Below are 50,364 nucleotides of genomic sequence, written 5' to 3' on the forward strand. Positions count from 1 at the left end.
GTGCGAGCGAAGCGAGCCACGAAGGGCTGGCGAGATAACCTCACCAGGCCTTCGTGGCAGTGAGAATGGTTGTGGGTGATTGATCGTGTTTGGGTCTGACCTGCTTCGTGGCTGACGGTGCTGTCTTGGACGAGATTTGTCGTCCCGGCGGTCGGTCATCTACGAAACCCTGACCTGTGAGGGCCGGGGCGGGTGTGACCTGATTAGGACCGTGTCTGGCTGCTGGGCCGTGACTCTTCACTGTCCTGTCCACCCGCCCCGGTGAGGTCATCCCACACATCAGTGAAGGAGACATCACCACGATGACCCCAACCACGAGCACCACGCAACCGCTAGTACTTGGCGTCGACACCCATCAACGCCGCCACCACGCCGCCCTCGTCACCGCCGAGGGCCGCCTGCTCGCCGATCACGAGTTCCCCGCCACCGGCACTGGCTACCACCAGTTGTGGCAGTGGGCCACCTCGTTCGGCCCCATCACCCAGGCCGGAGTGGAGGCCAGCGCCTCCTACGGCGCCGGCCTGACCCGGCTTCTCACCGCGCACAATGTCACGGTCATCGACGTCAACACCCCGGATCTGCCGCGCCGCTACGCCCACGGCAAAACCGACCAACTCGACGCCCACGCCGCAGCAATGGCGGTGTTCACCGGCCGGGCCGAGGCCATCGCCAAAGACACCACCGGCATCGTCGAGTCAGTCCGAATGCTGTATGTGGCAAGAGCTTCGGCCGTCGATGAGGCCACCCGCATCGGCAACCAGCTCCGTGACCTGGTCACCACCGCACCTGCCGAGTGGGCCGATCGCTGCCGGGCGGCGACCACCACCGCCCAACGCATCACCCTCATCGAGGCACTGCCCGCACCCGCACCGAAAGCGATACTGTCGGCGCCGGCGGCAGCGTTCGTCCGGGCCGGCCGTTCCCTGCTCACCCGCTACCGGTTGGCCCAACGAGAAGTCACCGACTTGACCCGCGAGCTCACCGCACTGCTGACCACGATGGTTCCCACCCTGCTTGCACGCCCGCACATCGGGCCGGTCACCGCCGCCCGACTGGTCATCACCGTCGGGGAGAACGTCGAGCGGATGCGTAGCGAAGCGACCTTCGCCAAACTCGTCGGCGTCGCCCCACTACCGGCTTCCTCGGGCAAAATCCATCGTCACCGACTCAACCGGGGTGGTGACCGGCAAGCCAACAGCGCCCTGCACATGATCGTGGTCGGCCGGATGAAAAACCATCCACCCACCCGCGCCTACGTCGAACGCCGTTCCGCCGAACACAAAACGAAGAAAGACATCATCCGCTGCCTCAAACGCTACGTCGCCCGCGAAGTCTTCAAAGACCTCACCACCGACCTCGGAGCACTGGACAAGCTATAGGACCATCTCGTCGCTACCGCTCCTCGCACCTCAGGCAGCAGGGGCAGGTCGCCCGGCGGACTCCCCTCACACCTCAGGCAGCAGGTTGGGTTGCGTTCGGCAGCAGACAATTCCGCTGTCAGTGCGTCGGCGTCGGGCCGACGGAGCGATCACCGTTGAGTCGCTTGCGGATCAGCTCAGCACTGATGAGGCACATCGGTAGGCCGATGCCCGGCCGGGTGCTCGATCCCGCGTAGTACAACCCCTCGACCTTGCGCGAGCGGTTCGTCGAACGCAGGAATGCGCTCTGTCGCAATGTGTGTGCCGGCCCGAGGGCACCACCGCACCACGAGTTCACGTTGTCGGCGAAGTCCGCGGGGCCGACGGTGCGTCGGACGACGACACGGTCGGCGAGGTCAGGGACTCCCGACCACTGGGCGATCATGGCGATGGCACGGTCGGCGACCTTCTCGATGTCGGGGTCGCCGGCACCGTCCATGCCGCCGTGCCCGAGGCCGGGATCAGCTGGAACCGGGACGAGGACGAAGACGTTCTCGTGACCGTCCGGGGCCACCGATTCGTCGGTCGCCGACGGCTTGCACACGTACAGCGACGCCGGATCGGGCACCCGCGTGGGTGATTCGAAGATGGCGTCGAAGTTCGTCTTCCAGTCCTCGGTGAAGTACAGCGAGTGGTGGGCGAGCTCGGGCAGCTCACCGCGGACGCCGAGGTAGGCGAGGACGGCACCGGGTCCCGAAGTAGCACGCTCCCAGTAGCGCTCCGGGAAGGTCTGCAGCTCCCCAGGGAGGAGCTTGGTCTCGAGATGGTGCAGATCGGCCGCGCCGACGACGATGTCGGCGGGCAGGTCTCGCGTGGCCCCGTCTGCGGTCTGGACACGAACGCCGACCACCTCGGCGCGACGGCGGAGTCGACGGCCCGACCGTTCCCGGGTGAGCACGGAGGTCGCGGCCGTTCCGGTGTGGATGACCACGCCGCGCTCACGAGCGACGCGTTCGAGTGCATCGACCAGAGTTGTGAAGCCGCCTCTGGGGTATCGGACGCCGTCGGCGAGGTCCATCCAGCTCATCAGGTGGTACATCGACGGTGTCCGCTCCGGCGACGAGCCGAGGAACACGGCCGGGTAGCCGAGCACCTGCTGCAGGCGTCGGTCGCTGAACTTCGACGAGATGAAGGACTGCAGCGACCGAGTCAACAGTTTCGCGAGCGTCGGCGCGTGCTTCAACACCGGGAGACCCAGGAACGCGCGTGGGGAATCAAAGCTGGTGTAGAGGAACCGTTCGACGGCGAGGTCGTACGCCTGGCGTGCCGTCTGCAAATAGGAGTCGAGAGCCGCTCCTGCACCCGGTTCGATGTTCTCGAACACCTCGCGGTTGCGTTCGTAGTCGCCGAAGATGTCGATCGGCGCCTCGTCGGAACCGTTCTCCGCGAAGAAGACCCGGTAACCGGGGTCGAGCCGGACGAGATCGAGCTGCTCCTTGGTGGAGGTGCCCAACATCTCGAAGTAGTGGTCGAAGACCTCGGGCATGAGCCACCACGACGGGCCGGTGTCGAACCGGAACCCGTCCTTGCTCCAGAGTCCGGTGCGTCCGCCGAGATCGTCGTTCTTCTCGATCACCTCGACGTCGTGGCCGTCGTGGGCGAGCAGTGCGGCGGTGGACAGACCGGCGACACCGCCACCTATGACGACGATGCGTTTGCGGGCGGTCATGCGTTCACTCCCCGTGCGGCGCGCGGCATCCCGCGGCGGGCGACGGCGGCCGCCGCGATCTTGGCCTTGCCGGCGTTGGGAACCCGGACGCGTTGCCGCCTGGCCTCGACCGCCGAGGATTCCCGAAGTCGCGCATTCAGTTCCGCGAAGAGATCGTGTGCGGTGCAGACGGCGACCCGGCTGCTCGACGGAAGGTACGGGATCGCCGCCGCGGCGGCGGTGAGGTCGAGGTCGATGTCGTCGAGCCACAGCGACCACGCCGCGTCGTCCGGGTTCTCCGGGTCGAGACCGACCAGATACCGGCGGCCCAATCCGTCACTGTCCTCTCCGAAGTCGCGCAGGAAGTTGATCTTCTGGAAGGCGGCACCGAGTCGACGTGCACCGGGCGCGAGGTGGTCGTAGCGGGCTTCGGCCTTTGCCTCCTCGGCGAGGAACGCGCGCAGACACATCAGTCCGACGACCTCGGCCGAGCCGTAGATGTAGGACGCGAGGCTCTCGAAGTCGTGCTCGACCTGCGTCAGGTCCGACCGCATCGAGGCGAAGAACGGCGCGACCAGGTCGAGGTCGATGCCGACGCGGCGTGCGGTCCGTGCGAAGGCGTGCACCACCAGGTTGCTGCTCGACCCGGTGATCATCGCCGCCGAGGTCTGTTCCTCGAGCTGGTCGAGTTCGTTGCTGCGGTCGACGAGCCCCTGCTCGGGGCGCGGTGCGTCGACGATCTCGTCGGCGACGCGGACCAGCGCGTAGATGTTGCGGACGTCGCGCCGGATGGCGGGGGCGAGGAGGCGTGAGGCGAGTCCGAAGGAACTCGAATACGACTTGATCACCAGTGCCGCGCTCGCCTCGGCGACGGCGTCGTACCGCCGATGCGGCGGGACCAGCTCGGTATGACCGGGTAGATGCATCATCCGACGGCTCCTGCGGTGTGAAATGGGGTTCGGTATGTCATGAATTCGACACCCGGACGGTGCTCGGATGGGTCACGACGACGGCGGGGTCGGCGGCAAGTCCGTGGGGGTCGGGGCCGGGCATCTGGCGCACCTGGTCGGCGAACCAGGGACTGACCGCCCAGGGGGTGCGCGACACGAGATCCCACACATCCGGGACCTCCGCCCAGGCGTATTCGGCGACCTCGTCCGGGTTGGGTTCCAGCGAGCCGACCGGCCGGGCGACGAACACGGGGCAGATCTCGTTCTCGACGATGCCGCTCGCGTCGACGGCCCGGTACCGGAAGTCCGGCAGGACGCACCGCACCTCGTCGACGTCGATGCCCAGCTCACGCTGCGCATACCGGTGCACGGCCTCGACCACCGCCTCGCCCGGACGCGGATGACCGCAGAACGAGTTCGTCCACACACCGGGCCAGCTGCGCTTGGACAGCGCGCGCCGGGTCATGAGGATCCGGTTGTCCGCGTCGACCAGGTGGCATGAGAACGCGAAGTGCAACGGGGTGTCGACGCCGTGCACGCCCTCGCGGTCGGCGGTGCCGCAGGGGCGGCCGTCGGCGTCGGCGAGAACCACCGAGTCGTTGATCATCAGTTCCTCATCACAGTCGAGATCGTGGGTCGAGCCAGGTCCTCCCATTGTTCGTCACCGAGGGCGCTACCGGATGGGCCGGACGGTCCCGGACAGGGCCGGAGAGAACAAGGCCGGAGAGACGGCGACGGACAACGAAAATCGACGCCCTCGCATCGATGGTAGGCAGTGCGGGCGGATCAGCCCTGGTCGCCGAACCCGGCAGCGCGCATCAGCGCACACCACGTGTCCACATATGCGTCCAGATCGACGTCACCGACGAGTGATTGCTGCACGACGACGCCCTGCATCACCGACACCATCGGGAGCGCCAGATCTGCGGGTTCACCAGGCAGTTCGTGGCCCGCGTCGCGCCAACGGACCAGGACGCGCTCGAAGACCTTGCGTAGGCCCAGGATGATCTCGCGGACGATCTCGCGCAGCTCGGGGTTGTTCGCGGCCTCGCCCCAGATGGTCACCACCATCCGGAAGTCGTCGGTGAGCGGTGCGATCTCGGCGAGTACGTGCGCTGCGAGCATCCGGATGGCGTCCTCGGGTGACGCCGGGGCTCCGTGGCCGTCGGCGAGTTCGCCGAGCCCTGACTCGTAGGCCTGGAACACCGACCGCGCGACCGCGGCGATCAGCTGTTCCTTCGACGAGTAGTACGAGTACACCGCACCGGCACTCAGGCCCGATTCCCGGATCACGTCCGACATCGACGCCCGGTGGAACCCCTTCTCGGCGAAGCAGCGCCGTGCCGCGTCGAGGATCTGCTGACTGCGCTCGAGCTTGCGTTCCTCGCTGATCTTCGGCATTCGATGAGTATAAAACGAATATTCGTTCTTGATTGCCGGCGCGGCCCGGCGCATACTTCGTAAAACGAGAGTTCGTTCTTTTTGGAGGCCGTGATGACCACGTACACCGAACCGTCCGACCGAGAATTCGCCACCGAGGATCGACCGCCCGAGTCCTCCCCTTCGCACGGACCGTCGTGGCGCATCGTCGTCGCGCTGGTCCTGGCGATACCGATCGTGGTCAGCACGATCGCGGCCATGTTCGTCTCCCTGGCCGTGGACCCCGAGCCGCATGACGTCCCGCTCGGCCTGGTCGCACCGGCACCCGCAGCGTCTGCCATCGAATCCGCCCTGGCCGATCGCGCGGGTGAGGATGCCTTCGCCGTCGAGCAGTTCGCCGACCCCGCCGCTGCGCGGGAGGCCATCGAATCCCGGGACATCGTCGGCGCCATCGCCGTCGGCCCGCAGGGCGTCACCGTGCTGACCGCCGAGGCCGCGTCCCCGGCACTCGCCCAGATCGTCGCAGGCGTCGGCACGGGTATCGCCACCGCACAGTCGCTGCCGGTCACCACGGAGTCCGTGGTCGCCCCGCCCGCCACCGATGCACGCGGCACCGGGTTCGCGGCGGGACTGCTACCGCTACTCATCGCCGGCATCGCCCTTGGCGCCGCGGCCGCGATCGCCCTCGCCGGACGGGTCTGGATGCAGGCCGCCGTCGTGCTGGTCGGCCCACTGGTCGCCGGCCTGGGGTTTGCTGCGGTCTGGTCATGGCTCGGGGTCATCGACGGCCGGGTGGTGCCGGTGGCCTTGGCACTCGCCCTGATGATCGGCGCGATCTCCTGGTTCACCGCCGGGGCAGGCGCACTCATCGGTCCACCCGGCGTCGGCATCGCGGCGGTCCTGATGATGCTGATCTCCAACCCGCTGTCCGGGCTGGCGTCGTCGCCGTATCTGCTCCCGGCGCCGTGGGGAGCCCTCGGCCAGTGGCTCCCGACCGGTGCCGGCGGCACCCTCACCCGCTCGGTCGCCTACTTCCCCGACGCCGCGATCGCCGGCCCGCTGTGGATTCTGCTGGGCTGGGTCGTCATCGGCGCGATCCTGCTCGCCCTCTCCGGGCTTCGGCGAAGCCGGGTCCGACTCGGTCGAAGCCGGGTCTGACTCCGGTCGAAGCCGGGTCTGCGTCGGGAGCGCCGGATCAGGCGCGCAGTCCGCGCGTTTGCCGGAACACCGCGACGAACAACTGGAGAAGCCCGATCGTCGCCAGGATCGCACCGATCCCGGCGATGATCGCTGCCAACGTCCGGGTACTGCCGTCGGAGAGCCCGATCTGCCACGCGACCGTGGCCACGACCATCGCGATGAAAGCGAGGATCACCCGCGAGGGCCGTTCCCAGATCGTGACGGTTCCGGGTCCTTTCATCCCGGCGGCCTGGGCCGTCGCCCGCGTGCCCTCCAGGAAGAGGGTGAGCACGGCGAGCACCACTCCCGACCACGGCGGAGCCCCGGCCATCACGACGATGCCCGCCAGGAAGATGTCCGACCACCGATCGGCCATCGTGTCGAGGACCCTGCCCCATTGCGTCGCCGCGCCGGTCTGGGCGGCGATGGCACCGTCCACCCCGTCGAGGACGGCGGCGAGAAGGATGACGACGGCCGCGACCGCGAACCAACCGCGTCCGGCGAAGGTGACCGCGAAGGCGATCGCGGTGACGGCGGCCCCGCAGACGGTGATCACGTTCGGTGTGATGCCCAGTCGTACGAGGGGTCGCGCGCAGGCGTTGCTGAGGAGCACCCACCGCTCGACCCAGAACGATTCGCGGGGATCGATTCCGCCGTGCAATTCCGACCACGCGTCGAGCACTGCGTCCCGTTGGGTCTGGCGGGTCGCTCGTCGACCCGGCCGATGATCCGGTTCAGTCGACACGGTCGTCTCCGAGGGCCCGGGCCGCCGCCTGTCCGACGGCCCAGCCGACGATCACCAGGATGTGGAGCACGTAGAGCCACAGTCCGGCGGCCACCACCCCGCCGATGACCCGGAGGCCGCCGTAGGGGATCCCGACGTCGATCGGCAGGGACAGGAACAGTAGGAACCCCTGCGAGAAGCCGGCGATGAACGACGCTGTGCTTAGTGCGGTCACCGCCGAGACGAGCAGGGACGGACCGCCGGGCGTGACCTTCCAGTAGACCCAGGTCAGCGGGATGGTCAGGGTGAGCCAGACGGTGAGGAACTCGATCACCACGCGGGTCGCGAGATCGCCGAGGCCGCCGGTGCCCCCGCCGTCGGGGGCGAGTGTGGTGATCGCCGATCCCACCGCGACCGCGACCGCGGTCAGGGGCGGCACGAAGACGAACAACACCAGTATCGAGAGGCGGGAGCGCCAGCCGGTGAAGCGATCCTTCTCCGGATGCATCGTCAGGCAGGCGCGTCGGAGCCCTTCCCCGTAGAACGACGCGGGGAAGAGCAGGACGAGCGCGCCCCAGCCGGTGAGGGCGATGCCGATGGACACCGCCTCGCCGAACACGTCTCGGCCACCCATCTCCGGTGGGATCAGGACCGCCAGCTCCCGCCAGGTCGACTCCGCTGCCGCATCCCCGCGCAACCACGTCGTCGACCAGATCGCGAGCAGCACCCACGGGACCACGGCGATCGCGGCGTAATAGGTCAGGGTCGCCGCGGCGGCGGCGAGGTCGCCGCGGGCGAGGACGTCCTTGGTACCGGACGCCACCCGACGTACCGCGGACAGCACCGTCCCCGGCGCGGAACGCGTCTGTGGGGCGGCGGAACTGAGGATCACGATGTCCGGTGTACCCGAAATTCATCACGACTAGGCCCGTCACGGGCGGGAGTGACCGACGACGCTCCGTCAGATCGAGGCGAAGAGTGCGACCGCCACCCCGATCATGATCACCGCGACGACGGCGTCGAGGATCTTCCACGCCCGCGGGCTGGCGAAGAAGTGCGACAGGCGCCGAGCACCTCCCCCGAGCGCGGTGAACCACAGGATGCTGGCCAGACAGGCGCCGACGGCGAAGGCCCACTTGCCGTTTCCGTGTCCGTTGGCGATCGCGCCCATGGTCAGGACGGTGTCGAGGTAGACGTGCGGGTTGAGCCAGGTGAGCGCCAGCGCCGTGCCCACCGCGACCCACCGGCCGGCCGATTCCGCCTCCTCGGCGTTGGCGGCGATGGCCTCGTTGCTGCGCAGGCAGCGCTTCGCGGCGAGTAGTCCGAGCACCAGGACATAGAGGCCGCCGACGAGTTTGGCGACGGTGATCACCTGCGGATGCGCCGCGACGATCGCACCGAGCCCGGCCACTCCCGCGACGATCAGCACAACGTCGGAGATCGCACACACCGCCACGATCGCCCCCGTGTGCCGTCGCGTGACGCCCTGCCGGAGGACGAAGACGTTCTGCGGACCGATCGCGACGATCAGGCCCGCGCCGGTGAGCAGGCCGGCGATCGCGGGGAGGAGGTAACTGGACACCCGGTGAACGCTATGGTCCGATCAGGAATCAGTACAGCGAATGTTTCTGACGAATCATTAGCTGTTCTTCATCTACCGTGGTCGCATGGACATCAGCCAGGAGGGTCTGCGCACGCTGGCCGCGGTCCTTCGCGAAGGCACCTTCGACGCCGCGGCCGCCTCACTGCACATCACGCCGTCGGCGGTGAGCCAGCGGATCAAGGCGTTGGAGTCGGCGGTCGGGCGGGTGGTGCTGCGCCGGACCAAACCGGCGTCGGCGACGCCGGACGGCGAGGTGCTGGTCCGCCTGGCCAGGCAGTGGGAGTTGCTGCTCGCCGAGACACGCGCAGAGTTCGTCGGCGAACCCGATGACGAGGACACACCGATCACCTCCCGGCCCCGTGTGCATCTGCCGATCGCGACGAACGCGGACTCGCTCGCGACGTGGCTGCTCCCTGTACTCGCCCGGTTCCACCGTGAGCACGCGGTCGCCGTCGAGGTCTTCCGCGACGACGAGACCCGTAGCAGCGCCCTGCTGAAGTCGGGTGACGCACTCGCCGCGGTGACGTCGGAACCCATCGCCATCCGGGGTTGCACCCTGCAGTCGCTCGGCAGCATGCGGTATCTGCCGGTCGCGACACCGGAGTTCATCGAGACCTGGCTACCGGACGGGCTCGACGCCGACGCACTGGCGAGGGCTCCGATGGTCCAGTTCGACCGCAACGACCACATCCAGCTGGACATGGTCGCGGCCCTGGGCGGGCGCGCCGTCGACCCACCGGCGGCCTACATCCCGGCCTCCACCGAGTACCACCGCGCGGTGTCGCTCGGAATCGGTTGGGGCGCGGTGCCCGTCGTCCAGATCCGGGAGGCACTCGACGACGGCCGGGTGCGGTTGATCGCCGATCATCACCTCGACGTCCCGCTGTACTGGCAGTACTGGAAGCTCAGTTCGCCTCAGCTGCAACATCTCACGGACCTGGTGGTCGACGGGGCCGCGGAGGTGCTCCGCTGACCGTGCCGGCGGGTCAGTCGTTCACCGACACCAGCGTCGGCGGCGTCTCGTCGACGAGCGGGTTCTCGATCTCGTCGCGCCACATGCGGGCCGCGAGGTAGAACGCCCACGCGATGGGGACCGGCAGGAGACCGGCCAGGACGAACGTGGCGGTCAGCCCGATCGCCGACGAGACCGGGGCGGCGATCGCCATCGACACCGGCATCAGTGCGACCGACACGAAGAAGTCGAGGCTCGCGATCCGGCCGAGCAGTGCCGGCGGGACGCGGCGTTGCAGCAGCGTTCCCCACAGCACCATCGGGCCGTCGAACATCACGCCCATGCCGACACCGGCGGCGACGAACATCCAGGTCGCGTCGGCGACACCCATCAGGACGAGTGGCACGCTCGAGAACGACCAGATGCCGAACATGACGGTCAGATACCGCCGCGGCATCGGCAGGGATGCGAACACCAGGGATGTCGCGGCCGCGCCCACGCCGAATCCGGCGAGCACCCACGCGTGCTGGGAGGCACCACCGTCGATGCGCTCACGCAACGCGAAGGGCACGAGCACCTCGATCGGGCCCATCGTCGCCAGGACCAGGACGCAGGCGAAGAACAGCGTTCCCCACAGCCACGGGGTACGGATCATGTAGACGAAACCCTCGACGAGGTCGACGACGACACCGATGCGGGCGCTCGTGCGTGCGATCTCCGCCTCGGACGTCTCCGGTTCGCCGAGGCGCCGTGACGTCACCGGGGCCATGACCAGGTAGCACGCCCCCGAGGCGATGGACGCGATGGCGGCCAGCACGACCGCCTGGCCCGGCGCGGTGGCGCCGATGACCGCACCGGCGACCATCGGACCGACGGCCTGGAACACCACCGGACGGAAGAAGCCCTCGATGCCGTTCGCCGCCTGCAGCTCCGACGCGGAGACCACACCGGGCAGCAACGCCGAGTACGCCGGGTAGTACATGCCCATCGTGACGCCGGCGAGCAGCGAGGCCACCACGACCATCCAGAGGTCGAGGACCCCGAACACCGAGGCCGCACCCACCGCACCGAAGGCCGCCATCTTGGTGACCTCGAGACCGATCATGATGTGGCGCTGCGAGATCCGGTCGGCGAGTACACCGCCCACGAGGGTGGACACGAGCATCCCGACCGCCGCCGTCCCCGTCGCCAGGGAGACCTGACCCGGTCCACCGCCGAGCGCGATGACCTGCCAGATCACCGAGACCGTCCAGATCCCGTCGCCGAACATCGCCAGGATCAGACCCGACGCCAACAGCCGATACTGCCGTCGCGCCAGGGGCTTCAGGGCGCGCGGCAAACGGGTGTCGACGATGGTGCTCACCTCTCGAGCTTGCCGGACGCCGCCGGTCTCAGGCCAGCGAATTTCGGCGGGAGAGCACGATCAGCTGGCCTTGCGGGAGGCCTTCTTGGCCGGTGCCTTCTTCGTGGTGCTCTTGCCGGAATCGGAACTCGAGCCACTCTTCGGCGCGGTCTTCTTGGCGGTCGTCTTCTTCGCTGCGGTCTTCTTCGCGGGCGCCTTCTTGGCCGCCTTCTTCGCCGGGGCCTTCTTCGCGGTGGACTTCTCCTCGTCCGACGCGTCGTCGGAGGAGCCACGATCCTTCACCGAGGCACGCAGGGCGGCAAGCAGATCGGCGACCTCGGAGTCCTCGTCCTCGGACTTCTCCTCGTCCGACTCCGGGAACGCCTCACTGCCCTCGGCCTTCGCCTCGATCAGTTTGGACAGTTCCTCCTGGTACCGGTCCTCGAACTCGGACGGGTCGTAGTCGGACGCCATCGACTCGATCAGCGAGGCCGCCATCTTCAGTTCCTGATCGCGGATCTCGGTGTCCTCGTCGAGGAAGCCGAAGTCGGGCTTGCGGACCTCATCCGGCCACAGCAGGGTCTGCAGCGTCATCACGCCGTCGACGACGCGCAGCGCCGCCACCCGCGTCCGATTGCGCAGGGTGAACGTCGCGATGGCCAGGCGGTCGGTCTCCTCGAGCGCTTTTGCCAGCAACACGTAGGCCTTGGGCGACTTCGACGACGGTTCCAGGTAATACGGCTTGTCGAAGTAGATCGGGTCGACCTGTTCGGCCGGCACGAACTCGAGGATCGAGATCTCCGGGCTCTTCTGGACGGGCAGCGTGGCCAGGTCGTCCTTCGTCAGGATCACCGTCTCGCCCGATTCCGACTCATAGGCGTTGGCGATGTCGGAGTAGTCGACCTCGGTGTCGGTCCCCTCGCGCACACGGCGGTAACGGATACGGGTGCCGTCGGAGGAGTCGACCTGATACGACTTCCGGTCGTGACTCTCCGTCGCGGAATAGACCTTGACCGGTACGTTCACCAGGCCAAAGCTGAGATCGCCCTTCCAGATCGAGCGCATGGGGAACATTGTGCCAGGCAATCGCACGCCACGTCGTCAACCGGGCTCAACACGGCCGGGCCGACATCCCCGCGTCGATCAACCCGCCTCCGGGCCTCGGGTGTGGACAATGGGGGGATGGCAGGCGGAGAGAACCTGGAGGTCGACGGCCGCCGGATCTCGATCACCAATCTCTCCAAGGTGCTCTATCCGGCGACCGGGACCCGGAAATACGACGTCATCGACTATTACTCGCGCATCGCCGACGTCATGCTGCCGCATCTGCGGGATCGGATCGTCACCCGCAAACGGTGGCCCAACGGTGTCGAGTCGACGCCGTTCTTCGAGAAGGACATGCCCGACAGCGCACCCGACTGGGTTCGCCGGTACGGAATCCAGCACAGCGAGCGGGTCATCGACTACGCGCTGGCCGAGGACCGCGCCACTCTCGTGTGGCTGGCCCAGATGGCGGCACTGGAGATCCACGTCCCGCAATGGCGACTACCGATCGGCCCCGACGGCGAGCGCATGGCCAACCGCATCGTCTTCGATCTCGACCCCGGCCCGAATGTCCCCCTCCACGAGACCGCGGGCGTGGCGGTGGAGATCCGTAACTGGCTGGGCGGCACCACCACCTACCCGGTGACCAGCGGCGGCAAGGGCATCCACATCTACGCCCGACTGCCCAAACCGGTGAGCTCCGAGGCCGCACGGAAGGTCGCCCGCGAGGTGGCCAACGAGTTCGCCCGGCAGAACAGCGATTTCATCACGGCCAACATGTCCAAGAAGATCCGCGACGACAAGGTCTTCATCGACTGGAGCCAGAACAACGCCTCCAAGACCACGCTGTCGCCGTACTCGTTACGCGGGCGCGAGCAGCCGTGGGTCGCCGCGCCCCGCACCTGGGACGAGATCGAGGACCCGAAGATCGCCCAGTTGCTCTACACCGAGGTTCTCGACCGCGTCGCCGACGTCGGCGATCTCCTGGAGGGTCTCGACGCCCCGTACGACGACGAGCCGGAACCCGACGCCGGCGAATCCGACACCGAAGACAGAGACGAGGACCTCGTCGATCCGGACACCTTGCGGGAGAGCCTCACCTCCGGCGACGGTCCCGCGCCCGACGAGCGCCCCACCGAGGAGTCGCAGCCGGGTCAGATCATCAACCTCCGTGAGTACCGTCGTAAACGGGACGAGTCCAAGACCCCGGAGCCGTTCGGCGACGAGAACCACCGGCAGCGCCTCCGTGAGACCGACGACGAGTCCGACGCCGAAGCCGAAACCGGCCCGCGCGAACCGATCTTCGTCATCCAGGAACACCACGCCCGGCGCCTGCACTACGACTTCCGCCTCGAACACGACGGGGTGCTGGTCTCGTGGGCCGTCCCGAAGAACCTGCCCACCGATCCGGACCAGAACCGGCTCGCGGTCCAGACCGAGGACCATCCGATGGACTACGCCGACTTCGAGGGCGACATCCCGGCCGGCGAGTACGGCGGCGGGCACGTATCCATCTGGGACAAGGGCACTTTCGAGCTCGAGAAATGGCGGGACAAAGAGGTCATCGTCCGCCTGCACGGCGAGAAGGTCCAGGGTCGTTACGCGCTGATCCACACCGGCGACAAGAACTGGCTCGCCCACCTGATGACCGACGAGCCGCGCCCCATCGTCCCCGACAGTCTCAGCGATCCGCGGCCGATGCTCGCGACCGACGACCCGATCGACAAGCTCAACGAACGGGATTGGGCGTTCGAGGGCAAGTGGGACGGTTATCGGCTCCTGGTCCGGTCGATCGGTGGCGAGTTCCGGCTCACGTCCCGGTCGGGGATCGACATGACGAAGGACTTCCCCGAATTCGCCGGCATTGCCGACGATCTCGGGTTGATGGACGTCGTCCTCGACGGCGAGGCGGTGGCCATCGACTCGACCGGCCGGACGAACTTCACGCTGTTCACGTCACGGAAGCACACCGAGGAGCCGTACACGCTCAAACTCCACCTGTTCGACATCCTCTACCTCAACGGGACGTCGTTGCTGCGTAAACCGTGGTCTGTACGACGCGAACTGCTCGAGGAACTCGCAACGGCGTTCCGCCGGTCGCCGTATGTCGATGTGCCGCCACTGCTTCCGACGCCGGCGAGTGCGGCGATCGAGTACAGCCGCGAACACAATCTGGAAGGCGTCGTCGCCAAGCGACGCGACTCGGTGTACCAGCAGGGTCGACGCTCCACCAAGTGGCTGAAACACAAGAACTGGAGCGACATCGAGGTGGTGGTCGGCGGCTACCGGCCCGGACGCGGCAACCGGTCGCACACCATCGGGTCGCTGCTCCTCGGACTGCCCGAGGAGACCGGACTCCGCTACGTCGGGCGCGTCGGCACCGGATTCACCGATGCGCAGTTGCGGGCGCTCGCCGAGGAACTCGAGCCATTGGAGATCTCGCGGTCGCCGTTCCTCGACAAGCTCGACCGCCCCATCGCGTCGAGCGCGGTCTGGGTGCTGCCCAAGATCGTCGGCGAGGTGCGCTTCATGGACTGGACCACCGCGGGCCACCTTCGACACCCGAGCTGGCGCGGCATCCGCCGGGACAAACTCCCCGGAGATCTCTGATGACGGACCCCGTGCCCCCGCAGTCGGACAAACTCGACCGCTCCGTGATCGTGACCGGTCTCGTGATCGTCTCGGGCATGATCATGGTGGTTCTCGACACCACCATCGTCAATGTCGCCCTGGAGTCGTTGAGCACCGAACTCGACGCCTCGTTGTCGACGACGCAATGGGTGGTCACCGGGTATCTCCTCGCAGTCGCGCTGGTCATCCCGCTCACCGGCTGGGCGATGGACCGATTCGGCCCCAAGCCGACGTGGATCACGGCGGTGACGCTGTTCGTGTTGGGGTCTGCCCTCTGTGCGGCGGCGTGGTCGATCGAGACCCTGATCGTCTTCCGCATCCTGCAGGGTCTCGGCGGCGGCATGCTCCTGCCGGCGGGGCAGGCCATCATCACCCGCGCCGCCGGCCCCGACCGACTCGGGCGGGCGATGGCCATCCTCGGCGTCCCCATGCTCCTCGGCCCCGTCCTGGGACCGGTGATCGGCGGTCTGCTCGTCGAGTACACGAGCTGGCACTGGATCTTCCTGGTGAACGTGCCGGTCGGCCTCGTCGCGGTCGCCCTCGCAGTGTGGAAACTGCCGTTCGGCGACAAGGCCCCCGACCGTGACCGCCTCGACCTCCTCGGCCTCGCCGTGCTCTCCGGCAGCCTGGTATCCCTGCTCTACGGTCTGTCGCGCGCGAGCTCCCATGGCGGCTTCGGCGAACTCGATGTGCTCGCCTGGCTCATCATCGGTGCCGTGGGCCTGGGGCTCTACACGTGGCACAGCCTGCGCAAGGGCAAGGACTCGATCGTCGACGTCCGACTCCTGACAAACAGGGTGTTCGCCGCAGGCACCGTCTCGGTCTTCCTGGTCGCGATCGGACTCTTCGGCGGCATGCTGCTCCTCCCGCTCTACTACCAGACCGTGCGCGGCGAAGGTGCGCTGAATGCGGGCCTGTTGCTCGCCCCGCAGGGACTCGGCGCGATCGTGGCGATGGTGATCGGCGGCCGGATCACCGACCGCATCGGCGCCGGCTATGTGGTGCCCGTCGGCGTCGTGCTGGCGATGATCGGTACCTATCCCTTCACCCACGTCGGGGTCGACAGTTCCTATTTGTGGCTGAGCGTCGCCCTGTTCGTCCGCGGGATGGGCCTCGGCTCGGTGATGATGCCGACGATCTCGGCCGCCTACAGCGATCTGAGCAAGGAGGTCGTGACCCGCGCGGCCCCCACCCTCTCGGCGATCCAGCAGGTCGGCGCGTCGCTGGGTAGCGCGCTTCTGGTCACGGCGTTGACCCAGCGCCTCACCCACGAGTCGAACACCCACGGGCTCCCGGCCTCGGGCGGCGGCACCGATCAGATCGGCGCGGTCCCACCGGAAGCGATGCCCGTCATCGGTCCACTGATGGCGGACGCCTTCGGCTATGCCTTCTGGGTGGCGTTCGCCCTGACGGCGGTGATCTTCGTCCCCGCGATGTTCCTGCCGCGACATCGATCCCGGGGCACCGAGACGGCACCGGCGCCACCGGCCGGGATCTGACGGCGTCGACGGACACCCCGAACCAGCAGCCCACAGGAGGAGTCACCCATGACACCCGACGTATCCGGCGAGACGATCACGGTCCCCGCGGCCTACGGCGACACCGAGATGTACGTGACCCGTCCGGCCGGGTCCGACGACACGCCGCTGCCCGGCATCCTGTTCGTCACCGATGTGATCGGTCTCCGCCCGCGAACCCGCGCGATGGCCGACCGGATCGCGTCGTGGGGATACGTCGTCGCGGTACCGCATCTCTTCTACCGCTTCGGCACCGCCGAGGAGTGGGCGCCGGCCGACGACCTGCTGTTGCCCGAGGCCCGTGGCGCGTTCTTCAAGGCGGCGATGCCGCGGGCATCGACCCTCACCTCCGACGTCGCACGCGCCGACCTCATCGCCTACCTCGACGCCCTGCGCTCGGTGCCCGGTGTCTCCGCCGGCCCGATCGGCGTCACCGGGTACTGCATGGGTGGGCGGCTGGCCCTCAACCTGGCGGCGGCGCGTCCCGCCGATGTGGCCGCCGTCGGCATCTTCCACACCGGCAACCTGGTCACCGACACCCCGGACAGCCCTCACCTGCACCTCGTCGACATCGAGGCGTTCGTGCTGGCGATCCACGCCGACAAGGACCGCTCACTCCCCCACACCGCGGTCGCACAGTTCGAGCATGCACTCATCTCGAGTGGCGTCACACATTCGGCGACCGTCTATCCGGATGCCGCTCACGGTTACACGATGTCGGACATCGCCGCGTACCACCACGAGGCCGCCGAGCACCATTTCGCCGAACTCGAGGGACTGTTCCGACGAACCCTGACGGCGTGAGCCCCGGCCAGGGCCGGGGCCAGTGCGCCAGAGGACTTACCGCTCGGTAGGACGACTGAGCCACACCATCGCGAGGGGAGTGTGTTTCGACTCGCGGCGCCACCGTGGTGCGCGAACAGGCGGTTCCTGGGACTAGCCTCGTGGGAGTCAGTGACCGTGACAGGAGCTCTTCGTGTTCGTTGTCGCCCACATCAGCGACCTTCATTTCAACGGGACGCGGTTCAATCGCAGCCGCATCCAGTCGACGCTGAGTTACATCAACGCACGCGCCGCCGGAATCGACGTCCTGCTGGTCACCGGAGACCTGGCCGATGAGGGCGTGCCGAGCGAATACCGGGAGGCCTACGGCGTTCTCGACAGCCCCCTGCCGATGCTCATCACCGCCGGTAACCACGACGTCCGGGAACCGTTCAGCGCCACCCTGCTCGGTGCCGAGACGTCCGGACCGATCAACCATGCCCGACGCGTCGGCGACGTCCTGTTCCTGATGTGCGACAGCTCCGTCCCCGGTCGCAACGACGGTTACATCGACGACCAGACGATCTCCTGGATGTCGGCTCAGCTCGAGGCCGAGGACCCGCAGACACCCGTCTTCATCGCCTTTCATCACCCGCCGGTCGAGCTGCACATGCCGTTCATGGACTCGATCCGGCAGACCGGCGAGGAGCGCCTGGTCCCGCTCGTCGAACGCCACCCGAACATCGTCGCGTTCCTGTGCGGACATGCCCACACACCCGCCGTCACCCGATTCGCCGACCGCCCGCTGTGCGTCGCGCCGGGAGTCGCCTCGACACTGAATCTGCCGTTCGAGGGCACCGAGATCGTCAACCGCGGACAACCGCCCGGCATCGCCTTCCACATCTACGACAAGGGACGCCTCGTCACCCACTACCGCTCGGTGATGTTCTGACCGAACTCCGTTCGGGGGATGTGCGCTGAGGGGTCAGCCCTCGGTACCCGAACCGATCGCCGACGATCCGGCGTCGAGCAGCTGTTTGAGGACCTGTCCGCCGAGGTCGGTGAGCAGACCGGGTCCGGGATCGGGGAGGTTCTGCGGGAGCACACCCGGCTGGTGGGTCGCCGGGATCCGGGCGGCGCGCGTGGCCTCGAGCCGGATCCCCCGCGTCTGATCCTTGGTCAGCGGAGTGAGGTACTTGCTGAGATCGGTGGCGGTGGTGAGGGTTCCGACGACCCGCAGCCCGGTCGCGCCGAAGTCCGCCGCCCCGCGCCGGATGTGACTGGGCGAGGTCACCAGGATGATGTCGCGGATACCTTTCGCACGCAGGATCTCCGAGGTGTTCTGCGCGTTGGCCACGGTGGACCCCGACTTGTCCTCGGTCAGGATGCGGCCGCTGTCCACCCCGTTCTCGACCAGCCAATTCTTCATCGCGGCAGCCTCGGTGATCCCGTTCTTGGGGACCCCGCCGGTCACGACGATCGGTGCGGCGGTGGTGATCTCGGACTGCGCCTTGCCCGCCGTCACCCGATTCACCAACTCCGGGGCCATCTTCCCGTTCGCGTTCAACCCGAATCCCAGGACGACGATTGCGACCCGCCCGGACACCGGTTTGGGCGTGGTGTCGGGCACGATCTGCGCGGCGGTGGCCACTCCGGAGATGACGTTGCGGGCCGTGGTGGCGAGGAGAGGGTTCAGCACCCGCAGGCGACCGAGCGCGGCATTGCTGACGGACGCCTCTTCCATCTGATCGGCCCAGATCGCCTGCAGTGCCAGCGCATCGGTGTCTGCGGGGGCCAGGGTCAGCGCCTTCTGCAACGCGGCCAGGCCGCCGGCGACGTCCCCGTTCGCGAACTTCGACTGGGCCTCGTTGTACAGCCCGGCCGGGTCGACGGCGTCCGCCACCGTCACGACGCTCGCACCGTCGGCGGGGAGAGACCCGACGGTCACACCGCCGAGCGCGGCGACCGCCATGGTCGCGGCCGCAGCCATGCGGAAACGCTTAACTCTGGTCACACCAGTCACTCGCGTAACAGTACGAGGTATCCGCAACGGCCCCGCACCCGTCCGATTCCAGATCGGTAACGGGCACGGGGCCGTCGAGGGGGAGCGCTTGCGCTGGTCAGCGCCGAAAACCGGCGACCTTCAACAGTTCCGGACGACGCAGGACCAGGCCGATCCACATCAGCACGCCGAGATAGACCGCGAACAGAACCGTGCTGAAGAGCGGTTCCTCGATCCGCATGTTCGCGGTGACCGCGCCGCCGAGGTAGGCGGTGATGCCGAGCGCGCCCAGCACCGCCGTCCGCGGGATCGCGTACACGGCAAGGCAGACGAGCAACACCACGCCCATGACGATGGCCTGGTCGGAGTCGAAGCCCAGCTTCTCGGTGCCGTCGATCACCGCCTGCGGGCGGGTCAGCTTCCCGACGACGTCGAAAGCGAGGAATGCGCCGACGAGGACGCTGATGACGATCCCGACGATGCGGCGCCGATTGCGGCTACCGGTGGTCTCGGACGGGTTCCGGGTGGTGATCTCGGTGGCCATGATGTTCTCCTTGGTGATCGAGCGGTGTGGTGGTCGTGCAGGGATAGACACCACTCGTCGGTAAAACTCATCGACCGTCGTGACGCACCCGGGTCAGACGGTCACCAGCTTGACCACCGGATACTCGCGGGTGGCCTTCTTCTGATACTTCGCATATCTGGGCTGTGCGCTCACGACGACATCCCATGCGGCCTTCCGTTCCGGACCCGTCAACACCACCGGCGCGACCGGGACCGGTTGTTCGCCATGCCGTTCCACGGCCACGGAGTCGGGATGCGCCGCGAGGTTCGCATACCAGTCCGGATTACCCTTTCCACCACCGGAAGCCACGACCAGCCAGCCGTCGTCGTGCGAGAACCAGCTGAGCGGCGTCTCCCGCTGTTGGCCGGACTTGCGTCCCTTGGTGCGCAAGATGACCATGTCCATCCCCCACATGGTCCCGCTCTTGGTGCGAATCCGTTTGACGGTGCGCTCGTTCACCTTCCGCTGATACCACTGCCAGATCGACATGATCCTCCTTCGATTCGCTCCCGATACCGTCGTGCTCGACGCTATCCGGCACGACCCGGGGGAGCTTCTCGATTCCTGCTCGATCACGCCGCTCGCCGGCTCGCGGGGGCCGACGCCGGGCAACTACTCCGCGAGGGCGTCGAGCAGCGGGCGGACCCGGAAGTCCACCATCTCCCTCATCACCAGAGCGGTCGTGGTGCGCTTGACACCCTTGATGTCGAGGATGTCCCCGGCGATGCGGTACAGATCGTCCGCGTCCTTCGCAGCGACGTGCACCAGCAGATCGGCGACCCCGGTGAGACCGTGGACCTGCAGGACCTCCGGTATCGCCTCGAGCGCCGCACCGACCCGATCCAGCTTGCGCTGGGTGACATTGGTGAGCACGTAGGCCTGCAGCGGATACCCGAGGATCGCCGGATCGACGCGGCGCTCGAAGGAATGCAAGGCGCCGGCCGCATCGAGCTTGCTCAGTCGGGCCTGAACGGTGTTGCGGGACAGCCCGGCCCGCTCGGCCACCGCCATCACCGTGGCCCGGGGGTCGTCGGCGAGGACCGTCAGGATCTTGGCGTCGATCCGATCGGCCCGATGTTCGCTTGGCAAGATGCCAACCTCCGTTCCTCGCACCTCCCGCAAAGGTGCGCATATTGCTCAGTCTCGACGACAAGTATTGCGCAATCAGACTGGCATTGCTGGACTGTGAGCACACCTTCTCGTAGAACCGGCCAGCCCCGACGGAACACGACCCCGTAGGCGACCCGGATTTCGCCCTGCCGGCCGCGACCGATCCGTCGCCGCCGAGGGGGCGTCGGTCAAACCTCCACATCCGCACGCCGTGCCGCGGTTCGCGTGGGTGGTGTTCGAAAGTGAGTTCCCGTGCCCCAGTCCGCATTTCTCGATACCGTCGCCGCACCGCCGTCACTCGGCGACGCGGTGACGCCCGAACAAGCCGCGCTCGAGTCGATCCAACAACGTGTGCTCTGGCTGTCGACCTCGATGATCCACCACGCCAACCGGGTTCGGCCGAATCCCAGCGGATTGAAGGTCGGCGGACACCAGGCGTCGTGCGCGTCGATGGTCTCGATCATGACCTCGCTGTGGTTCGAACACCTGCGCCCCGGTGACCGCGTGTCGGTGAAACCCCATGCGTCGCCGGTGCTCCACAGCATCAACTACCTGCTCGGCGAGCTCGACGAGAAGTACCTGACCACGCTCCGCGAGTTCGGCGGCCTCCAGTCCTACCCCAGCCGCGCCAAGGACCCGGACACCGTCGACTACTCCACCGGCTCGGTCGGCATCGGCGCGACCGCCCCGATCTGGGGCGCCATGGCACGACGCTACGTCGACACCCACGTCGGCGACACCGGCCGCGGCCGGCAGTACTCGCTCGTCGGCGACGCCGAACTCGACGAGGGCGCCGTCTGGGAGGCCATCCTCGATCCGGGGATCGCCGATCTCGGCGAGGTGGTGTGGATCGTCGACCTGAACCGCCAGTCATTGGACCGCGTCGTGCCGAACATCGCCGCCCGTCGCCTGGAGAAGATGTTCGAAGCGGCCGGTTGGCAGGTCATCCCCGTGCGGTTCGGTCAGCTGCTCGAATCCCTCTTCGCCCGCCCCGGTGGCGACGCATTGCGGACCCGCATTCTGCAGATGCCGAACCCTGAATATCAGCGACTGCTCCGCTGCACTGCGGACGAGGTCCGTGACCGTCTGCCCGGCACGGGTTCCGAGAGCGCGAAGATCGCCGAACTCGTCGCCGCACTGGACGACGCGACCCTTCTGGCGGCGGTCCGTAACCTCGGCGGTCACGACCTGCAGGCACTGTCGCAGGCGTACCGGCAGATCGACGACACCCGACCGACGGTGATCATCGCCTACACCATCAAGGGTTACGGGCTGCCCACGCAGGGTCACCCCCAGAACCATTCGGCGCTGCTGACCGTCGAGGAGTACCGGCAACTGGCGGCGACGCTCGGGACGGACCCGGAACAACCGTGGGGTCGGTTCGCCGACGACGACCCGGCAGGCCGGCTGTGTGCCGCTGCGGCGCAACGCCTACAGCGGGAACCGGTGCCTTCGTTGCCCGAGGTGGAGATCCCGGCCGACTTCGGTCGCACCCCGAAGGGCACCAGTACAACCCAAGCCGCGCTCGGTCGGTCGCTGCTCGACCTGACCCGCCAATCGCCGGATGCGGCGAAGCGTGTGGTCACCGTCAGCCCGGACGTCAGCTCGACCACGAATCTCGGCGGCTGGGTGAACAAGGTCGGCGTCTGGTCGCCCACCGAGCGGCACAACTGGTTCGCCGACGATCCCGAGACGATCATGCACTGGAACGAGCGGCCCACCGGGCAGCACATGGAACTCGGTATCGCCGAGACCAACCTGGTCGGTCTGATCGGCGAACTCGGTGCCACCTGGAGCCGCTGGGGGCAGCCGCTGTTGCCGATCGGTGTGCTCTACGACCCCTTCGTCGAACGCGCCTTGGAACCGTGGTCGTACGGCATCTACGCCGGCGGCCAGTCGATCCTGGTCGGCACCCCCTCCGGGGTCACGCTCGCGGCCGAAGGCGGCGCGCACCAATCGATCAAGACGCCGTCGATCGGTCTCGAGCAACCGGGTTGTGTCAGTTACGAACCGGCGTTCGGGATCGACGTCGAGTGGACCCTGCTGGCTTCTCTGTCCCGCCTCGGCCGCCCCGACGGCACCTCGGCGTATCTACGGCTGTCGACCCGTCCGGTCGATCAGTCCCTCGCCGCGGTGCCGACCGACCCGGCCGCGCGCGAACGCCGCCGCCGCCAGGTCGTCGCCGGCGGTTACCCACTTCGACGGAGTGAGAACGCACAGGTGACGGTTGTGGCGATGGGGGCCCTGGTCCCGGAAGCACTGGCCGCCGCAGATCGTCTGCAGCAGCAGGGGATCGACGCCGATGTCCTCTGCATCACCAGCCCCGGGCTCCTGTTCGAGGCCTGGCAGGCGCGTCAGGGGCGGGGCAGCGGTGAGAGCTGGATTCTCGATCAGCTCTTCCCGGGCGACCGTGCCACCCCGATGGTCACGGTCCTCGACGGGCATCCGCACACACTGGCATTCCTGGCCGGTATCAACCGGGTGCACAGCACCAATCTCGGTGTCTCCCGGTTCGGTCAGGTCGGCTCCCTCGACGACGTCTACCGACATCACGGCATCGACACCGACAGCATCGTCTCCGCCGCCCTCGACATCCTGCCCTGATCGAACGACAAGACCCCCGGTACCCGCATGCACGGGACCGGGGGTCTTCTCGTCGAAACCGGAAGCGCTACAGCGCTTTGAGTTCCTCGATGACGCTGTCGACACTCTTCTTCGCGTCACCGAACAGCATCGAGGTGCCGTCGGCGAAGAACAGCGGGTTCTCGATACCGGCATAACCCGAACTCATCGACCGCTTCAGCACGATCACCGACCGCGCCTCGTCGACGTTGAGGATCGGCATGCCGTGGATCGGGCTCGACGGGTCGTTGCGGGCGGCTGGGTTGGTGACGTCGTTGGCGCCGATCACGATCGCGACATCGGTACGGCCGAACTCGCCGTTGATGTCGTCCATCTCCTTCATCGCGTCGTATTCGACGTCGGCCTCGGCCAGCAGCACGTTCATGTGCCCCGGCATACGACCGGCCACCGGGTGGATGGCGTACTTGACCTCCACGCCCTTGGCCTCGAGCAGGCTCGCCATCTCCTTGACCGCATGCTGTGCCTGGGCCACGGCCAGACCGTAACCGGGCACCACGATCACCTGATTGGCGTAGGCCATCTGGATCGCGGCGTCGGCGGCGGAGGTGGCCTTGACCGTGCCGCCCTCGGCGCCGGGACCACCGGCGGCCGCGGCGTCGCCGCCACCGAACGAGCCGAACACGATCGCCGGGATCGACCGGTTCATCGCCTTGGCCATCAGGTTGGTCAGGATCGAACCCGACGCGCCGACGATCATGCCGGCCACGATCAGCGCCGTGTTGTCCAGCGCGATACCCGCCGCGGCGGCCGACAGACCGGTCATCGCGTTGAGCAGCGAGATCACCACGGGCATGTCCGCACCGCCGATGGGGAACACCACGAACAGACCCATCACGCCGGCGGCGAGCAGCAGCCCGACCATCCACCACACGCTCGCCCCGCCACCGTCGGTGGCCTGCACGCCGAGGTAGATCGCCAGACCCAACGCGACCAGCAGCAGCACGATGTTGGCGGCTTGGAACAGCTTCGCGTTCGCCACGAAGGTCTTCTCCAGACCCTTGGGCATGATCTCCTGCAGCTTCGCGAACGCGACCAGCGATCCCCAGAACGAGATCGAACCGATGATCGCCGCGATCAGCGAACCCACCACCAGCGGCGAGGCCGGTTCGGTGTTGTGGAAGACCGAGAACCCGGAGGTCTCGATGAACTCCGACCACGCGATCAGCGCAACCGTGCCGCCGCCGACACCGTTGAACAGTGCCACCAGCTGCGGCATGGCCGTCATCTTGGTCTTCAGCGCCGGCGGGATACCCAGCACCACACCGAGAACCAGACCGATCACGATCAGGATCCAGTTGATCGTCGGCACGCCGACCGTCGAATGACCATCCTCGCCGACCGCGCCCGCGTTGTAGATGTAGAGCAGCGTCGCCGCCACCGCCAAACCCATACCGGTCGCGGCGATCCAGTTGCCGCGCACCGCGGTCTTCGGGCCGGTCAGACCCATCAGGCCGTAGATGAAGAGCGAGAAGGACACGATGTAGAGCGCCATGACCAGGTATGACAGGCCTTCGCTCGGGGTGTGCGCGCCTGCGGCGAGCACCAATTGCGAGCCGATCACTTGGCGGCCTCCTTCTTACCCTTGAACATGCCCAGCATCCGGTCGGTGACCGCGAAGCCACCGATCACGTTGAGCGTGCCGAACACCAGCGCGACGAACGCGATGATCCGCACGCCCCACCCGGCATCGGCAGGGAGCTTGCCCAGCACCACCAGCGCACCGAGCACGACGATGCCGTGAATGGCGTTCGTGCCCGACATCAATGGGGTGTGAAGGGTGTTGGGAACCTTCGAGATGACCGCGAAACCCACGAACCCGGCCAACACCAGGATCGCGAGATTCGCCAGAAGTCCGGAGTACATCAGGCCTTCACCTCCTGCTGACCGTCATTCGGCCCGCTCGCTTCGTTCCCGGCGCCGGGTTCACGGGTGACGCACGCGGCGGCGAGCACCTCGTCGTCGAAGTCCGGTGTGATCGCGCCGTTGTCGTCGAGCATCAGCTCGATCAGGGCGAGGAGGTTCTTCGAGTACAGCTCGCTGGCATGCTCGGGCATCGTCGCCGGCAGATTCAGCGGCGCGGTGATCGTCACGTCGTGCTTGACTACGGTCTCCCCGGGTTCGGTGAGCTCGCAGTTGCCGCCGGTCTCACCGGCCAGGTCCACCACGACGCTGCCCGGCTTCATGCCCTCGACGGCAGCCGCGGTCACGAGGCGCGGGGCCGGACGACCCGGGACCAGCGCGGTGGTGACCACCACGTCGAAGCCCTTGATCGCGTCCTCGAGTGCCTGTTGCTGCTGCGCGCGTTCTTCCTCGGTCAGCTCACGGGCGTACCCGCCCTCGCCGGCAGCGTCGATACCGAGATCGAGCCACTGCGCACCGACCGACCGGACCTGCTCGGCCACCTCGGGGCGCACGTCGTAACCGGTGGTCCGGCCGCCGAGGCGCTTGGCTGTGGCGAGCGCCTGCAGACCGGCCACACCGACACCGAGCACCAGCACCGTCGCCGGCTTCACCGTGCCCGCTGCCGTGGTGAGCATCGGGAAGAACCGCGTCGACAGATCCGCCGCCACGATCACCGACTTGTAGCCGGCCACGTTGGCCTGCGAACTCAACGCATCCATCACCTGTGCGCGGGAGATACGCGGGATCGCCTCCACCGCGTAGGCCTCCACGCCCGCTGCACGCAGGGCACCGATCTTGTTGTCGGCATTGCGCGGCGCCAGGAAACCGATCAGCTTCTGCCCGCTGCGAAGCTTGCCGATCTCGTCATCCGACGGAGGCGACACCCGCAACACCACATCGGCCGAATACGGATCGCCGATCGTGGCCCCGGCTTCGGTGTACGCCTCGTCGGGGATCAGGGCGCCGAGACCGGCCCCCGACTCCACCACGACGGGCACACCCTTGCCCACCAGCGAGGCGGCCACCTTCGGGACGAGCGCCACTCGGCGCTCTCCCGGGGCCGTCTCGCGCACGACACCCACTGTCATAACTCTCACCCTGTCTGGTGGCGACGTCTGTCGACGCCGCCTTGTTTTCGGCGCCTGTCGTCGGCGCACATGTGTAGAACGTCGTAACCTGCGTGCAAATCGTGCAGCTCTGCCATGTGTCGGCGGAGCGGACGACCTGACGCAGGTCACGAAGTGCGCGGGCTCCGACAGCGATGACTGTCACCCGGCTCACATATAGAGGTTGGAAGAAGATAACACGAGGTCTCAGCGCAATCTCAGCGGAGTCGGATACCTCACTCCACCCTTGACAAGTCGATTCATCATGATCTTTCGGGATACTCGCCGGTAGCTCGAATCCGTTGGAACAGATCAGGTAACGGTGTATCTACGCTCGTCGAGCCCGGTCGCGCCGTCGGGTGCAGGAGACTGGTACCGCTCGACCTGCGGGCGCCCCTGTTTGTCGATCGCACGGCATGTGACCGTGTGGTCGCCTTTGTCCGCTTGCCACGTGAACTTCCACTGTCGCCAGGTGTCGTCGCTGTACTGGGTCGAGAGCTCCGCGGGCTGCCACGGCCCGTCGTCGATCCGGACCTCGACGCGCTCGACACCTATGTGCTGCGCCCATGCGGTTCCGGCGATGACGACCTCACCCGCGGGGTGCGAGGTACCCCGGGCCGGACGATCGATCCGTGAGGCCAGTTTGATGGGTCCGAGCGCCGACCATCCGCGGTCGGTCCAGTACGCCCGGGCCTCGGAGAACCTGGTGATCCCCCAGTCGACGACCCACTTGGTCGCCGACACGTACCCGTACAGACCGGGGACCACCTGCCGGACCGGGTATCCGTGTTCGATCGGTAACGGCCCACCGTTCATGCCGACCGCCAGCAGTGCATCGCGGCCGTCGGTGATGTCCGAAATCGGTGTGCCGCAGGTCCATCCGTCGACACTGGTGGACAACAGCATGTCGGCCCCGGGGCGTACGCCGGCAAGGTCGAGGACTTCTTGCATCGGCACGCCGAGCCACCGGGCGTTGCCGATCAGGTCTCCCCCGACGTCGTTGGACACGCACGCCAGCGTCACGAACCGTTCGGTCATGGGCATCGCCAGCAGGTCATCCCAGGTGAGGGTCACCTCCCTGTCGACCTCTCCGTGTATTCGCAGTCGCCATTCGACGGTGGTGAGCGTCGGGACCTGGAGCGCGGTGTCGATCCGGTAGAAGTCGTCGTTCCCGGTGATGAAAGGCGTTGCGCCGGAAAGGTTCAGCTCGGTTCCGGGCGGGATCGGCGGGGCCGGGTCGACGGGTTTCGGCAGCAGGATCCGCGCGCGGTCGGCCAACGTGCTCGCGGTGTCGGCGAGCATACGACGGCCGATGACGCCGATCGCGACGGCGGCCACCGCCACACCGCCTGCAGCGAGGACGAATCGCCGTGAAAGAGGCTGACGGTCAACATCTTCCGCGTCCCCGTCGACGAACCGCGGCGGCTCGTCGGCGAGCTGGGCCAGCAGCAGCCTCAGTACGACGACGCCCACGACTCCGGCGAGGATCGAAGGCAGCGCATAGGTCCACGACGCACCCGGCCGGTTCACCGCCGCCAGCACGCCGACTGCTGCGAAGACCGCGATGATCGCGGACCCGAGCGGTGGACGGCGCCGCTCGAGGTACCCGCAGGCGCCGGCGATCGCGGCGATGATGAAGCCCATCCCGACGAAGAGGGCGACCTTGTCGGCGATGCCGAAGGTCTGAATGGCCCATTCGCGGACCGCCTGGGGCGAGTGGTCGACCACCGACGAGCCGACCGCGAAGTACGGCGACGCGTCCGGCGACACCGGGACCGCGGCGATCTCCCCCGCGGCCAGCCCGGCACCCACCGCGACGAGTCCCGCCACCCAGGGAGCGGCGTCGTGTGCGCGGGGGTCCGACAAGATGGTCACACTTCTTGATACCGGAGTTCGCGCACATGGCGGCGGGTCCGCACCGGACGCCGACTGTTCATCCGACGATCGATCGGCTGACCTGCTGTTTCGGTCACGATCCGGCGACCTCCCGCTGAATGGTCACCAAGACTAGAACAGGTTCTAGTTTGTCCGCTAATCTGGCCGCATGGCTACCAGTACCGAGATCCCGGAGACCGTCGCCCTCGAATCGGTGACCGAATTCTCCGACGAGGTCGACGTCGTCGTGATCGGATTCGGCATCGCGGGCGGATGCGCCGCCGCGGAGGCCGCAGCGAACGGCGCGCGCGTCCTGCTCATCGAACGCGCCGCCGCGGCCGGCGGCACCACCTCCCTGTCGGGAGGCTTCTTCTATCTCGGTGGCGGCACCGCCGTCCAGAAGGCGACCGGCCAGGACGACTCGCCCGAGGAGATGGAGAAGTACCTGACCGCGGTGTCCATCGACCCCGAGGTCGACAAGATCCACGCGTACTGCGTCGACAGCGTGGACCACTTCAACTGGCTCGAGGGGCTGGGCTTCACCTTCGAGCGCAGCTTCTACCCGGAGAAGGCCGTCATCCAGCCCGGCACCGAAGGCCTGATGTTCACCGGCAACGAGAAGGTGTGGCCGTTCAAGGACCAGGCCGTCCCTGCTCCGCGCGGCCACAAGGTGCCGGTTCCCGGTGAGACCGGTGGCGCCTCCCTGGTGATCGACCTGCTCGTCAAGCGTCTCGGCGAACTCGGCGTCGAGGTCCGTTATGAGACCGGCGCACGGCAACTCGTCGTCGACTCCGACGGAACCGTCGCCGGCGTGACCTGGAAGAAGCCCGGCGAGGAAGGCGTCATCCGCGCCACCTCGGTGATCATCGCCGCGGGCGGCTTCGTGATGAACCCCGAGATGGTCGCCGAGCACACGCCGCACCTCGCCGAGAAGCCGTTCGTCCTCGGCAACACCTACGACGACGGCCTCGGACTGCGCATGGGCCGATCGGTGGGCGCCGAACTCAAATACATGGACAAGGCGTTCATCACCGCGCCGATCTATCCGCCCGCCAGCATGGTCATGGGCGTCATCGTGAACAAGTTCGGCGAACGGTTCGTCACCGAGGACTCCTACCACGCCCGCACGTCGGGATTCATCATGGAGCAACCGGATTCGGCGGCGTTCCTCATCGTCGACGAGTCGCACATGAACCCCAAGCAGAACTACCTGATCCCGCTGATCGACGGCTGGGAGACGATCGAGGAGATGGAGCGCGATCTCGGCATCCCCGAGGGCAAGCTGCAGGCGACCATGGCCCGGTACAACGAGAACGCCGCGAAGAAGGAAGATCCCGACTTCCACAAGGCGGCCGAGTTCCTCGAACCTCAGGACAAGGGTCCGTGGGCTGCCTACGACCTCTCGCTCGGCAAGGCGATGTACGCCGGCTTCACGATGGGCGGCATGGCCACCTCGCTCGACGGCGAGGTGCTCGACGAGTCCGGGTCGGTCATCAAGGGCCTCTACGCCGCTGGCGCGAGTGCCACCAACATCGCCCAGGACTGCAAGGGTTACTGCAGCGGAACGCAATTGGGAGAGGGATCGTACTTCGGCCGACGCGCCGGTCGTCACGCCGCCGCGAAGGTGACCTCGCGCGCCTGAGCTGGTTTCGATACGGTTCTCGCCTAGCGGCTCGAACCTACTCAACCAGCAGGACGCATACCCGCTGGTTGAGTAGGGCCGAGGCGCCAGCCGAGGTCCGTATCGAAACCAGGCTGCCAACCGGTCTTTGTGGGCGGTTGTCAGCGGGCCGGGGAGAATCTGCGCAACCGCAGGCTGTTCCCCACGACGAACACCGAGGAGAGCGCCATCGCGGCCCCGGCGATCATCGGGTTGAGCATCCCGGCGGCCGCCAACGGGACCGCGGCGACGTTGTAACCGAAGGCCCAGAACAGGTTTCCCTTGATCGTGCCGAGGGTTCGACGCGCCAGCCGGATGGCGTCGGCCACCACGCGGAGGTCACCGCTCACGACCGTGAGGTCGCCGGCCGCCATCGCCACATCGGTGCCGGTGCCCATCGCGAGACCGAGGTCGGCCTGCGCCAGTGCGGCGGCGTCGTTGATGCCGTCGCCGACCATCGCGACCACGTGACCCTGCTCCTGGAGTTCGGCGATCACCTCGAGCTTGCGCTGCGGGCTGACCCCCGCGGTCACGTCATCGATCCCCACCTCTGCCGCAACAGCTTTCGCCGCACCTTCGTTGTCGCCGGTGAGCAGCTTCGGCGTGAGTCCCAGGCGCCGGAATTCGGCAATGGCCTCGGCCGACGATGCCTTGATGCGGTCGGCCACCGCGATCACGCCGGTCGGAACCGGTTCGGACGCATCGTCGTTCGCGTCGCCGACGAGGACGACGACCGCCGTCGCACCACCTGACTCGGCAGTCGACACCGCGTCCGCGAGATCGGCGGGCATCGGCACGGTCACCTTGCTGGGCGAGAGGACCCGAACTCGCCTGTCACCCACGGTGCCGGCAACACCGGCGCCCTCGGTGGACACGAAATCCCGCGCCTTCTCCGACACGTGCTCACGACCCGCTTCGACGACGGCGCGGCCGATCGGGTGCTCCGACCCCGCTTCCACCGCTGCCGCCCACGCGAGGACCTCTGACTCGTCCCGCCCCTCGGCGGCGGTCACCGTCGACACCGACATGTCGCCGGTGGTGACGGTGCCGGTCTTGTCCAGCACGATGGTGTCGACGCGTCGGGTCGACTCCAGCACCTCGGGCCCCTTCAGCAGGATGCCCAGCTGTGCGCCGCGGCCGGTGCCGACCATGAGCGCGGTCGGCGTGGCGAGCCCGAGCGCACACGGACAGGCAATGATGAGGACCGCGACCGCCGCGGTGAACGCGAAGGTCACGTCACCACCCGCGAAATCGTCCAACGACGCCGCCCCGAGCCAGAAGCCCAGCGTGGCAACCGAGATCGCGATCACCGCGGGGACGAACACCGAGGAGATGCGGTCGGCCAGGCGCTGCGCGTCGGCCTTGCCCTCCTGCGCGGCGGCGACCATCCGTGCCATCTGCGAGAGTGCGGTGTCGGAACCCACCGCGGTCGCCCGGACGACGAGCAGTCCGCTGGTGTTGACGGTGGCGCCGATGACCGCGTCGCCCGCGGTCACCTCGATCGGCACCGATTCCCCGGACACCATCGACGCATCGATCGCCGACGCGCCGTCGACCACGACGCCGTCGGTCGCGATCTTCTCGCCGGGACGCACCACGAATTCGTCACCGACCACCAACTGGCCGATGGGAATTCGGCTCTCGACACCGTCGCGTCGGACCACCACGTCCTTGGCCCCGAGGTCCATCAGGGCTCGCAGTGCGTCACCGGCGCGCCGTTTGGACCGTTTCTCGAAGTAGCGCCCCGCGAGCAGGAAGGTCGTCACGCCCGCGGCTGCTTCGAGATAGATGTGCGACGCCCCGTCGGTGCGTTGGGGAAGCAGGTCGAACCCGTGGGTGAGGCCTGGCGTCCCGGCGGTACCGAGGAAGAGCGCGTACAGCGACCAGCCGAACGCGGCGAGCGTGCCGACCGAGACCAGGGTGTCCATCGTGGTCGCGCCGTGACGCAGGTTGATCCATGCTGCGCGATGGAACGGGTAGGCACCCCACACAACGACCGGCGCGGCGAGCGTCAGGGACAGCCACTGCCAGTAGGTGAACTGCCAGGACGGGATCATCGCGAGCGCGATCACCGGCACCGACAGCACCACCGAGACGATCAGCCGTTGCCGCAGCGCGTCGAGTTCCGGGTCCGCCGTGGGCGCGGTGTCGGTCGTATCCGCCGCCGACCCGGCGGGCGGGTCCGGCAGGACCGGCGCGGCGTCGTAGCCGGCGGCGCGGACCACCTCGATGAGGTCGCCGGCGGCGAGACCGGTAGAGACCTCGACGTGGGCGCGTTCGGTCGCATAGTTCACCGAGGCGGTGACGCCGTCGAGTTTGTTCAGTTTCCGCTCGATGCGGTTCGCACACGACGCGCAGGTCATGCCGGAGATGTCGAGGTCGACCAGTTGCAGGCCGGGAGTCGCGGACATCAGTGGTCACCTCCGTGTGTCGTGTCGCCATGTGGGGTGGAGTCCGGGACAGTCGTCTCGACGACGCCGTGCGAGGGTGCGTCGTGGGACACCGGCTCGGGTTGCGGTCCCCATGCCCGGCCGACGCCGAAGGCGATCGCGAAGGCGGCGATCAGCGCGACGACGTAGACCAGGGGACCCTTGGGAATGCTCATGTCACACCAGTGAGTACCCGGCTTCGGCGACCGCTCCGGCGATCTCCTCGCGCGGGATCTCGCGGTCGGCGACGACGCGCACCGCTCCGTCCTCGAGGGTCACGTCGACGCTGGTCACACCGGCGATCTCCTCGATCTCCTCGCGGACGGAGGCGACACAGTGGCCGCAGGTCATCCCGGTGACGGTGTAGTTGCTGGTGGTGCTCATTTCTTCTCCTCTTCTCGCTGTCTTCGCGGTGTGGCTGGTCGGTCGGTGTCAGGACTTCACGAGTCGGGCGATCGCGGCCATGGCCTCGTCCACCTTCTCCTTGCCGGCGGCGTCGCTCTCCTGCGCGGCGTGCACGACGCAGTGGGCCATGTGCTCCTCGAGCAGACCCAGGCTGACCGCCTGCAACGCCTTGGTCATGGCGGACACCTGGGTGAGGATGTCGATGCAGTACGAGTCCTCTTCGACCATGCGCTGCAGCCCGCGTGCCTGGCCCTCGATGCGGCGGAGACGCTTGAGATAGTCGTCCTTGCGGCCGATGTAGCCGTGCTGGTGCTCGTCCATGTCGCTCCTGTTGTGACGGGTACCCCTCAGGGGTATGCCTCACCAGGTATACCAGCGTTCGCCTGCCAACGGTACCCCCCTACCGTATGAGGTCCGGGCCGGCCCGCACCGACTCAAGCGCAACACGAAACCCCGACGCGTGACGGGCGTCGGGGTTCAGGGGTCCGCGTGAGCTACGGCCGCAGGGCGGCGGCGAGGCGTGCCAGGGCTACGGCGACGTCATCGAGGGCCGCGCTGATCTCGGCGCGACGTGCGGCTTCCGCTTCGGAGATCTCCGATGCGTGGTCGGTCACCTGTGCACCCGGGACGCCGACGGGCGGGACGACGGCCCCCTCCGCCGGGGAGAGGTCCGGAAGCGCCGGCGCGGCGTGAGCCGGTGTCGCCGGGTTCGCCGGCTCCGGCGTCGGCGCCACCGGGCCGGGTCCAGCGGGATCGGGCACCGCCGTGTCGGGTGCTGCCGTTGTGGGCACCGCCGGGCCGGAGATGTCCTGGCCCGGCGCGTCGGACCGGTGGCGTCGACCGTGGTAGTCCTCGGAGACCGCTGGTTCGGCGTTGGTGGACCGACGGCCGCCGCGGTATCCCGACCCGGGAGTCGGTTCGGGCGTCACCCCGTGAGCGGGCTCGGAAGCAGGGTCACCGGCCGGCGGAGCGGGCGGTTGATGCGAGTCCGGCAACCGGTGCGACCCCATCCGCTGGGGATTCGGGGTCGGGGGCTGCGGACCCGTCCGGCCCGAACCGGGCGCAGGTCGTTGATGATTTCCTGCTCCGGCACCCGACATCACCGACGGGGCGTGCCCGTTCGAGTGTGCAAAGAAGTGAGGCCCGCCGTGGCCGACGAAGAAGACGCACCCGACCCCTTCCGGCGACGGGACGGGGCACGGGTTGCGTTCGATGAGCGACTGGGCGCGATCGTCGAAGTCGTTCCATTCCAGCCAGAGGCGACGATCGTGCCTCGGGTGGGTGCTTGCATCCGTCGCGTGATTCCCGCGATGGCCGATCGCGAGACGACATTGCAGCAACCAATCGGAGTCACCCGACAGTCCCAGCGCCGCCCGTTCGGTCGGCCGGCACACCACCGTCGACCAACAGCCTTCGCCGTTCATACGGACTCCCCTTCATACCTGCAGTGCTTCACGTCTACGCGCGCCATCCAGCCATGCCACGCCGGTCTTCGCAGTGGTTCTCGAGTGTTCGCCGATCTCGGCTCGCCCCCCGGCAAGCGCCACGGCGTCCCCGATGGCCGCGGTGCTGTGAAGATCCCGGGCGTCAGTCTACGAAGGAGGCCGGTCCGGTGTCACCCTGTTCGTCCCCGCGCGTCCCGGCGACAAACATCACGATCCGGCGATTCACCTCCTCCGGGCGATCGAGATGGAGGAAGTGCCCGGCGTCGGCGATGACCGCGGTGGCACTGCCGTCGGGCAACACGCCGCGCACGTGGTCGGTCAATCTCGACTGCATGCAGCCGTCGTCGGCGCCGTGCAGATACAGCGTGCGGCAACGGGGTTCGCGCAACCAGTCGCGGCTGAGGTCGGCGTAGCGGGCGTCGATCCGTGGCCGGAGCATCGCCCGGTAGTAGCCCAGGACGGCCGCGCGATGCTCGCGCGTCGGTAGCGCAGCGAGGGCCCGATCGACGTCAAGGTCGTAATTCGGCCGCGGCGTGCCGGGGCGTCGTAACCGCCAGCGGCGCCACAGCAGGGGGATCAGCCAGTCGAGACTCCGCTCGGGCAACCAGGGCAACTGGTTGAATCCGATGTACCAGCTCATGGTCGCCTGCCGCGCCAGAAGTCGAACCGCACCCGGGCCCTCGGCGACCGCGCTCCGGATCGCGGGAATCGGCGGAACCGACATCGCGACCACCGCCGAATACGGGTTGTCCGACCGATGGGACAGGGCGTTGACCGTCAGCGCACCCCAGTCGTGCCCGATGAGCACCGCGTCGGGTCCGGCGCCGACCGCCCGGTGGATCTCCCGGGCGTCGTAGGCGAGGGCTGCGACGTGAAAGTCCTTGTCGCGCGGGATGTCCGACGGTGCGTATCCGCGGGTGAACGGCGCGACGACGCGATAACCGGCGGCGACCAGTTCGGGGGCGAGCAGACGCCATGTCCACGCCGAATCCGGAAAACCGTGGAGACACACCGCGACCGGGCCGTCGACCGGACCCCACTCCAGCGCGTGGAGGGTGATGTGCCCGAGGTCGATGGTCTCGTGCCGTGGGGCGTCCGCGGCGTCGGAGTCGTCGTGGGCTTCGGCGTCGCGCGCGTCTGGTGAGCTCTGGGTCATCGGCGCCAATGTATCGCTGGAATCCGACGACCGCATCTACTTGTGCCCTCGGGTGCGCGGCGCGGGCGTCCTCTCAGACCGCGATGCCGGCGAATCCCGACTCGCGGATCTCCCCGTCGACGAGGCGAAAGGTGTGGGATTCCGCGACCTCGGCCGTCAGCGGGAAGTCTGTCCGGACGTGAGCGCCACGCGACTCGGTGCGAGCGGTGGCCGCCGCGATGACCGCCGACGCGGTCAGTGTGAGCGCGGCGTCCTCGACCTCGCGAACCGTCGCGGGAACCCGCCGCGGCGCCCTCGCGATCGTCTCGGCCGCGTGCGCCAGCCCGTCGGCGGATCGGCGAAGAGCCACCCGTCGCGACATCGTGTTCTGCAGCAGATCACGGTCGAGGATCGGCACCGGTCCGGGTGTCGCGACGGGACCGGTGCCGGCCGGCCGCAGGTCACGTCGTCCGACGGCGACCGCCGCGGCCCGTCGACCCATGACGAGCCCCTCGAGCAGGCTGTTCGATGCCAGTCGATTGGCCCCGTGCAGGCCGGTCCGCGCGACCTCACCGGCGGCCAGGAGTCCGTCGACGGCGGTACGCGCCTCGTCGTCGGTCACCACGCCACCGCAGAGGTAGTGGGCACCCGGTACGACGGGGATGCGGTTGCCGGCCGGGTCGAGACCGGCCGACCGGATTCCGGCGCTGACCGTCGGGAAACGCCGCTCGAAGTCGGGCACCCCGCTGATGTCGAGGTAGACGCAGGGGTGCCCGGTCAGCTCGATGGCGGTCTCCACGGCGTTCGCGACCACGTCGCGGGGCGCGAGGTCGCTCATTGGGTGCACGCCGTCGGTCACCGAGCGTCCGTGCACGTCGACGAGTCGACCGCCCTCCCCTCGCACGGCCTCGCTGATGAGCGTCCGACGTCCACGGGCACCCGGCGTGTAGAGCATCGTCGGGTGGAACTGGATGAATTCGAGGTCGGCGACGTGCGCACCTGCCCGCAACGCGAGCGCGATGCCGTCGCAGGTGGCACCGGACGGGTTGGTCGTCGCCGCGTAGAGATGACCCGCACCGCCGGTGGCGAGCAGGACCGTCGGTGCATCGACCACGCCCCACCGGTCGTCCTGCAGATAGGCCACCCCCGCGACCCGGCCGTCGTCGACCCGGACCTCCGTGACGATCGCGTCGTCGAGGAAACGGATGGACTGCCCGGCGCCGACTTCCCGCTGAGCGACGGCGTCGTTGAGCGCTCGCTGGATCGCGGCACCCGTCGCATCACCGCCGGCGTGGATGATCCGTCGCACCGAGTGGCCGCCTTCCCGCGTGCGAAGGAGCTGGCCGTCGGCGTCGCGATCGAAGTCGGCGCCCCACCCGATCAGCGCGGAGACCGATGACCACCCGTCGGCCAGGATCGGGCGCGTTGCCGCGGGGTCGGTGAGGCCACCGCCGGCGGCGAGCGTGTCGGCGAGGTGCAGATCGATCGAGTCGACGTCGTCCGGACCGGTCGAGCGCACATCGGGCATGACCACCGCGACGCCGCCCTGGGCGTAGAACGTCGAGGTCGGTTGCTCCCCGCGGTCGGGACGCCAGCTCGGGCCCTTGTTGACCACGACGACCGACAGTCCGCTCTCCGCTGCGCAGAGCGCGGCGGTCAGGCCCGCGATACCGGCCCCGACCACGACGAGATCGGCACGGTCGGCGATTCCCGCGCCCGGTCCGTATGTGGACGTACTCATGTCATCCGCCTTTCGCCGGTCGTACTCTGACAACCCCGGCGAGGTGTTTTCGATTCCCAGTCGAAAACCCTACCCCGCAGCTCCCGATGACGGAATGTTTGATCACACCTGTCCGCGGAAACCCCGACCAGCATGAAAACGCTCTGGTTCGACCCGGCGAACGACTCCGATCACGCCGGACTCCCCGACGTGCGCCCCGAGACCACCCCGTTCGGGACTGTCGACACCTATGACCAGATCGTCGTCGGCGGTGGCATCACCGGCCTGACCACGGGACTCCTGCTGGCCCGGGCCGGACAGAAGGTCGCCGTCCTCGAGGCTCGCCACATCGGCGCCGCCGCGACCGGCCACACCACCGGCAAGCTGTCGCTGCTGCAGGGCACGCGGTTGTCGTCGATCTCGAGTCGGCACGGGAAGTCCGCGGTGCAGGACTACGTCGACGCGAACCGCGAGGGCCAGGCCTGGCTCCGGCACTACCTCACCCACCGGGGCCTGCAGGTCGACGAGCGTGCGGCGCTGACGTTCGCGGCCACCGCTTCGGGCGCGAAGACCGTGGAGAAGGAGTTCGAGGCCTGCCGGGCGCATGACATCCCGGTCGAACACGTCGACGTCCCGGAACTGCCGTTCGACGTCAAGACGGCCATCCGCCTCGAGGGGCAGGCGCAGATCGACCCGATGGTGGTGCTCCGCGCCCTCGCCGACGACCTGCGTGGCCACGGCGGCCACCTGTACGAGGGCGTCCGCGTGCAGGGCCTGCGCCACGGCACACCCCACACCCTCACCACCGACGCCGGGGACGTCCGGGCCGAGTCGGTCGTGATCGCGACCGGCGTCCCGTTCCTCGACCGCGCCGGGTTCTTCGCGCGGGTGCATCCACAACGCTCATATGCGGCGGCCTTCACCGTCGACGAGGAGATCCCGCGCGAGATGTACCTCGGCGCCGACAATCCGTCGGTCTCGCTGCGGACCGCGACCCGACCGGGCTACGACGGCGAACTGCTGATGGTCGGCGGCTTCGGTCACGAGGTGGGGCGTACGAAATCCGAACGGCAGCATGCCCTCGACATGATCGCGTGGACCGAAAAGCATTTCCCCACCGCCCGCATGGTGGCGCGCTGGTCGGCGCAGGACTACACGACGATCGACGAATTGCCCTACGTCGGACCGCTTCTGCCCAACATGGACAGTGTGCAGGTCGCCACCGGATTCGCGAAGTGGGGACTCACCAACGGTGTCGCGGCGGCATTGTCGATGGCCGGGCGCATCCTCGGTTCGGAACCCCACTGGTCCAAGACCGTTCGGCCCTGGCGCTCCTCCGAGATCACCAAGCCCGGATCGCTCGCCTCGGCGGCATCGGCGAACGCACAGGTCGCGGCCTACATGGTGGGTGGTTACCTCGGTCTTCTCAAGCCGGCGAACTCCTCACCGGCCGAGGGCGACGGCAGTGTCGGACATTCCGGGCTCTCCCCGAAGGGGGTGTGCACCGTGGCGGGACAGACGCGGTCCGTCGCACCGCTGTGCACCCATCTGTACGGCGTGCTCCGGTGGAACGACGCGGAGCAGTCCTGGGACTGTCCGCTACATGGCTCGCGGTTCAGCCATTCGGGCGAGGTACTCGAAGGTCCCGCCACCCGAAAGCTGTTCTCGCAGGGCAAATCCGACGATTGAAGGGCAGCACGTCACGGTACGCCGAGAATCCGGCGGAACACCGGGCCGGTCACTGTCGCGACGGGGCGTTGCAGAGCGCCGGCCAGAAGCCGGACCCCGAGGTCGAGGGCCCGCGCATCGATCCCCACGAGGATTCGGTCGCGGTCGCCCAGCACTCCGGCGAGGATCGCGGTCGCCGCGGCGTCGGGGTGGGCACCGGGTAGCCGCCGGTCGAAACCCTTGGTGACGTACTCCCGCACCGCCGGGTTCATGTACCGGGCCCGCCGGGCGATGGCGGTGTGCACGACGCCCGGGCAGACGACGTGGATTCTCGCTCGGGATCCGCTGCCCCGCAACTGTTCCTGCAGGCTCTCCGAGAACCCGCGAGCGGCGAACTTCGATGCCGAGTACGCGGATTGCGCGGGCGACCCCATCAGCCCGAATGCGCTCGAGGTGTTCACGATTCGTCCGCCGACGGCCTCGACATACGGGAGAAACGCTCGCGTACCGTTCACCACGCCGCCGAAGTTGACGGCCATGATCCGCCGCGCGTAGTCGTCGTCCTCGTCGATGATCGACGCGACCATGGTGATACCGGCGTTGTTGAACACCAGCGCGGGTGCACCGTGCCGTCGCGCCACCTCGTCGGCGTAAGCGGCGACCGCTGCGGCGTCGGCGACATCCACCTCGGTGGCCTCCGGTGGCACCCCGTGGCGTGCCACCGACCTCGCGGTCTCGTCCAGGGCCTGCGCGTCCACGTCGCTGATCAGCACCGGAATCCCCGCTGCGGCCAGCCGGTTCGCCAGTGATCGGCCCATGCCCGAGCCGGCGCCGGTGATGACGGCGCTCCGCCCCGCACACAAGCGGCGGAGGCGTTCGTCGGTGACTCGCGGATGCCAGACGTGGCCCAGGTTCAGGGAGACCTTCACTGCCTCGGTCTACCCGCGCGGTCAGGTCCTACACCTTCGCCGCGTTTACCGCGCGGTCGGACGGGTACCCCTCCTCACCGTGGGCCGGCCGGCCCGCGCAGCAGTGAGGGGAGTTGGGACGAGTGTCGGACGCGATCGTGGTCGGCGCCGGGCACAACGGGCTCATCTCGGCCATCAGGCTGGCCGACGCCGGCTGGGACGTCACCGTTCTCGAAGCCGCCCCCGAGGCCGGCGGCGCCGTCAAGAGTGCCGAGCTGACCCCCGGTTACGTCACCGATCTGTTCAGCGCTTTCTATCCCCTTGCGGTCGCCTCCCCCGTGTTCGCCGACCTCGCGCTCGAAGAACACGGCCTGCAGTGGAGCCGGGCACCGCTGGCCTTCGGCCACCCGGCCGGACCCGAGGACGACGACGCCCCGGTCATCCATCCGGACGCTGCCGACACCGCAGCCCACCTCGCCACCTTCGACCGCCACGACGGTCAAGCCTGGCTCGACCTCGTCGATCACTGGGAGACGCTCCGACCCGCCATCCTCAACACCCTTTTCGGACCGTTTCCGCCGGTTCGTGCGGTCCTGTCCCTGTTGCGCTCCCTCGGCACCGCGGAGGCGCTGCGCCTGGCGCGATTCCTGATCTTGCCGGCCGACCGGATGGTGCGGGAACTGTTCCGCAGCGAGAAGGCCGGATTGCTCATCCTGGGTAACGCGTTGCATGCCGACATCCCCCTGAACGCCCCCGGGAGCGGGGTGATGGGATACCTGCTGACCATGCTGGGTCAGGACACCGGATACCCGGTTCCCGTCGGTGGGGCGAGCGCACTTTCGGCCGCACTCCGGCGCCGCGCGGAGAGCGCAGGTGCGCAGGTACATTGCGACACCCGGGTCACCGGGATCGACGTCCGGGGAGGTCGTGCGGTCGGCGTCGTCGACAGCGGTGGCCGGCGGTGGAAGGCCGATCGGGCCGTCCTCGCCGATGTGTCGGCGCCCGCACTCTACACAGAACTGCTCTCACCTGGCGACGTCCCGTCTCGAGTGCTCGACGACCTCGAGAGGTTCACCTGGGACACCCCGGTGGTGAAGGTCAACTATGCCATCGACGGCAAGATCGCCTGGCGCAGCGCCAATCTGGCCGGAGCGGGCACCGTGCATCTCGGGGCGGACGCGCGCAACATCGCCTACTCCACCGCCGACATCGAGACCGGCAACATCCCCGAACATCCTTTCCTGCTGTTCGGTCAGATGACCACGGCGGATGCCGGACGGTCGCCCGCCGGCACCGAAAGCGCTTGGTCCTACAGCCATCTCCCCCGCGGGGTCACCGACGACGAGGCGGCTCGCCTCCTCGCCGCTCGAATGGACGCGGTACTCGAGGAACACGCTCCGGGTGTCTCGGACATGGTTGTCGGCCGCCACGTGCAGACCCCGCACGATTTGCAGACCGCCGACGCGAACCTCGTTCACGGGACCGTCAACGGCGGCACGGCACAACTGTTCCAGCAGTTGGTCTTCCGCCCGACGCCTGGCGCCGGTGGCGCCACGACACCCGTGGATCGCCTCTATCTCGCGGGGTCGGCCGCGCATCCCGGGGGCGGAGTCCACGGTGCCTGCGGGAACAACGCCGCCCGCGCCGCCCTCGCCTCCGATGGCCTGCGAGGGTGGCCCCGAAGCACGTTGAGCCGCACCATCACCAGACACCTCACCAAGTCTCGAAACCACGAGTGAACGGAAAACATTCATGAACCGGGTCGAACGCCACACATCTGCGACACCTGCACAGGTCTGGTCGGTGCTGTCCAACGGCTGGCTCTACGCCTCCTGGGTGGTCGGCGCGTCACGCATCCGCGACGTCGACGCCAACTGGCCTCAGGCCGGATCGAAGATTCACCACTCGGTGGGCGTCTGGCCGGCGCTGCTCAACGACGAGACGACCTCGTGCGAATCGAAGGCCGGTCTGCTCGAGCTCTCCGCCGCGGGCTGGCCGTTCGGTCGCGCCCGCATCCGGATGACGATCGAGAAGGACGGCAACGGCTCCATCATCGGCATGGAAGAGTTCGTCGAGACCGCACCGCTGAAGTGGATCCCGCCGGTCGTGCAGCAGACGGCCATGTCTCCGCGACTGAACGAGTGCCTCACCCGCCTCGCGATGCTCGCCGAACGCCAGCCGAGCTGAGGCTGGGATTCATCGGCGCCGCACCGGGTAAACGCCCGACATGACCACAGCTCTCGCCATCACCTGCACCCTCAAAGCCTCGCCGGCGTCGTCGAGCAGCGACCTCATCGCCCGGCACATCCTCGACGCGCTGGCCGAGCAAGGCGTCGAGGGTGACGTCGTCCGCGCCGTCGACCACGACATCAAACCCGGCGTCGAACGGGACATGGGAGACGGTGACGAATGGCCGGCGATCCTCGAGCGCATCCAGGCCGCCGACATCCTCGTGATCACCACCCCGACCTGGCTCGGCCACATGTCGAGCGTCGCCCAACGAGTCCTCGAACGACTCGACGCCGAGGTGTCCGAGACCGACGACCGCGGTCGGCCGTCGATGCTGGGCAAGGTCGCGATGTGCGGTGTCGTCGGCAACGAGGACGGCGCCCACAAGATCATCGCGGACATGTTCGGTGCGCTCAACGACATCGGGTTCACCATCGCCGGGCAGGGCAGCACCTACTGGAACGACGAGGCCATGGGCGGCCGCGACTACAAGGACCTCGACGAGGTCCCCGGGCCGGTCGACAAGACGACCCACGCCGCCGCCCGCAATGCAGCCCATCTCGCCCGGGTGTTGTCGGAGAATGCCTTCCCCGCTTACGAGTGAGTGCGACGCACCACCTTGATCGTGTCCAGTGCGTCGTCCGCGGCGTCGGGCAGATTCATCCCCGCGTTCTTGCCGGTCCTCAGGTACTCGACCACCGACTCGTTCAGCACCTCACCGGGAACCACCACCGGAATACCGGGTGGGTAGGGCGTGATCTGTTCGGCGGCAACACGTCCCGGAGCATCATCGAGTGACACCGGCTCGGTGTCCCCGAAGAACGCATCCCGCGGGAGCATCCGGTTCTCCAACTGCAGCTCGACCGGCGACGGCTGATGAATCGTCCGGGGACTCTCGAAAGAGTCTGCGGCAGAGGAGAGATCTCTCAGCGCACTCAGCAACCGATCCGCGGTGTCCTCGTCGTCGGCGTGGGAGATGGTCGCGAGGATGCGACGGTGGTCGCTCATTCCGACGTCGACGCAGTGATGCTCTCGGAGCCAGTCCGCGCACTGATAACCGCTGGCCCCGAGACCTTGGACATCGGTGAGGACCTGCATCTCGTCGAGATCATGGCTGGCCTCCTCGTGGATCAGTTCGTCATGCATCACGGTCAGGCCATCGATCTCGTCGACGCTCCGACGGATATGGCGAGCCAGTTCGAGTCCACCGCCGAGGATTTCGCGACCGGATTCGACCATGTACCGGCGCCAACCGTCGAGCGCGGCGTAGATCGGGACACTCGGACTCGTGGTCATGAGCAGGTCTGCGCACTGGGACAGGCGGGAGCGGTCGATCAGGTCTCCTTGCACGTGGAAGACCGACCCCTGCTCGAATCCCGCGCCCATCTTGTGGACGCTGACGACACACACGTCGGCTCCGGCGTCCATCGCCCATGTGGGCAGCTCGTCGTGGAACGGCAGGTGCGCACCCCACGCCTCGTCGACGATCAAAGGCTTGCCGTACTCGTGGCAGACGTCGGCGATTGCCCGGATGTCTGCGCAGGTGCCGTACGGCGTCGGACTCACGATGAGGAGGCCGGCCGCCTGCGGGTCCGTCTCCCACGCCTTGCGAACCTCCTCGGGGGACGGCGGATGCGTCAGGTGGAGCTCCTCGTCCCAGCGTGGCCGCACCCACCGTGGGCGCAGACCCGAGAAGATCAGCCCGGCGACGATCGACTTGTGCGCGTCGCGGGTGATGAGCAGCTCGCCGCCTTCGCCGCCGGCCACCGCCATCATCGCTGCCTTCACCGACAACGAACTGCCGCAGGTCGAGAAGAAGGCTAGTTCGGCTCCGACGGCATCCGCCATCAACTCCTCGGCGTCGGGCAGGTAGGCGCTGGACATCCGCCTGTCATCGAGACCGGGCGACGCGAGGAGATCCGATTCGAAGGCGGCCGCGCCGATGGTGGTCCGCGTCCGAGCGTCGACGCCTCTGCCCTGACGATGGCCGGGAGGCGTGTAACCGTACCGGTTGTCGCGACGGTACTTGTCAAGCGCCTCCAGGAGAGGTGCTCGAGATTGATCCAGAGACGTCATGTCGGGCTCCGATCAGTTGTGCCACTGAAACAGTCTCGGTTTCAGCTCGATTCGCTCATCTCGTTCCTTCGTGACGACTCCGCCGCGCGGCGTCGCAGGCGTTCCCGATAGCCGTACGTCGCCCGGAGCACGTCGTCGTGGCTGTCGGCGCTGGACCCCAACGCACCGGCGAAGATCCCCATCGAGGTCGCCAGCCAGGCCAGGTTGAAGTAGTTGTGCAGTCCCGCTTCGAATCCGAGTTGCGACGACAGGAAGGTCTCGTCGATCACGGTCATCGCGGCGACGAGGACCGCGAGGAACAAACCGACGTAGAGGACCACCGCGCTGAAGACGACGGTGCAGACCGTGGCCGTGTTGTAGAGGCGGGCGCGGGGCCGGTAGGTGTCGGTGGTCTTCTCCCACAGGCGGTTGTTGACGATCAGCCAGAGTGCCGCCAGGACCATCGACAGAACCGAGATGGCAGCCAGACGCCACGGGCTCAGTGCGTTGGCCATCGACCAGATGGTGGAGAAGAAGACGCCGAACGACGCCGCCGCGGCAGCTGCCGCCGTCATGCCGGTGAGCGTCGGGATCAGACGCCACGGCCGGTTGCCGCGAACCATCCCCGCGGTCAACAGCGCCCGCGCGGAGAGTCCCTGGGCCACCACGTATTCCGTGTCACCATCCCGCTCGACGAGTAGGCCGCGAGACAGCTCGAACGGCTCGGTGGAGGAGTCCTTGAGCGAGGACACGACCGTCGCGATCAGTTTGCCCAGACGTCGGCGGGGCGAGGGACCGAGCGCGGGCAGGGAGATCACCGCGGCGCCGCGTTCCCGGTCGAGTTCCGCCAGGACAACGCTGTCCCGGGAACGGCCTTCACCGCCACGCCCACTGAACAGGCGGGGCATCTCCGTCACGAACACCACGACCTCGTCCGGGATGCGGTCGGATCCCCAGACGGTCTCCAGATCACCACGTGGGGTCATCTGGAGGGTTGTGTCACGGGTGATGGTGACTCCGCAGTAGTCCATGCCGAACCGCTCGGCGATGCCGCGAATCCGATCTTCCCCGTAGGTGATCAGGTTCTCGGGCAACCCGTGTTCGGCCACCATGCGCAGACTCGAGATACTCCTGCCCTCCTGGCGCTCGACGGTTGTGGAATCCACCGACGGTTCGGTGGCAGGAATCAGTCCGGCGGCTCGGGGTCCCCGGCGGCAGGGGACTCGAGGTCGTCCTCGTCGTCGGATGCAGAGGCCGGTTCGGCCGACGACGCCTTCTCGTCGGGTTCGTCCACATGCTCTGCTTCGAGTTCGTCGACCTTGCGGCGGGCGTCATCGGGGGTCTGGTCCGGTGTGCCGGTCTCGGCCGGCTCCATCGGCAACTCTTCGGACATGTAGGGCTTTCACCACCAATCCGTTTCGGGTATCCGTCAGATGTCCGGTTTCCCGGTATGGACGGCTTCCAAACTCCGCCGGACGGCCCCGCGATCAGGACCGAGGTGTGGGCCCCGGACGCCCCGGGTATGCGACCGTCATGACAGATGAACCACGCGGATCCATGGACCCGGCACCGGAAGAGACACCCGACCTCGAGGCCGGTGGCGGCGTCACCCCCGGCGACACCCCTCCCGACACACCTCAGACATCAGGCCTTTCGCACGAACAACCCGATCGGACCAAACGCTTCCCGGCCAGCGGGGTCGGCGCATTTCTGGGCGTCGGGCTGTTGGTCATCGCGATGATCGCGATCATCGTCGGCCTCATCGTGATGGTGTTCTGAGATCCAATCCGTTCCTCGACGGTCCGGAAGGATCGTCGAGGTTCTCGTGTGCTGAATCCCGTTGCGACAGGGCGTGATCAGCGCGGCGGTCGCCCCGTCGTGGGTGATGGGCAGTTCGTCGTGTCGCGGTGCATCGGTGCGTTGTTCGACCGGCGCGAGTTCCGTTGTGGTCATGCGCGGCCGCCTCCTCGAGGTTGGTGCGGGATGTTCGGTGTACGGATTCCCAGCAAGGAGTACATCAAACATCCGGCCCGGCCGCCGGATGGGCGGGCCGGGCCGACATGTGTCGTCGGACAGGGTGTGATCAGAGCGTGGCGGTGTCGATCACGAAGCGGTAGCGCACGTCCGAGGCGACCACTCGGTCGTAGGCTTCGTTGATCTTGTCCGCGGAGATCACCTCGATCTCGGCACCGATACCGTGTTCGGCGCAGAAGTCGAGCATCTCCTGGGTCTGTGCGATCCCACCGATCATCGAACCGGAGAAGTTGCGGCGCTTACCGATCAGCGCTCCGGCCGGGACCTCGATCGGATGTTCGGGCAGACCGAGTTCGACGAGCGTGCCGTCGAGCGCGAGCATGCCGAGGTACTTCCCGATGTCGAGGTTGGCCGAGACGGTGTTGAGGATGAGGTCGAACCGCCCCCGCAACTCGCGGAAGGTCTGCGGGTCACTCGTCGCGTAGTAGTGGTCGGCGCCCAGGCGCAGCCCGTCCTCCATCTTCTTCAACGACTGCGACAGGACCGTCACCTCCGCGCCCAGTGCGTGCGCGATCTTGACGCCGACGTGCCCCAGGCCGCCGAGCCCGATGATGGCCACCTTCTTACCGGGTCCCGCTTCCCAGTGCCGCAGAGGCGAATACAGGGTGATGCCCGCACACAGCAGCGGCGCCGCCACGTCGAGCGCGATGCCCTCCGGGATACGACAGACATAGTTCTCGTCGACGACGATGGACGTGCTGTACCCGCCGTGGGTGCGCTGCCCGTCGCGCCCGACCGCGTTGTACGTTCCGGTGTTGCCCCGCTCGCAGTACTGCTCCTCGCCGAGGCGGCACGGCTCGCACTCTCGGCAGGAGTCCACGAAGCAGCCGACTCCCACGCGGTCGCCCACGGCGTAGCGGGTGACGCCCTCTCCGACGGCGGAGACCGTACCGGCGATCTCGTGACCCGGTACCACCGGGAATGTGGTGCCGTTCCACTCGTTTCGCGCGGTGTGGATGTCGGAGTGGCAGATGCCGGCGTAGGCGATGGCGATCGCGACGTCGTTCGGGCCGAGGTCGCGGCGCTCGATGGTGGTCGGTTCGAGCGGGCGATCTGCTGCCGTGGCTGTGTACGCGTTGACCGTCGTGGGCATACGGAAATCTCCTAGGGGTGGATGTTCGGTGTCGACATCGTTCGCGGTCGAGGGACCGATGCGCGAGAGCGCATGGGTCGGCACCGCACAAGTCTGCCGTCGTCCGTGCATCTCCGCCACAACGGCACGTCGGGAGGTCGACGCAGCCCGCCGAGTCGCTGGATCGGACATCGATGATCGTTACAATGGCCGACGGTGACTATCAACAGCTCGGTCGACGACGGCCGGCGCACGCAGTTGCATCCGGTGTCGCCCATCGCCGAGGTCACGCGATTCGGGACGACCACTGCACACGCGGCTGCGGGCCTCGGTCGGTTCGTCCTCCACACGGCAGGCGACGCGCTACGCGGCCGCCCACCCAGTACTGCGCGCGCCGCTCATGAGCTGCGCTCCACCTTCGAACATCTCGGCCCCACCTACGTGAAGCTCGGGCAGCTCATCGCGTCCAGCCCGGGCGTCTTCTCCGACGCCCTCTCCTCGGAGTTCGAGAAGCTGCTCGACCGCGTGAAGCCGGCCGATCCCGACGCCATGCGCGCACAGTTCGTCGCCGAACTCGGCCGACCCCCCGAAGAGGTGTTCGCACAGTTCGACCCGGTGCCGATCGCCTCGGCGTCGATCGCGCAGGTCCACACGGCGGTCCTGCACAGCGGCGAAGAGGTGGTCGTGAAGATCCAGCGGCCCGGGATCGCCGACCGCCTGGCACCCGACGTCGCGATCCTCGAGCGGATCGCCGGTCTCGTCGAGATCTCCGAGTACGGGCGGATGCTCAGTGCGCGGCACGTCGTCGAGGACTTCGCGGCCGGGCTGGACGCCGAACTCGATTTCCGGATCGAAGCCGACACCATGCGCGAATGGTTCGAGTGCCTGCAGCCGGGTCCCTTCGGCGACCGCGTCCGCGTCCCGCGGGTCCACGACGAGTTCACGACGCAGCGCGTGCTGACGATGGAGCGCATCCATGCGGTCCGGATCGACGACGCCGCGGCGGTTCGGGCGGCCGGGCACGACGGCGTCGCGCTGTGTCGCAATCTGCTGCTGTCGCTGCTCGACTCGGCATTCCACGGCGGCCTCTTCCACGGCGACCTCCACGCCGGCAACGTCCTCGTCGACGACGCCGGGAAGATCGTGCTGCTCGACTTCGGCATCGTCGGACGGTTCACGCCCCGGACCCGTCGCATCCTTCGTCAGCTCGTCGTCGACCTGGTGGTTCGCGCAGACTACGAATCCGCAGGTCGCGCCATCTTCCTACTCGGCGCCGTGCACAAGCCCGGGTCGACGGCCAAGGGCGCCGAGGACATCAAGAAGGTGACGACCCCGCTGTCGACGACCGACCTGGGCTCGATGTCATACACCGACCTGGGCCGACAACTCGCCGCCGTGGCCAAGGCCCACGACGCCCGCCTCCCCCGCGAACTGGTCCTCGTCGGCAAACAATTGTTGTATGTAGAGAAGTACATGAAGCTCCTGGCCCCGAGGTGGAAAGCCATGTCGGACAAGGAGATCTACGGGTACATGGCCGGCATCCTGAAGGAAGCCGAACGCGATCGGCGTGCCGATCGGACCCGCACGAACTGATGCACGATCGCGAATCCCGGCATGTCGGGCCTACTGACGCGTACGGAACGCGAGACGCCCGCTAGGGTGATACCGATTACGCTGCTGATTCACAGGAGTCACACATGAGACGTTTCGTGCCGGCACTGCTGGCCTTCTTTGGTGCCGCGTTCCTCGCGGTCGCCATTGCCATCCCGCTGTACCTGGTGCCGACGCTGAAGGTGGTGCCCCTCGACCTCGACATCACCTCGGATGCGACGACCGTCGCCGCCGACGGGTCCACCGGTGACCGCTTCCCGGCGGTGATCTTCGACCGGTGCTCGGTGTCGGAGGATCGTGCCCGCACGTTCGAGGCGCATCTGACGCAGCAGCGCCGATCGGTCATCGTCGAGCCATCGGACAGCCGCCAGGCGACTCTGCAGTCCGCGCAGACCGTCCTGATCGACCGCATCCGCGACGCCGACGGTCAGGAGACCGAGCCCACCGTCGCCGCTGCCGGCGAGACCCGCACCTGTAAGGACGGCCTGCTCACCGCGACCATCGACCACGTGTCGGTGAACCGCAAGACCTCGGTCCCCAACGGTGCCGTGAGTTCGCTGCAGCTCGAGGCCGTGCCGCCGGGCGGCAACGTGAACGACGTCTCGGTCGCCCTCGACAACCGCAAGGGCTTCCAGTACAAGTTCGGCTTCGACGTCAAGCAGCGCGACTACCTGTACTACGACCTCAACACCCGCCAGGACTGCAACGCGAAGTTCCAGGAAGAGGTCGAGATCAAGGGCATCAAGACCCTTCACTTCGCCTGCGACGTCCCGGAGAAGGACCTGTCGAGCCTGCCGAACGCACAGGGCGAGGCCGCCCTCGGCACCATGCTGACGATGCCGGCCAAGTGGTGGGGCATCAGCGGTCAGGGCGTCCGCCCGAACGATCCGATCACGATGCACCGCCACGCTTCGGCCGTGCGCCACGTCTACGTCGAGCCGATCACCGGCACCATCGTCGACGGCCGCGAGGATCAGCACCAGTACTTCAAGTCGCCCGACCAGAGCGAGTCCAACCCCGCGGTCGTGCGTGACTTCCGCATGGATGCCCTCAAGGGCACCTTCAAGTGGACCGACGGGATCGTCACCAAGCAGGCAGACACCGCCAGCGGTTACGTCACGCAGCTGAACCTCCTGGGCTTCTGGCTGCCGATCGTGCTCGGCGTGCTCGGCGTGATCATGCTGGCCCTGGCGGTCTTCATGTTCCTCCGCGGACGTCGCGACGACGACGCCGCCGTGGCCACCGCAGGCCCGGCTGCCACCGCGCCCGCCGCTGATGAGCGTCGGACGTCCATGATCAAGCGGGACGCACCGGCGGCCGGTACCGCATCGTCGGCCGGCAACCCGTGGGAGCGTCCGACCGAGCAGATCCCGAAGGTCGACGGCGGCGAACCGCCGGCCGACGACTCGTCGACCCGCTCCTTCCGCAAGCAGCCGCCGCCCGAGTAGGGACCAGCTGCTGTAAGCGACCACCACCGCGGGCGCATCCGGACTCACCGGATGCGCCCGCGGTGTTTTCGTCTGGGTCCCAGATGTCGCGGAAGGTGTCGATGGGCGACACGATCCGCGTACTTGCTCCCTGTGGTGCGAGGAGCGATAGCGACGCACCACCACCGCTCCCTGAGGTGCGAGGAGCGACAG

Annotated in this window: 45 protein-coding genes; 16 read left to right on the top strand and 29 right to left on the bottom strand. The window is 67.8% G+C overall.

What is annotated here, in order from left to right:
- Window positions 1–302 precede the first annotated feature (302 nt).
- Window positions 303–1,379: an IS110 family RNA-guided transposase gene (locus tag OK17_RS12705; RefSeq protein WP_461417653.1), complete on the top strand. Its 1,077-nt coding sequence runs from the start codon at window positions 303–305 to the stop codon at window positions 1,377–1,379.
- Window positions 1,380–1,497: 118 nt separating this feature from the next.
- Here the strand turns inward: OK17_RS12705 and crtI are convergent, their stop codons facing one another.
- The 4 genes from crtI to OK17_RS12725 all read right to left on the bottom strand — a co-directional run bounded on the left by crtI (window position 1,498) and on the right by OK17_RS12725 (window position 5,417).
- Window positions 1,498–3,087, bottom strand: coding sequence for a phytoene desaturase family protein (gene crtI / locus OK17_RS12710; RefSeq protein ID WP_461417654.1), 1,590 nt, complete (start codon window positions 3,085–3,087; stop codon window positions 1,498–1,500).
- Entirely contained in the window at window positions 3,084–3,995 is a 912-nt protein-coding gene (locus tag OK17_RS12715) for a phytoene/squalene synthase family protein (protein WP_232716980.1), read from the bottom strand. The genes crtI and OK17_RS12715 overlap by 4 nt, the downstream gene beginning before the upstream one ends.
- 37 nt (window positions 3,996–4,032) lie before the next feature.
- Window positions 4,033–4,623 carry an isopentenyl-diphosphate Delta-isomerase gene (idi, locus tag OK17_RS12720; protein ID WP_461417655.1) on the bottom strand — a complete coding sequence of 197 codons (591 nt, stop codon included), beginning with the start codon at window positions 4,621–4,623 and terminating at the stop codon, window positions 4,033–4,035.
- Between the two features lie 179 nt (window positions 4,624–4,802).
- Window positions 4,803–5,417 (bottom strand): TetR/AcrR family transcriptional regulator, encoded by a 615-nt coding sequence (locus OK17_RS12725; RefSeq protein ID WP_232716978.1) that lies wholly within the window; start codon window positions 5,415–5,417, stop codon window positions 4,803–4,805.
- Window positions 5,418–5,510: 93 nt separating this feature from the next.
- On the opposite strand from OK17_RS12725, the gene OK17_RS12730 reads away from it, so the two are divergent.
- Window positions 5,511–6,554 carry an ABC transporter permease gene (locus tag OK17_RS12730; RefSeq protein WP_461417656.1) on the top strand — a complete coding sequence of 348 codons (1,044 nt, stop codon included), beginning with the start codon at window positions 5,511–5,513 and terminating at the stop codon, window positions 6,552–6,554.
- Window positions 6,555–6,591: 37 nt separating this feature from the next.
- Here OK17_RS12730 and OK17_RS12735 read toward each other — a convergent pair whose 3' ends face one another.
- The 3 genes from OK17_RS12735 to OK17_RS12745 all read right to left on the bottom strand — a co-directional run bounded on the left by OK17_RS12735 (window position 6,592) and on the right by OK17_RS12745 (window position 8,881).
- The gene (locus tag OK17_RS12735) at window positions 6,592–7,257 is read right to left on the bottom strand and encodes a CDP-alcohol phosphatidyltransferase family protein (protein ID WP_308195954.1); all 666 of its coding nucleotides are present in this window, start codon (window positions 7,255–7,257) and stop codon (window positions 6,592–6,594) included.
- Window positions 7,258–7,309: 52 nt separating this feature from the next.
- Window positions 7,310–8,191 carry a YhjD/YihY/BrkB family envelope integrity protein gene (locus OK17_RS12740; RefSeq protein WP_461417657.1) on the bottom strand — a complete coding sequence of 294 codons (882 nt, stop codon included), beginning with the start codon at window positions 8,189–8,191 and terminating at the stop codon, window positions 7,310–7,312.
- Window positions 8,192–8,260: 69 nt separating this feature from the next.
- Entirely contained in the window at window positions 8,261–8,881 is a 621-nt protein-coding gene (locus tag OK17_RS12745; protein ID WP_461417658.1) for a LysE/ArgO family amino acid transporter, read from the bottom strand.
- 85 nt (window positions 8,882–8,966) lie between these two features.
- Here OK17_RS12745 and OK17_RS12750 point away from each other — a divergent pair, with 85 nt between their 5' ends.
- Window positions 8,967–9,875, top strand: coding sequence for a LysR family transcriptional regulator ArgP (locus OK17_RS12750; protein WP_461417659.1), 909 nt, complete (start codon window positions 8,967–8,969; stop codon window positions 9,873–9,875).
- 13 nt (window positions 9,876–9,888) lie between these two features.
- Here OK17_RS12750 and OK17_RS12755 read toward each other — a convergent pair whose 3' ends face one another.
- Complete coding sequence (locus tag OK17_RS12755) at window positions 9,889–11,217, bottom strand: MFS transporter (protein ID WP_461417660.1); 1,329 nt, start codon at window positions 11,215–11,217, stop codon at window positions 9,889–9,891.
- Window positions 11,218–11,277: 60 nt separating this feature from the next.
- Window positions 11,278–12,261 (bottom strand): non-homologous end joining protein Ku, encoded by a 984-nt coding sequence (gene ku / locus OK17_RS12760; protein WP_461417661.1) that lies wholly within the window; start codon window positions 12,259–12,261, stop codon window positions 11,278–11,280.
- A 117-nt stretch (window positions 12,262–12,378) separates the two neighbouring features.
- Between ku and OK17_RS12765 the strand changes: the two genes are divergently transcribed.
- The 4 genes from OK17_RS12765 to OK17_RS12780 all read left to right on the top strand — a co-directional run bounded on the left by OK17_RS12765 (window position 12,379) and on the right by OK17_RS12780 (window position 18,102).
- Window positions 12,379–14,850, top strand: a complete 2,472-nt coding sequence (locus OK17_RS12765) for an ATP-dependent DNA ligase (protein WP_461417662.1) — start codon at window positions 12,379–12,381, stop codon at window positions 14,848–14,850.
- Entirely contained in the window at window positions 14,850–16,370 is a 1,521-nt protein-coding gene (locus OK17_RS12770) for a DHA2 family efflux MFS transporter permease subunit (RefSeq protein ID WP_232716969.1), read from the top strand. The genes OK17_RS12765 and OK17_RS12770 overlap by 1 nt, the downstream gene beginning before the upstream one ends.
- A gap of 48 nt (window positions 16,371–16,418) precedes the next feature.
- Window positions 16,419–17,192, top strand: coding sequence for a dienelactone hydrolase family protein (locus OK17_RS12775; RefSeq protein ID WP_461417663.1), 774 nt, complete (start codon window positions 16,419–16,421; stop codon window positions 17,190–17,192).
- 172 nt (window positions 17,193–17,364) lie between these two features.
- Complete coding sequence (locus OK17_RS12780) at window positions 17,365–18,102, top strand: metallophosphoesterase (protein ID WP_461417664.1); 738 nt, start codon at window positions 17,365–17,367, stop codon at window positions 18,100–18,102.
- 33 nt (window positions 18,103–18,135) lie between these two features.
- Here the strand turns inward: OK17_RS12780 and OK17_RS12785 are convergent, their stop codons facing one another.
- From OK17_RS12785 to OK17_RS12800, 4 genes are all read right to left on the bottom strand, one after another.
- Window positions 18,136–19,140 carry an ElyC/SanA/YdcF family protein gene (locus OK17_RS12785; protein ID WP_461417665.1) on the bottom strand — a complete coding sequence of 335 codons (1,005 nt, stop codon included), beginning with the start codon at window positions 19,138–19,140 and terminating at the stop codon, window positions 18,136–18,138.
- A gap of 130 nt (window positions 19,141–19,270) precedes the next feature.
- Window positions 19,271–19,696: a DoxX family protein gene (locus OK17_RS12790; RefSeq protein ID WP_461417666.1), complete on the bottom strand. Its 426-nt coding sequence runs from the start codon at window positions 19,694–19,696 to the stop codon at window positions 19,271–19,273.
- A 93-nt stretch (window positions 19,697–19,789) separates the two neighbouring features.
- Window positions 19,790–20,206 carry a nitroreductase family deazaflavin-dependent oxidoreductase gene (locus OK17_RS12795; protein ID WP_461417667.1) on the bottom strand — a complete coding sequence of 139 codons (417 nt, stop codon included), beginning with the start codon at window positions 20,204–20,206 and terminating at the stop codon, window positions 19,790–19,792.
- 123 nt (window positions 20,207–20,329) lie between these two features.
- Window positions 20,330–20,806: an Lrp/AsnC family transcriptional regulator gene (locus tag OK17_RS12800; protein WP_461417668.1), complete on the bottom strand. Its 477-nt coding sequence runs from the start codon at window positions 20,804–20,806 to the stop codon at window positions 20,330–20,332.
- Between the two features lie 273 nt (window positions 20,807–21,079).
- Here OK17_RS12800 and OK17_RS12805 point away from each other — a divergent pair, with 273 nt between their 5' ends.
- Complete coding sequence (locus OK17_RS12805) at window positions 21,080–23,431, top strand: transketolase-like TK C-terminal-containing protein (protein WP_461417669.1); 2,352 nt, start codon at window positions 21,080–21,082, stop codon at window positions 23,429–23,431.
- Between the two features lie 67 nt (window positions 23,432–23,498).
- On the opposite strand, the gene OK17_RS12810 is transcribed toward OK17_RS12805, so the two are convergent.
- The 4 genes from OK17_RS12810 to OK17_RS12825 form a co-directional block, all read right to left on the bottom strand.
- Window positions 23,499–25,031 carry an NAD(P)(+) transhydrogenase (Re/Si-specific) subunit beta gene (locus OK17_RS12810; protein WP_232716963.1) on the bottom strand — a complete coding sequence of 511 codons (1,533 nt, stop codon included), beginning with the start codon at window positions 25,029–25,031 and terminating at the stop codon, window positions 23,499–23,501.
- Window positions 25,028–25,333: an NAD(P) transhydrogenase subunit alpha part 2 gene (locus tag OK17_RS12815; RefSeq protein WP_006358004.1), complete on the bottom strand. Its 306-nt coding sequence runs from the start codon at window positions 25,331–25,333 to the stop codon at window positions 25,028–25,030. The genes OK17_RS12810 and OK17_RS12815 overlap by 4 nt, the downstream gene beginning before the upstream one ends.
- A complete protein-coding gene (locus OK17_RS12820; protein ID WP_232716962.1) occupies window positions 25,333–26,460 on the bottom strand; it encodes a Re/Si-specific NAD(P)(+) transhydrogenase subunit alpha in 1,128 nt (375 codons plus the stop codon). The genes OK17_RS12815 and OK17_RS12820 overlap by 1 nt, the downstream gene beginning before the upstream one ends.
- A 330-nt stretch (window positions 26,461–26,790) precedes the next feature.
- Window positions 26,791–28,344: a molybdopterin-dependent oxidoreductase gene (locus OK17_RS12825; protein ID WP_461417675.1), complete on the bottom strand. Its 1,554-nt coding sequence runs from the start codon at window positions 28,342–28,344 to the stop codon at window positions 26,791–26,793.
- A 178-nt stretch (window positions 28,345–28,522) separates the two neighbouring features.
- On the opposite strand from OK17_RS12825, the gene OK17_RS12830 reads away from it, so the two are divergent.
- Window positions 28,523–29,995, top strand: coding sequence for an FAD-binding protein (locus tag OK17_RS12830; protein WP_006868690.1), 1,473 nt, complete (start codon window positions 28,523–28,525; stop codon window positions 29,993–29,995).
- 140 nt (window positions 29,996–30,135) lie between these two features.
- Here the strand turns inward: OK17_RS12830 and OK17_RS12835 are convergent, their stop codons facing one another.
- The 7 genes from OK17_RS12835 to nadB all read right to left on the bottom strand — a co-directional run bounded on the left by OK17_RS12835 (window position 30,136) and on the right by nadB (window position 37,168).
- Entirely contained in the window at window positions 30,136–32,424 is a 2,289-nt protein-coding gene (locus tag OK17_RS12835) for a heavy metal translocating P-type ATPase (RefSeq protein ID WP_461417670.1), read from the bottom strand.
- A complete protein-coding gene (locus OK17_RS12840; RefSeq protein WP_232716959.1) occupies window positions 32,424–32,618 on the bottom strand; it encodes a hypothetical protein in 195 nt (64 codons plus the stop codon). Before OK17_RS12840 ends, OK17_RS12835 begins: the two co-directional genes overlap by 1 nt.
- 1 nt (window position 32,619) lies before the next feature.
- Window positions 32,620–32,826 (bottom strand): heavy-metal-associated domain-containing protein, encoded by a 207-nt coding sequence (locus tag OK17_RS12845; RefSeq protein ID WP_154884023.1) that lies wholly within the window; start codon window positions 32,824–32,826, stop codon window positions 32,620–32,622.
- Window positions 32,827–32,874: 48 nt separating this feature from the next.
- Window positions 32,875–33,168: a metal-sensitive transcriptional regulator gene (locus OK17_RS12850; RefSeq protein ID WP_005196646.1), complete on the bottom strand. Its 294-nt coding sequence runs from the start codon at window positions 33,166–33,168 to the stop codon at window positions 32,875–32,877.
- A gap of 173 nt (window positions 33,169–33,341) precedes the next feature.
- Window positions 33,342–34,271 carry a hypothetical protein gene (locus OK17_RS12855; RefSeq protein ID WP_232716958.1) on the bottom strand — a complete coding sequence of 310 codons (930 nt, stop codon included), beginning with the start codon at window positions 34,269–34,271 and terminating at the stop codon, window positions 33,342–33,344.
- A gap of 163 nt (window positions 34,272–34,434) precedes the next feature.
- Complete coding sequence (locus tag OK17_RS12860) at window positions 34,435–35,448, bottom strand: alpha/beta fold hydrolase (protein ID WP_232716957.1); 1,014 nt, start codon at window positions 35,446–35,448, stop codon at window positions 34,435–34,437.
- Between the two features lie 73 nt (window positions 35,449–35,521).
- Window positions 35,522–37,168, bottom strand: coding sequence for an L-aspartate oxidase (nadB, locus tag OK17_RS12865; protein ID WP_232716956.1), 1,647 nt, complete (start codon window positions 37,166–37,168; stop codon window positions 35,522–35,524).
- 132 nt (window positions 37,169–37,300) lie between these two features.
- Between nadB and OK17_RS12870 the strand changes: the two genes are divergently transcribed.
- Window positions 37,301–38,836, top strand: coding sequence for an FAD-dependent oxidoreductase (locus tag OK17_RS12870; protein ID WP_461417671.1), 1,536 nt, complete (start codon window positions 37,301–37,303; stop codon window positions 38,834–38,836).
- 11 nt (window positions 38,837–38,847) lie between these two features.
- Here OK17_RS12870 and OK17_RS12875 read toward each other — a convergent pair whose 3' ends face one another.
- On the bottom strand, window positions 38,848–39,744 hold the full coding sequence (locus OK17_RS12875) for an SDR family NAD(P)-dependent oxidoreductase (protein ID WP_461417672.1): 897 nt from the start codon (window positions 39,742–39,744) through the stop codon (window positions 38,848–38,850).
- 122 nt (window positions 39,745–39,866) lie between these two features.
- Between OK17_RS12875 and OK17_RS12880 the strand changes: the two genes are divergently transcribed.
- The 3 genes from OK17_RS12880 to OK17_RS12890 are packed head-to-tail and all read left to right on the top strand — an operon-like array spanning window position 39,867 to window position 42,556.
- On the top strand, window positions 39,867–41,462 hold the full coding sequence (locus tag OK17_RS12880; RefSeq protein ID WP_461417676.1) for a phytoene desaturase family protein: 1,596 nt from the start codon (window positions 39,867–39,869) through the stop codon (window positions 41,460–41,462).
- A 13-nt stretch (window positions 41,463–41,475) separates the two neighbouring features.
- A complete protein-coding gene (locus OK17_RS12885; RefSeq protein ID WP_232716952.1) occupies window positions 41,476–41,910 on the top strand; it encodes an SRPBCC family protein in 435 nt (144 codons plus the stop codon).
- A 40-nt stretch (window positions 41,911–41,950) separates the two neighbouring features.
- Window positions 41,951–42,556: a flavodoxin family protein gene (locus OK17_RS12890; RefSeq protein ID WP_461417673.1), complete on the top strand. Its 606-nt coding sequence runs from the start codon at window positions 41,951–41,953 to the stop codon at window positions 42,554–42,556.
- Here the strand turns inward: OK17_RS12890 and OK17_RS12895 are convergent.
- From OK17_RS12895 to OK17_RS12905, 3 genes are all read right to left on the bottom strand, one after another.
- Complete coding sequence (locus OK17_RS12895; protein ID WP_461417677.1) at window positions 42,547–44,019, bottom strand: aminotransferase class I/II-fold pyridoxal phosphate-dependent enzyme; 1,473 nt, start codon at window positions 44,017–44,019, stop codon at window positions 42,547–42,549. The two genes, OK17_RS12890 and OK17_RS12895, sit on opposite strands and share 10 nt — an antisense overlap.
- A 50-nt stretch (window positions 44,020–44,069) precedes the next feature.
- On the bottom strand, window positions 44,070–45,119 hold the full coding sequence (locus tag OK17_RS12900; RefSeq protein WP_461417678.1) for a hypothetical protein: 1,050 nt from the start codon (window positions 45,117–45,119) through the stop codon (window positions 44,070–44,072).
- Between the two features lie 74 nt (window positions 45,120–45,193).
- Entirely contained in the window at window positions 45,194–45,400 is a 207-nt protein-coding gene (locus OK17_RS12905; RefSeq protein WP_232716950.1) for a hypothetical protein, read from the bottom strand.
- A gap of 140 nt (window positions 45,401–45,540) precedes the next feature.
- Between OK17_RS12905 and OK17_RS12910 the strand changes: the two genes are divergently transcribed.
- Window positions 45,541–45,786 (top strand): DUF6480 family protein, encoded by a 246-nt coding sequence (locus OK17_RS12910; RefSeq protein ID WP_232716949.1) that lies wholly within the window; start codon window positions 45,541–45,543, stop codon window positions 45,784–45,786.
- Between the two features lie 304 nt (window positions 45,787–46,090).
- On the opposite strand, the gene OK17_RS12915 is transcribed toward OK17_RS12910, so the two are convergent.
- Window positions 46,091–47,134, bottom strand: a complete 1,044-nt coding sequence (locus tag OK17_RS12915; protein ID WP_232716948.1) for an NAD(P)-dependent alcohol dehydrogenase — start codon at window positions 47,132–47,134, stop codon at window positions 46,091–46,093.
- Between the two features lie 195 nt (window positions 47,135–47,329).
- On the opposite strand from OK17_RS12915, the gene OK17_RS12920 reads away from it, so the two are divergent.
- A complete protein-coding gene (locus tag OK17_RS12920; RefSeq protein ID WP_232716947.1) occupies window positions 47,330–48,706 on the top strand; it encodes an ABC1 kinase family protein in 1,377 nt (458 codons plus the stop codon).
- Window positions 48,707–48,810: 104 nt separating this feature from the next.
- Window positions 48,811–50,172 (top strand): PorA family protein, encoded by a 1,362-nt coding sequence (locus OK17_RS12925; protein WP_461417674.1) that lies wholly within the window; start codon window positions 48,811–48,813, stop codon window positions 50,170–50,172.
- The last annotated feature ends 192 nt before the right edge of the window (window positions 50,173–50,364 follow it).

This window comes from Gordonia sp. GN26 (assembly GCF_054823965.1).

Excerpts from the sequence above, each read along its gene's own strand:
- OK17_RS12820 (WP_232716962.1), bottom strand. The coding sequence starts at position 26,460 with ATGACAGTGGGTGTCGTGCGCGAGACGGCCCCGGGAGAGCGCCGAGTG.
- crtI (WP_461417654.1), bottom strand. The coding sequence starts at position 3,087 with ATGACCGCCCGCAAACGCATCGTCGTCATAGGTGGCGGTGTCGCCGGT.
- OK17_RS12790 (WP_461417666.1), bottom strand. The coding sequence starts at position 19,696 with ATGGCCACCGAGATCACCACCCGGAACCCGTCCGAGACCACCGGTAGC.
- ku (WP_461417661.1), bottom strand. The coding sequence starts at position 12,261 with ATGCGCTCGATCTGGAAGGGCGATCTCAGCTTTGGCCTGGTGAACGTA.
- OK17_RS12835 (WP_461417670.1), bottom strand. The coding sequence starts at position 32,424 with ATGTCCGCGACTCCCGGCCTGCAACTGGTCGACCTCGACATCTCCGGC.
- OK17_RS12915 (WP_232716948.1), bottom strand. The coding sequence starts at position 47,134 with ATGCCCACGACGGTCAACGCGTACACAGCCACGGCAGCAGATCGCCCG.
- OK17_RS12855 (WP_232716958.1), bottom strand. The coding sequence starts at position 34,271 with ATGAACGGCGAAGGCTGTTGGTCGACGGTGGTGTGCCGGCCGACCGAA.
- OK17_RS12850 (WP_005196646.1), bottom strand. The coding sequence starts at position 33,168 with ATGGACGAGCACCAGCACGGCTACATCGGCCGCAAGGACGACTATCTC.
- OK17_RS12925 (WP_461417674.1), top strand. The coding sequence starts at position 48,811 with ATGAGACGTTTCGTGCCGGCACTGCTGGCCTTCTTTGGTGCCGCGTTC.
- OK17_RS12860 (WP_232716957.1), bottom strand. The coding sequence starts at position 35,448 with ATGACCCAGAGCTCACCAGACGCGCGCGACGCCGAAGCCCACGACGAC.
- nadB (WP_232716956.1), bottom strand. The coding sequence starts at position 37,168 with ATGAGTACGTCCACATACGGACCGGGCGCGGGAATCGCCGACCGTGCC.
- OK17_RS12765 (WP_461417662.1), top strand. The coding sequence starts at position 12,379 with ATGGCAGGCGGAGAGAACCTGGAGGTCGACGGCCGCCGGATCTCGATC.
- OK17_RS12730 (WP_461417656.1), top strand. The coding sequence starts at position 5,511 with ATGACCACGTACACCGAACCGTCCGACCGAGAATTCGCCACCGAGGAT.
- OK17_RS12725 (WP_232716978.1), bottom strand. The coding sequence starts at position 5,417 with ATGCCGAAGATCAGCGAGGAACGCAAGCTCGAGCGCAGTCAGCAGATC.
- OK17_RS12840 (WP_232716959.1), bottom strand. The coding sequence starts at position 32,618 with ATGAGCATTCCCAAGGGTCCCCTGGTCTACGTCGTCGCGCTGATCGCC.
- OK17_RS12750 (WP_461417659.1), top strand. The coding sequence starts at position 8,967 with ATGGACATCAGCCAGGAGGGTCTGCGCACGCTGGCCGCGGTCCTTCGC.
- OK17_RS12905 (WP_232716950.1), bottom strand. The coding sequence starts at position 45,400 with ATGTCCGAAGAGTTGCCGATGGAGCCGGCCGAGACCGGCACACCGGAC.
- OK17_RS12830 (WP_006868690.1), top strand. The coding sequence starts at position 28,523 with ATGGCTACCAGTACCGAGATCCCGGAGACCGTCGCCCTCGAATCGGTG.
- OK17_RS12795 (WP_461417667.1), bottom strand. The coding sequence starts at position 20,206 with ATGTCGATCTGGCAGTGGTATCAGCGGAAGGTGAACGAGCGCACCGTC.
- idi (WP_461417655.1), bottom strand. The coding sequence starts at position 4,623 with ATGATCAACGACTCGGTGGTTCTCGCCGACGCCGACGGCCGCCCCTGC.
- OK17_RS12815 (WP_006358004.1), bottom strand. The coding sequence starts at position 25,333 with ATGTACTCCGGACTTCTGGCGAATCTCGCGATCCTGGTGTTGGCCGGG.
- OK17_RS12885 (WP_232716952.1), top strand. The coding sequence starts at position 41,476 with ATGAACCGGGTCGAACGCCACACATCTGCGACACCTGCACAGGTCTGG.
- OK17_RS12890 (WP_461417673.1), top strand. The coding sequence starts at position 41,951 with ATGACCACAGCTCTCGCCATCACCTGCACCCTCAAAGCCTCGCCGGCG.
- OK17_RS12785 (WP_461417665.1), bottom strand. The coding sequence starts at position 19,140 with ATGGCTGCGGCCGCGACCATGGCGGTCGCCGCGCTCGGCGGTGTGACC.
- OK17_RS12900 (WP_461417678.1), bottom strand. The coding sequence starts at position 45,119 with ATGGTGGCCGAACACGGGTTGCCCGAGAACCTGATCACCTACGGGGAA.
- OK17_RS12705 (WP_461417653.1), top strand. The coding sequence starts at position 303 with ATGACCCCAACCACGAGCACCACGCAACCGCTAGTACTTGGCGTCGAC.
- OK17_RS12845 (WP_154884023.1), bottom strand. The coding sequence starts at position 32,826 with ATGAGCACCACCAGCAACTACACCGTCACCGGGATGACCTGCGGCCAC.
- OK17_RS12910 (WP_232716949.1), top strand. The coding sequence starts at position 45,541 with ATGACAGATGAACCACGCGGATCCATGGACCCGGCACCGGAAGAGACA.
- OK17_RS12870 (WP_461417671.1), top strand. The coding sequence starts at position 37,301 with ATGAAAACGCTCTGGTTCGACCCGGCGAACGACTCCGATCACGCCGGA.
- OK17_RS12715 (WP_232716980.1), bottom strand. The coding sequence starts at position 3,995 with ATGATGCATCTACCCGGTCATACCGAGCTGGTCCCGCCGCATCGGCGG.
- OK17_RS12770 (WP_232716969.1), top strand. The coding sequence starts at position 14,850 with ATGACGGACCCCGTGCCCCCGCAGTCGGACAAACTCGACCGCTCCGTG.
- OK17_RS12775 (WP_461417663.1), top strand. The coding sequence starts at position 16,419 with ATGACACCCGACGTATCCGGCGAGACGATCACGGTCCCCGCGGCCTAC.